Genomic DNA, 52616 nt, shown 5'->3' on the forward strand with positions numbered 1-52616 from the left:
TGTCCACTGGTGGAACCATCATCGCATTCACGGTAGTCTCGATTACCAAACACCTATGGTTAAGCGAGTTATCGCTTAACAAAAACACTTTATAAAAATTGTACAGAAAAGGGGTGCCTTTTCAATCTATTGTGTAAATCATGAAATGCCTCCTAGTTAAATCTCTTACCTGCAAGCCATAGGTAAGCATCGTAGCGCTCTTTTACGTGGTCTGTGGTGTTTTCCTCTGCCTTATCAGTTTGTGGGCTAATATCAAGCTCTATATAGCTCTCATAACGCCATAACAAGACGAGAATAACCAAACATACGACAATCAAGATAATACTTTGTGTTGGTGTTAGATTTAGTTCATTTTGCATGTCTTATCTCGCTTGATAGTTGTCAATATAGTTTTGTTGCTGGTCAGAGGTCATAGATAAATAAACACTAACTTCTTCGTGTGTCACTTTTTTATCTACAAAATCCTTGATAAATTGAAATAGATTAGGAGTATTTTCTTTTACCTCTGCTAGAAGTTCATCAAATTCTTGTTGTGTCATGTCGTTTAAATTCATTGCCATACTCCTTGAAAAATTTATCTGATAATTCTGTGTGTTCTGAAACAAGATACTTTAGCCCATTGGTTGCTACTGTCACAAGGGATATTGCTTTAGCTGGGTTAATATCACTAATAGCTATCTCTAAAGTGCTGATAACATTTTCTAGCTTTGTACATAGCAATTCATAGTTACTTAAAATCTTATCGTTCATATTGTCTAATAACCTCCAATTCTTTATCATCATCACAATTTATCAACTTACAAGCGATTAAATCTAAGTCTTTATATAGCTGTTCAGTCATTTCAAAAATAACGCTAAATGTTTGTTTCATTTGATGATGTAAAATTGTGTTATCTGCTCCAGAATTATCAGCAAGTAATAAAGCATTGCCTAGTTGTTGGATAATTTCAATACGTGGGAGCAACTCAGCGATTTGGTTGCCTTGTTGCTTGATGTTTCGTGTGCTTAATGCCATATTTTGATACCTCGTTATCATATTTTCTGGGTAATTGCCTCATGCTCTCGGTCGCCCAACTTGTAAGCATAGGCTGTAATAGGTTCTTTTCAAATTGGTTTCTTGCGTCTGTCATTTTTAAGAGTTATGTCTCTCCGTATGGTCAAGATACCTAAATCATGGTATAATCTAGGTATCAATAAATTACTAAAATCCCTTTAATAACGGCTTGCCTGCTGTTATTGGATTTAGTTTAATTGTGTGAAAAGGCTTGGAAGTTTGGTCGCTATCAAAGCCTTTTTTGTTGCTCTCACGCGCCCACAAGGTGCGTTTTTTTAATCATCTTCTGGGCTATCTGTGGTAAATGCCCATAGTAAAAGGTGTAGTAGTGCTGTTAGTACGCCTATTGTGATACCTCCGTTTTCTGTCTGAATACCATTGTTTTTATATCTTGGTAACTCATGCCTAGGTTAATCATAGCAATAGCCATGTCTTCTAATGCTTGGTATCTGACTAGCTCAGCACTTGTTAAGCTATCAATGCCATTATGTCCGCCACGTTGTGCCATAAGTTGCTTTTTATTCAATCCGCTAGCGCCTTTTAGTAGTAAGTTGTTAACGGTTGGGTGCGCGTGTTTTGGTGCTTGTTCCCATGTTTCTATGCTATCGTGTAAAGTCTTGCGCTTAGGCTTCTCTAAAGCTCTCTGATAGCGAAATTCTGCCACCTCTTGACGTAGTTCAAAGAATGCTTTGACTAGGTTCTTCTTGAACTTTCTAACGGGTTCTGTATTTTTGAGATAGGTTATCAGCAAAGTAGCCTGTTGCTCATTCAAAATATAGGATTTTTTAGGCTGTCCTCTAGTGTCTAATTTATGGATTTCAAATCCAAGTATTCCCAAAGCCTCAAAATCTACTCTATGCTCTCTAATTAAGCGCGTGATGGTGTGGTGTTGTACCTCTGCGCATTCAGCGATTATATCGCTTGTTGTATACGGCTCTTTCTTGCCGTCCATGTAAACAATGTTCATTCTGTGCCTCCTAGTTTTCTACTGTCAGCAGTTCATCAATAGTTACACCTAGATAATCAGATACCTTTTGTAAGGTTTCAATATCCGGGCGCTTAGTACGCTCATAGTATAGTGAGATAAGTTCGCTTTTTGATATACCTGTTGCCTCGTGAACGTCACTAACTTTTTTACGTTGTTTTGCCAATATGACACGAAAATTATTATTCATATCGTCAACCCCTCTTTTAATTATTCTATGAAATAATTATCGCACAAAATAATAATATCCAATAAAAAATAAATTGTCAACAAAAAAATTATTCTTCGCGATAATTTTTTGTTGAGTATTCTGGAAGATAATTGTAAAATGAATATAAAGGAGGGATGGTTGTGATAAAAAATAATTTAGCAAATATCTTGAAGACAAAAGAAAAAACAGCTGCATGGCTATCGGTTAAAACTGGGATAACTCCAGCAGCCTTGTCTAAAATTGTTAATAACAGTAGTACAAAAATAGATTACATAACATTAAATAAAATTTGTTTGGCGTTAAAAATAGAGCCCAAGGATTTTTTTGACTTTTTACCCTATGATTATGAAGTAGAAAGTATGTACGAAAATAAAGATATAAAAGTTTCTCTAAAATCATTTGAATTAGATGAAAAACCGAACAGTTCTCAAATAGAGAGCTTAGATTTTTATCAGCATCAAGCTGATAATATAGATATTGAAGTTAGTTGTGATTTTGGGCTAGAAGTTAATTTTATGAATACCCCTATGGGAGATAATTATAGTATCTGGTATATCTCAGCTTACTTTTATGATTTGGATTATAATTCTTTTACTGTTAGCATAGATATTGACGATGATAGTATTGGTTTTCTAAAAAAATATATTGGACCTTATGATAAGGGAGAATTATTCAAAAAAATTAAGCGTGAAATAATTTCAAAAATTCAATCTAATTATTCTGATTGGTTCGAAAATCAATATGGAAAAGTTAGTAAAGAAGAATATGGATTTTTAAAATCATTAGATTGGTGGATTGGTGAAGGTACTCGAGTTTACAAAGTGAATGATGAAGAAATTCAAAAAATGATTGATATTGAAAATAAAGATTAACCCACGCGCCTATATAGGGTTTTATGCTCACATTTTCCAACATTTCAAAATCTGAAAGATAGGTTTTTCTAGGTTTTCTTTCAAGTTTTCTGCGTGCTACACCTTAAAAAATGTCTAGTTTTGTCTAGTTTTGTAAATACGCCTTTCAATGTGTTTCAGCAAATTAGTATTTTTTAGTAAATTGCGCGTGATACAAAATTATCTCACCCTTACCATTTCATAAAGGCGCTCAAATGCTTTGTATAGCGTTTTAACCTCAATCAATATAAATAGACTATCTACCCCAAATAAACGAAAATAGGGGCTTTCTCGTAAGCCTCAGCATGATATAAACCTAATAACTCAAAATCTTTTTAATAACGGCTTGCCTGCTGATGTTTAGAAAGGTTTTTATCATGAAAATCAAACCAATTACAAAGAAAAACGGTACTATCGTGTACCGAGCTAATGTTTACTTAGGTACTGACCAGGTAACGGGTAAGAAAGCTAAAACAAGCGTAACAGGTAGGACAAGAAAAGAGGTTAAGCAAAAAGCAAAGCACGCGCAAGATGAATTCATTTCTAATGGCTACACGGTTACTAAAGTTGTGCCAATAAAGAATTATCAAGAATTGGCTGAGTTATGGCTAGAAAGTTACCAGCTTACGGTAAAGCCTCAGACATTCATAGCAACTAAGAGAATGCTCTATAATCACTTAATACCAGTCTTTGGCGCTTTGAAATTAAATAAGCTATCTGTTAGCTATATTCAAGGTTTTATTAATGATTTATCTAGAGAGTTGGTACATTATGGCGTTGTCCACTCTATCAATAGGCGTGTCTTACAATATGGGGTATCTCTCCAGTTATTGCCATTCAATCCTGCGCGTGATGTTATATTGCCTAAAGTACCAAAAAGGGAAAATAAGGCTATTAAGTTCATAGCTCCAGAAGATTTAAAAGCGTTAATGACTTACATGGAAAAGCTAGCCAATAAGAAATTTAGCCATTTCTTTGATTATGTCTTATACAGCGTTTTACTTGCTACTGGTTGCCGTTTTGGGGAAGTAGTAGCCATAGAATGGTCTGATATTGACCTAGATAACGGTACTATTAGCATAACCAAGAATTACAGTAGGTTATTAAAGTTAATTGGTACGCCAAAAAGTAAAGCAGGGGTAAGGGTCATAAGCATAGACAAGAAAACAATCAATCTGCTACGCCTTTACAAGAATAGGCAACGACAATTATTTATAGAGACTGGGGCGCGTGTTTCTGCTGTGGTGTTTGCGACCGCTACGAAAGAATACCAAAACATGGCGACTAGACAGGACAGTCTGGACAGGCGGTGTGCTGAAATTGCTATCCCTAGATTTACCTTTCACGCTTTCCGACACACTCACGCTAGTTTATTGCTCAATGCTGGTATCAGCTATAAAGAATTACAATATCGTCTAGGTCATGCTACTTTAGCTATGACTATGGATATTTACGGACACCTATCAAAAGACAAAGAAAAAGAGGTTGTTTCCTATTACGAAAAAGCCATAAATTCTTTATAAGTCCACAAAAAGGTGAACAAATTTATATTTTAGAACTCATAGGCTAATTGAAAAGCCTATTAAATCAACGATTACAGACGATAAAGGAGACAATCATGACATTTGAAGAGATTTTACCGGGGCTAAAGGCCAAGAAGAAATACGTTCGTACAGGCTGGGGTGGGGCTGAAAATTATGTCCAGCTCTTTGACACCATTGAGGTCAATGGGCAAAAGCTGGAAGCAACGCCCTACTTTCTCATCCATGTGACGGGTGAGGGAGAGGGCTTCTCCATGTGGAGCCCGACGCCGTGCGATGTGCTGGCGACAGATTGGGTGGAAGTCCATGACTAAAACAGTCCTCGTAACAGGTGTCTCCTCAGGCATCGGTCTGGCTCAAGCTCAGCTATTTTTAGAAAATGGCTGGACAGTTTATGGGGTGGACTGTGTTCTTGCTCCTGACTTGCAGGGAGACTTTCATTTTTTGCGGCTGGATCTGACAGGTGATGTGGCAGGAGTTGTGGATTTTTGTCCCTGTCCAGATGTGTTGTGCCTGACAGCGGGGGTCTTAGACGATTATAAGCCTCATCTGGAGACGACGGAGGCGGACATGGCGCGGATTTTTGCGACCAATGTTTTCAGTGTGACACGGTTGGTCAGTCTCTATCTGCCTCAGATGGTGGCGAGTCAGTCAGGGATCATCATCACCATGTGTTCCATTGCGAGTTTTCTAGCAGGGGGGGGTGGTTCTGCTTACACGGCTAGCAAACACGCCCTTGCAGGCTTTACCAAACAGCTGGCTCTTGACTACGCTCGGGATGGGGTTCAGGTCTTTGGCATTGCCCCAGGAGCGGTGCAGACAGCCATGACGCAGGCAGACTTTGAACCGGGAGGTCTAGCTAGCTGGGTCGCAGATCAAACCCCTATCGGTCGCTATACCCAGCCTCTGGAAATCGCAGAGCTGACCCTCTTTCTCGCCTCTGGCAAAGCCCAATCCATGCAGGGAGAGATTATACGCATTGACGGCGGCTGGGGGTTGAAATAATGCTAAGGATTGCTTTTTAATTACAGAAAATATGGTATAATAGTATTTATAAAGGAGCCGGACGAAACTGAAGTCTGGCTGAGACGAGCAGTTCGATGACGAAATCTTGAAGGAAAAAGATTGTCTACGAGGTTTTAGAGCTGTGCTGTTTCGAATGGCTCCAAAACAAATCAGCCAGAACTCTATGCAGAGCATAAGTTTTAGAGCTGTGCTGTTTCGAATGGCTCCAAAACAGGAGACAAGGTTCAGATAGTCAGAAAGAAGTTTTAGAGCTGTGCTGTTTCGAATGGCTCCAAAACATGGCTTTATTTGAGGCTGACGGCAAGCGTGTTTTAGAGCTGTGCTGTTTCGAATGGCTCCAAAACTAGCAGATACAGATATTGACCTACCTAGTAGTTTTAGAGCTGTGCTGTTTCGAATGGCTCCAAAACAATCGGTTGAGTTGAGAAACTGCGTCCATAGTTTTAGAGCTGTGCTGTTTCGAATGGCTCCAAAACTGGGAGTTTGCCTATATACTCCAGGAGAAAGTTTTAGAGCTGTGCTGTTTCGAATGGCTCCAAAACATTCAAAAACAGCTTACCATGCAGGCTGAGGTTTTAGAGCTGTGCTGTTTCGAATGGCTCCAAAACAAGTGATAGTAAATATAATCTATTGTCGTCGTTTTAGAGCTGTGCTGTTTCGAATGGCTCCAAAACGAACCTGCTAAAAAACACCGAAACAATGTCGTTTTAGAGCTGTGCTGTTTCGAATGGCTCCAAAACCAAGGACCGTATCAAGGCGGCTGAACTGCTGTTTTAGAGCTGTGCTGTTTCGAATGGCTCCAAAACCGAATGGAGGAGCAGGGCTTTTTGTCTCGTGTTTTAGAGCTGTGCTGTTTCGAATGGCTCCAAAACCGCCGTGGGAAGAAAGTTTACGTCATTTATGTTTTAGAGCTGTGCTGTTTCGAATGGCTCCAAAACCTTTGGGCAACTTGACAGAGATACCATTAGTTTTAGAGCTGTGCTGTTTCGAATGGCTCCAAAACTTATCTGGGTGAAGAGTTTGTTGGAAGAGTGTTTTAGAGCTGTGCTGTTTCGAATGGCTCCAAAACCGAATGGAGGAGCAGGGCTTTTTGTCTCGTGTTTTAGAGCTGTGCTGTTTCGAATGGCTCCAAAACTTCTTTCTGACTATCTGAACTGTGTTACCTGTTTTAGAGCTGTGCTGTTTCAAATAGCTGTACATTAATGCTAGCGAGTTTTTGTCTCTCCATAGTCTGAAGAGGCAAGGTTAGAGTGAGTTGGGCTATGAAGTGTTCGATTTGCTGGGAATTGGGGATTGAAATGACAAAATATCTTGAAATTGGCTTTGGCAACCGTTGGTTCATGAGGACAGAATTTGAGGCAAGCGATGGTACAGAGTACGAGGTAAAAGGCTGGGTCAGACCCATAGCACCTCAGTCTATTTACCTTCGTTTTTGGATTGGCTCCCGTGTCTTTATTTGGGATAGTAAAGATGGGATAAAATGCGGTCTAAAGTCGCGTAACTCTCTAAAGTTCATCTTAGGTCTTCGCTCCAAGGCCACTACCCAACCTTAAAGAAACCTTATCAGACTTTTTTGATGGGTAGACTTTTTGCTTTATTTTTGATAGATTAGTATTAGAAAAATAAAACAAAAAGGAGACGCTGATGTCTGATAAAAAAAGTGTATATAGCTTAGCAACAGCTTATGTTGCTGTCATGTTATTGAGTTTTATCTACAATCTCCACATCAAAAGAATTTCCTATCAGGATAGTGGGTTTATTGTAGCTGAGATTCCGTTCTTGCTAGTATTGGTTGCTATGACGAGTTGGTATGTTTGGAAGCATCACGAAAGATTGACTTTGCCGAACGACATCTCTCCTCAGCGCCATTATTTTTTGAGTGGTTTTTTACCGCTAGTGGTGACCTTGATTCTTGTGTGGCTGGGGCAATCTCAATTTAACGTCGCTGTTTTATTGCCTCTTGTTGGAACGTTATTAGTTGGTTTCGGCGAGGAATTTCTCTTCAGAAGAGTGCTTTTGCCTTATTTTCTAAAACAGTTTCCAACTCGAAAAGCTATTATTTATTCGGCACTAGCATTTGGTGCCTTCCATGCCATCAACATTTTTGCCGGTAGCGATATTAAGGCAGTCGTTGCCCAAGTCATTATGACGACTGTACTTGGATTTTACTATGCCCACCTCTACTTGTTTACGCAAAAAATTGCTTGGTGTGCAGTGGATCATGGGCTATGGGACTATATTGTTTTTAACAAAACAGCAGCTTCAACGCCCCTGTTCATGTGGCTGTTGATTGCACAATTGCTACTTCGCATTGTGCTGACCATCATCATGGCACGACGAGTGGCAAAAATCACTAAATGATAACAAATTAAAGAGGAGAAATGATGAAACTAGGATTACTCGGCACAGGCATGATTGTTAAGGAGGTCTTACCTGTTTTAACGACGATTGAGGGCATTGAGCTTGGGGGGATTTTGTCCACGCCACGCAGTTTGGCGACTGCTCAGGAGCTGGCTGGCCAGTATGGGATACCGCTTGCGACCAGCGACTACCAAGACCTCCTGACCAGCTCTGCCATTGACACCATCTACATCGGCACGCCCAATCACACCCACTACGACTATGCCCGTCAGGCACTTCTGGCAAGCAAGCACGTCATCTGCGAGAAGCCTTTTACCCTGCGTGCGCACGAGTTGGAGGATTTGGTGGCCATAGCTGAGCAGCGCAAGCTCTTTTTGCTAGAAGCCATTACCAACCAGTATCTGGGGAATTTCCAGTACATGAAAGAGCGGCTTGCCCAGCTGGGGGACATCAAAATCGTGACCTGCAACTACTCTCAGTATAGCTCCCGCTATGATGCCTTTAAGCGAGGGGAAATTGCTCCAGCTTTCAACCCAGAGATGGGTGGCGGGGCTCTTCGTGACTTAAATATCTACAACATTCATCTGGTCGTGGGGCTTTTTGGCAAGCCCCTGTCAGCCACCTATCTGCCAAATATGGAGCGGGGCGTGGACACGTCAGGTATTTTGACCATGAATTACGGGCAGTTCAAGGCAGTCTGTATCGGGTCAAAAGATAGCTCAGCGGTCATCAGCTCCACCATCCAAGGTGATAAGGGATCGCTGATGGTAAATGGGGCAACCAACGCCATGCCATCAGTTACCCTAACCCTCAATGGGCAGGATAGCCAGACCAGTGACCAAAACAGCCCTCATCATCGCATGTATGCCGAGTTTGTGGCTTTTGAAGAGATGATTCGCACAGGGGATACCACTGTAGCTAAGTCTTCCCTCGATCATAGCCGAGCTGTGATGGCAGTCTTGGAGATGGCGACAAGTGCGAACGGTTAGTCATTCTTTACCTCTTTTTGCTTTACCTTTCAATCACAAAGGCGTATGATAAAGCCATCAATTAATGAAAGAGGTGTTTATCATGGTAGATACACAAGTGATTCGAGACGCCTTGCGCCTCTTGGAAGACCTACAAAGTCAGTTTGCAACAACGGCACCAAATTCTTACGATGACCGTCGTATGCGCGAATTGCTGGATGAGGTACTAGCTATTGTTCGAAAAAGCAAAACAGCAGACAATAAGGTTCTGATTGCTCTTGAGCGTTTTCATAAGAGTTTTTCGGTTTCAGTTGGGCTAGGGGCGGCAGAGCTGACTGAACCTGCTAGGCAAGCTTGGCGAGCCTACGATGCCTTTCACATGGATCAGGTACAAGGCAATCTTCACCTTTACGGTATCGGGATTGGTATCTAGCTTAACACTTTCACTATTTTATGGTATAATGCAAGAGGCTGGGGCAAAAGTCCTAGTTTCTGCATTTTTTATTATAACCAACTAAACAAAACGCAGTGGTTGGGAGTAACTCTCACTGGCTTTGCCAGTTTTAGAGTTGCCCCTGCACAGTTCATTAGGCGCTTTAGCGCCAATGAACCACTGCTAGCGGGCTCTAATACGCTGATTTTATCAGTTTTTACAGCCCTAACGAATGAGGGAAATGTCTTTCCCAAATTTCCAACCTCAAACAGTCATTTTCCTGACCGTTTGAGCTATGCGGAGGTGGGACGACGAAATCGAATTCTTGCGAACTACCGATTTCTGTTTCACTTTCACTCTCTAATTTTATACAGAATTGAGAAACACACATGTCAAATTACGCTATTATCCTCGCAGCGGGTAAAGGAACCCGCATGAAGTCTGATTTGCCCAAGGTCTTGCACAAGGTGGCAGGGATTTCCATGTTGGAGCATGTTTTTCGTGCGGTATCAGCCATCCAGCCTGCAAAGATTCAGACCATTGTCGGTCACAAGGCAGAGCTGGTCGAAGCAGTCTTGGCTGGGCAGTCTGACTTTGCCCTGCAAAGCGAGCAGTTAGGGACAGGGCATGCGGTCATGATGGCAGATCCTGCCTTGGCAGGACTGGAAGGGCATACCTTGGTCATTGCAGGAGATACCCCCTTGATTACAGGAGAGAGCCTGCAAAATCTCATCAATTTCCACATCAGCCACAAAAACGTCGCAACGATTTTGACTGCTCAAGCGGACAATCCTTTTGGATACGGACGGATTATCCGCAATACCGACGGCGAAGTCCTCAAGATTGTCGAGCAAAAAGACGCCAACGACTTCGAGAAGCAAATCAAGGAAATCAACACAGGAACCTATCTCTTTGACAATAAACGCCTCTTTGAAGCCCTGAAGGAGCTCAATACAGATAACGCTCAAGGCGAGTACTACCTGACCGATGTGATTTCTATCTTCCGTCAGGCAGGTGAGAAGGTCGGCGCTTATGTCTTGCGGGACTTTGATGAGAGCCTAGGGGTCAATGACCGCATTGCTCTGGCGACAGCGGAACAAGTCATGCGCAAACGCATCAACGCCTCCCACATGGTGAATGGCGTAACCTTCACCCAACCTGATGCGACCTATATTGATATTGATGTCACGATTGGAGCAGAAGCGGTTATCGAGGCCAATGTCGTTCTCAAGGGACAGACCACCATCGGTGAGCGGGCAGTATTGACCAATGGCACACGGGTGGTGGACAGCCAGATTGGTGCCGATGTAGTGATTAGCAATTCTGACATTGAGCATGCGGTCATCGCAGATTATGTCACCGTCGGCCCTTATGCCCACATTCGCCCAGATTCTAGTCTTGCGACAGGCGTTCATATCGGCAACTTCGTCGAGGTTAAGGGATCGTCTATCGGAGAAAATAGCAAAGCAGGCCACCTGACCTATATTGGCAATGCAGAGGTTGGGTCAGATGTCAATTTCGGTGCAGGCACTATCACGGTCAACTACGATGGCAAGCATAAATTTAAGACGGTGATTGGCAATAACGTCTTTATCGGCAGCAATTCGACCTTGATTGCTCCCTTGACGATCGAAGACAATGCCCTGACAGCGGCTGGATCCACCATTACCAAGGATGTGGGTACAGACACAGTTGCTATCGGACGGGCTCGTCAGGAAAATAAAGATGGCTACGCCAAACGCCTACCCCATCACCCAACCAGCAAATAAGCTCTGCCATTTCTCAACCAATAGGAGACAGCATGGAATTTGAAGAAAAAACTCTCCATCGGGAGACCATTTTTGAAGGTCATATCTTTACTGTAGCGGTTGATGATGTCGAACTGCCAAACGGGCTGGGTCAGACCAAGCGGGAGCTGATTTTCCATAAGGGTGCAGTCTGTGTGCTTGCGGTGACGCCAGAGGAGAAAATCATCCTCGTCAAGCAGTATCGCAAGGCGATAGAGAGCATTAGCTACGAAATCCCAGCAGGTAAGCTGGAAGTCGGTGAGGCGGGTAGCGAAGCAGCGGCAGCCCTGCGCGAGCTGGAAGAAGAGACAGGCTATACCGGTCAGCTGGACTATCTCTATGCCTTTTACTCAGCGATCGGCTTTTGCAATGAAAAGCTGACCCTGTATCTGGCGACGGATTTGGTCAAGGTAGACAATCCCCGTCCAAAAGATGCGGACGAGACCATTGATCTCTTGGAGTTGACCTATGATGAGTGCATGGAGATGGTGCGGTCTGGTCAGATTGTCGATGCCAAGACCATCATTGCTCTTCAGCATTATGCCTTAACACAGGGAGGTCGTCATGGGTAAGCCACTGTTGACCGATGACATGATTGCAGAGGCGCAAAAAGAAGCGAACTGGGACAAGCACACAGAGGTATCAGCTGATCGGGCAACTGGTCAGATTTACAAAAGCCGGCGGATTGAAAACACCAAGCGAGGACTTGTTCGTGCCAAACTCAATCGCCTGCTTGTGGTTGTGATTTTGCTGATACTCGCACTAATTTACGCCATGTTCAAGTTATAGGAGAAAATGATGACCATTGGAATTATTGCAGCCATGCCACAAGAGCTGGCTGAGTTGTTGTTGCATCTGGATAATCGCTTAGACGAGACGGTTCTTGGACGCACCTACCACACAGGTCGCCTCTCTGGTCAATCTGTCGTTCTGGTGCAATCTGGCGTCGGCAAGGTCATGTCAGCCATGTCAGTCGCTGCTTTGGCAGACCATTTTGGGGTGACTGCCGTCATCAATACTGGCTCAGCCGGTGCTGTTGCCCAAGGTCTTGCGGTCGGTGACGTTGTTTTGGCTGACCAGCTGGTCTACCACGATGTCGATTTGACTGCTTTTGGTTATGCCTACGGTCAGATGTCTGGGCAACCCCTTTATTTCGACACGGACGAGCGTTTGCGGTCGGCTTTTTCAGAGGCCATAGCGGAGCAGGATTTGACAAGCAGGGTTGGTCTGATTGCGACAGGAGATAGCTTTATTGCTAGCTCAGCCATCATCCAAGAGATTAAAGCACATTTTCCGCAGGTTTTGGCAGTGGAGATGGAAGGGGCTGCTATCGCCCAGGCAGCTCATAGCCTTGATTTACCAGTGCTTGTGGTGCGTGCCATGAGTGATACAGCAGATCATGAGGCCAATATCAGCTTTGATACCTTTATCATCGAGGCGGGAAAACGTTCTGCCCAGATGGTTTTAGCAGGTCTGGCCAAGCTCTAATATTAAAAATTCATGACAAGGGCTTTTTTTCCGAAAGACTGACACAAAATGATGACATTTTGTGTTTTTTTGTGGTATAATAAGCTAGAATAAGACTATATAAATAAAGTCTTTTATTAAAGTGTTGAAACGGAGAGGTCGAGTTAATGGCTAGAAATGGCTTTTTTACAGGATTAGATATAGGAACCAGCTCGATTAAGGTACTCGTTGCAGAGTTCGTTAATGGTCAGATGAATGTGATTGGGGCTAGTAATGTTCCAAGTGCAGGTGTTAAAGATGGTATCGTGATTGATATTGAAGCAGCAGCAGCAAGCGTGCGTGAGGCGATTGAGCAAGCTGAAGAAAAAGCAGGCGTATCGATTGATAAGGTCAGTGTTGCCCTTCCTGCTCAACAGATTCAGATGGAGCCAACGCAGGGCATGATTCCCATCGCAGGTAGCAGCAAAGAAATCAGAGATGAAGATGTTGAGAATGTTATCAAATCTGCTTTAATGAAAAATGTCGCCCCTGAACGTGAGGTTATCTCATTGATTCCAGAGGAGTTTACGATTGATGGTTTCAAAGGGATTCGTGACCCTCGTGGGATGATGGGAATTCGTCTTGAGATGAGAGGGACACTTTACACAGGACCGTCAACAGTTCTTCATAACCTACGCAAGGCCATCGAACGTGCTGGTCTGAAACTTGAACACACGGTAATTTCTTCTTTAGCCTTGACCGGTGCGATTTTGAACGAAGGCGAACGCGAATTCGGTGCAACTGTTATCGATATGGGGGCTGGACAGACAACCATTTCTGTCATAAAAAATCAACAATTGCAGCATAATGAAGTCTTCCATGAGGGAGGCGACTATGTGACAAAGGATATTTCCAAAGTTCTGAAAACGTCTATTCAGACAGCTGAAACCTTGAAATTTAACTTTGGCAGTGCTGATTTAGAAACGGCTAGTCAAACAGATGTTGTACAGGTTGATGTTGTCGGTTCATCACAACCGCTTGAGGTCACAGAACACTATTTGGCTGAGATTATTGTTGCCCGCATTCGTCATATTTTAGACCGCGTTTATCAGACGCTTAATCAGGCGCGTTTACTTGACATGCCTGGTGGGATAGTTGTGACAGGCGGTGGTGCTATTTTACCAGGTGTGTCTGACTTAGCTCAACAAATTTTCGGTGTTCCTGTGAAGCTTCATATCCCACATCAGGTTGGTGTTCGCAATCCGATATTTTCAACGGTTATCAGCTTGGTTGAGACAGTTGGTCAGATGAGTGATGTTGATATCATTGCTCAGGCGGCCGTATCAGGTGAAGAGTTGCTGAGACGTAAACCAATTGAGGTGACGACTTCACCCTCAACAGTGGAACGTTTAGCAAGCAAAATCTTGCCGATAGAGCCTGCTGTTGCCGAACAAGACAGTGCACGGTCTGACTATTCAGCAACGGAAGAAACGGCGGCACCTAAGAAAAAACTAGGGGACCGTTTCAGAGGACTTTTTGACAATCTCCATCTATTTGATTAAAAGCAGTAAACGAGGTGAATTATGGTATTTTCATTTGATGCGGCATCTGTTCAAGGTGCAGTGATTAAAGTTATCGGTGTTGGTGGTGGCGGTGGCAATGCCATCAACCGTATGATTGATGAAGGTGTAGCAGGCGTGGAGTTTATTGCAGCGAATACTGATATTCAAGCACTCAGCTCGTCTAAGGCTGAAACGGTTATTCAACTTGGGCCAAAATTGACCCGTGGTTTGGGTGCAGGCGGTCAGCCTGAAGTAGGTCGCAAAGCGGCTGAAGAAAGTGAAGAAGTTTTGACAGATGCCCTTGCAGGTGCAGATATGGTCTTTATCACAGCTGGCATGGGCGGTGGCTCAGGTACAGGTGCTGCACCAGTTATCGCACGTATTGCAAAGAGCTTGGGAGCTTTGACTGTTGCGGTTGTGACACGTCCCTTTGGATTTGAGGGCAACAAGCGGAGCACCTTTGCCATTCAAGGGATTGAAGAACTGCGTGAACAAGTTGACACTTTGTTGATTATTTCAAACAATAACTTGCTTGAAATCGTGGACAAGAAGACACCGCTCTTAGAAGCGCTTAGTGAAGCAGACAATGTTCTTCGCCAAGGTGTGCAAGGGATCACTGACCTCATTACCAGTCCAGGCCTCATTAACCTTGACTTTGCCGACGTTAAAACAGTCATGGCAAATAAAGGGAATGCCCTCATGGGTATCGGTATCGGTACTGGGGAAGAGCGCATTGTCGAGGCAGCTCGCAAGGCAATTTACTCTCCGCTTCTTGAGACAACAATTGATGGTTCAGAGGATGTTATCGTCAACGTGACCGGTGGTCTTGACATGACCTTGACAGAAGCAGAAGAAGCTTCTGAAATCGTTGGTCAAGCAGCTGGCAACGGTGTAAACATCTGGTTGGGCACGTCGATTGATGAGAGCATGCGCGATGAAATCCGTGTGACTGTTGTAGCGACAGGTGTTCGCAAAGACAAGGTGAACCAAGTGGCGGGTTTTAATCGTGGACCACGGACATTTGGAGCTCGTCCTGTAGCTCAACAACCAGGTGCCAACTACACAGGTGAACAAGTTAATCGTACAGAACGTTCAACTTTTGATTTGCCTACTAATCGTGAAACAACAGAAACCTTTAGCTCATCAAGACAACAAGGGCAGCATAGTCCAGAAGAATCACCTTTTGGTAACTGGGACTTGAAGCGTGACAATATCGCTCGTCCAAAAGAAGGTCAATTGGACAGTCAATTGTCTGTTTCAACTTTTTCAGACCGCTTTGATGGGGATGACGAGCTAGAGACTCCACCATTCTTCAGAAATCGCTAAACATGACACGGCTACAAACAGAACAGGTCAATCGAGCTGTCCGCTCCGCTATGGAGCGAGCTGGTCGAGCTGATCACGTCACAGTCGTGGCTGTGAGCAAGTATATGGATGTAGAAACCACACAAGATCTTATCAACACGGGCGTTCGCCATTTGGGTGAAAATCGTGTTGATAAGTTTCTTGATAAATACCAGCAGATACATCATCCAGACCTCACATGGCATTTTATCGGTAGTCTTCAACGTCGTAAAGTTAAAGATGTGATTGATTACATTGATTATTTTCATGCCCTTGATAGCCTAACCTTGGCTCAAGAGATTCAAAAGCGGGCCTCGAAAGTGGTGAAATGCTTTCTTCAGGTTAATATCTCAGGTGAAGAGAGTAAGCACGGTTTTACGCCTCAGGAGGTTTTAGAGGCCTTGCCGACAATCGCAGAGCTGGATAAAATTGAGGTTGTTGGTTTGATGACCATGGCGCCTTTTGAAGCCAGCCCTAACCAACTCCATCAGATTTTTGCAGCGACACGACAGCTGAGAGACCAATTACAAGACAAACAATTAAAGAATATGCCATTGACTGAATTAAGCATGGGAATGAGTGGTGATTTTGCCATCGCTATTCAAGAAGGTGCTAGTTTTGTCCGTATTGGCTCTTTATTCTTTGAGTAAAGGAGAAACCTATGGCATTTCGCGATAGATTTAGCAAAATTATCTCTTATTTTGATACCGATGATGTCAGTGACACTGAAACAGATGTTGATGTAGTGGAACCTGATATTCAACCAAGGCAGGAGGTTAATTTGCCAGAAAAACAAGAAAACGTGAGTTCAAATCGCCCGAAAGCACCAACGACAAAGCCGACTCGTCAGTATCCATCAGCATCAGCAAATTCTCGTTCAGTTGACGATGCTGGACGTGAAGGTAGAGAGCGACTAGTAGGTCCTCGCTTACCAGAGCGACCACAGGCACCTACAAGTAAACCGAGCCAGCCGATTATTCGTCCAAAAGAACAGACGATTAAGCCAGGTCAAACTCAAATCGCTATCAAGCACCCCTTGCGCTATGAAGATGCATCTGCGATTGCAGATGCCTTCACACAGGGGCAATGTCTGCTTGTTGATTTTGAGTATATGCAGGACGATGCGCAAGCGCGTCGTTGTATTGACTTCTTGACAGGTGCTTGTGTCGTTGCTAATGGTACCTTGCAGAGGGTTGGGGCAACCATGTTTTTGCTCACTCCTGAAAATGTTGTTGTTACCATGGAAAATGTTCTATCATCACATCAAGGGATACAAGAAGTTAACTACGATTACGACATGAAGAGGCGATAACGATGGGGCTAGTGATTCGATTTCTACTCTTGACCTTGTCTCTTTACTCTAAATTATTCATTGCGTATGCACTTTTATCATGGCTTCCAAGCTTGTATGACAGCGCAGTGGGACGTTTTGTTCGCTTTCTTGTCGATCCGGTTTTAGCACCGCTTCGTCGGTTCAACTTGCAGTTTGGTGGATTAGACTTTACCGTTTTTCTTGCCCTATTGTTGATTGAGCTTGCCTCTAGTTTCTTATCTTCGTTTTTATATTAAATGGCAAAGCAACTTTATCAACATTTTAATCCTAGCGAATATGAGACTGTCGAGAAGATACTGGACTTAGTCGATCGCTTAGAGACCTATTACTGTCATCAGCTAACGGGGTTTCTTGACCCTAGACAGCAAGAGATTGCTCACAGTATTTTAAGACAAGCTGGGGTCAGGTATTATTCTAGCCAGGACTATTATCCTCTGGAGCAGGCACGCTTTATTTTAGCGCCGGATTATTACCAGTTGGAGTTGACGGATTTTGAGATGGCTCTAGTCGAGATTTCCTATCATGGCAAATTTGCCCAGCTCAGCCATTCCCAAATACTGGGCTCTCTGCTAAACGGTTTAGGATTGAAGCGTCAGGTGATTGGCGACATCATCGTTGCAAAGGGTTATGCTCAAGTTGTCCTAGACCAGCAGATGGCTGATTATGCTGTTCGAGAGACAAGAAAGATGGCAAGAACAGGTGTGCAATTACGCCAAATTGACTTTGAACAGCTGATAAGGTCTGAAGAAAAAACTGCAACAACTCTTTATCTAGTTTCTAGTTTGCGCTTGGATAAACTGGTGGCTCTCTTGACTGGTCAGTCCCGTCAACAAGCGCAGGTGATGATTACCAGTGGTAAAGTTAAGGTTAATCATCGGGAGAGCTTAAAAGTCACGCAAGAGATTGCTATTGGAGATTTATTGAGTATTCGTGGTTCTGGTCGCTATCACTTGACAGAGCATATTGGTATCAGCAAAAGTGGTAAACATAAAGTCATGATTGCCAAAATAGTAAACAGTTAAGGAGGAACATGTGTTAACAGCACTTGATATTAAAGATAAAACATTTCGAAATGAATTTCGCGGTTATCATCGAGATGAGGTCAATGAATTTTTAGACATTGTCATCGATGATTATGAAACCCTAGTTCGCCTTAATCGGGAGCAGGAACAGCGTATCCGTGATTTGGAAGAAAAATTAGCCTACTTTGGGGATATGAAAGAATCTCTGACCCAGTCGGTTATACTGGCCCAAGAAACATCTGAAAAGGTAAAATTGTCTGCGCGTACAGAAGCGGATAACATCCTGAACAAAGCTACTCATGATGCCAAGCAGATGATTGAAGAAGCTAAAGTAAAAGCGAACCAACTGCTTAGAGATGCTTCAGATGACGCCAAGCGAGTGGCTGTTGAGACAGAAGATCTAAAACGCCAGACGCGCATTTTCCATCAACGTCTACAAGCTACAGTAGAAGCACAGCTGGGACTGGTCAATGCTCCTGAGTGGCAGGAGCTGTTGCAACCGACAGTGGTTTATCTGCAAAACTCTGATGCAGCCTTCAAGGAAGTGGTAGAAAAAGTACTTGGTGAGCATGTCCCTGAAATAGATGACACTGCCTCCATTGATGCGACACGCCAGTTTTCTCCAGAAGAAATGGCAGAGCTACAGCGCCGTATTGCAGAAGCTAACGCTCAGTTAGAACAGCAAGGACCAGTTCCTGATGGAACTGTCTCTGGTGACACTCAAACCTTCAAACTGAATATTTAAGCGACATAAAAACACGAACCAATCATGATATGCCAAGCGAGCAGGGGACGGTGCGAGCCCTGCTATCACTGATGATTGGTCCATCATTTTATAGCATTTTGACTGAATGTGAGTAGGTCAGAAGGTTTGGCTAACCTTACTAGCTACATAAGGGACAGAGTCTTTTGACCTGTCTGAAAAAAGGTGGTACCACGAGCTTTCGTCCTTTGAGATGAAGGCTTTTTTTCTTTTTGATAGTTTCTAAAGTAGTCCGAGATGGTAAGTAAACTAGTCTGGAAGTCTGTTTCTGAGAATGCTAAATTTCAGACTTCATTCGTGAGTTAAGAAGTATTGAGAGGCTTGCCTACCAAGGCTAAACCACTGATATAGCTGACCACAACCAAACTATCTCCTAGTCGGATTGCCCTTTAGGGCTCATCGACAATCGTGTAAAGCAACAGAAAGTGAGAACATTATGAAATTAAAAGAAACCCTTAACCTCGGTCAAACAGCCTTTCCTATGCGGGCTGGGTTGCCGACAAAAGAGCCTGAATGGCAAAAAGCTTGGGAAGAAGCCAAGATCTACCAACGCCGTCAGGAGTTAAATGCAGGAAAACCTGCCTTCCATCTCCATGATGGTCCTCCCTATGCTAACGGGAATATCCACGTTGGCCATGCTCTCAATAAGATTTCCAAGGACATCATCGTTCGTAGCAAGTCCATGTCAGGTTTTTCTGCTCCGTATGTTCCAGGTTGGGACACGCATGGTCTGCCGATTGAGCAGGTCTTGTCCAAACAAGGCGTTAAACGCAAGGAGTTAGATCTTGCTACTTATCTCGAAATGTGTCGTGACTATGCCCTGTCGCAGGTGGACAAACAACGAGAGGATTTCAAGCGTCTGGGCGTATCTGCAGACTGGGACAATCCTTATATCACTTTGACACCAGACTTTGAAGCCACTCAGCTCCGTGTCTTTGGTGCGATGGCGGACAAGGGCTATATTTACCGTGGTGCTAAGCCTGTCTATTGGTCATGGTCATCTGAGTCTGCTCTGGCAGAGGCAGAGATTGAATACCACGACCTCGACTCGACCTCGCTCTATTATGCCAATAAGGTCAAGGACGGCAAAGGCGTGCTGGATACGGATACCTACATCGTGGTCTGGACAACGACCCCATTTACCATCACAGCCTCTCGTGGCTTGACTGTCGGACCGGACATGGACTATGTGGTGGTACAGCCAGAAGCTTCTTCTAAAAAGTACCTCCTTGCTGAAGCCTTGGTTGACAAACTGGCAGACAAGTTTGGCTGGGACAGCTTTGCTATTATACAACAGCATAAGGGAGCAGAGCTGGAGTATATCGTGACCGAGCACCCGTGGGATGCCCAAGTGGATGAGCTGGTGATTCTGGGTGACCATGTGACGACCGAGTCTGGTACAGGTGTCGTCCATACGGCACCGAGCTTTGGTGAGGATGACTACAATGTCGGTGTCAAGTACGGTCTTGAGGTCTATGTGACGGTTGACGAGCGTGGGCTGATGAATGAGCTGGCGGGTCCTGATTTTGAGGGGCAGTTTTATGACAAGGTCGTGCCGGCGGTTGTGGAGAAGTTGGGTGATTTGCTTCTTGCCAAGGAAGTCATCAACCACTCTTACCCATTTGACTGGCGGACCAAGAAGCCGATTATCTGGCGGGCAGTACCGCAGTGGTTTGCTTCTGTGTCTAAATTCCGTCAGGACATCCTGGATAATATCGAGAAAACGACCTTCAACCCAAGTTGGGGTAAAACCCGCCTTTACAACATGATCCGTGACCGTGGGGATTGGGTGATCTCCCGTCAACGAGCTTGGGGTGTCCCGCTACCGATTTTCTACGCCGAAGATGGCTCACCAATCCTGAGCAAGGAAGTCACTGACCACGTGGCAGACCTCTTTGAAAAAGAAGGTTCGATTATCTGGTGGAAGCGTGATGCCAAAGACCTCCTGCCAGCAGGCTTTAGCCACCCAGGCTCACCAAACGGGGAGTTTACCAAGGAAACCGACATCATGGACGTCTGGTTTGACTCTGGTAGCTCTTGGAATGGGGTGATGAATGCCCGTGACAACCTTGCCTATCCAGCGGATCTTTACCTTGAAGGCTCAGACCAGTACCGTGGTTGGTTCAACTCGTCTCTAATCACTTCTGTCGCTGTCAATGGGCATGCGCCGTACAAGAGCATTCTCTCTCAAGGTTTTGTCCTTGATGGTAAGGGCGAGAAAATGTCCAAGTCCAAGGGCAATATTATCTCGCCAAACGATGTCGCTAAGCAATACGGGGCTGAGATTCTCCGCCTCTGGGTGACTTCGGTTGATACCTCAAACGACGTGCGGGTATCGATGGACATCCTCGGTCAGGTGTCTGAAACCTACCGTAAAATCCGCAATACCTTGCGTTTCCTACTGGCTAATACCAGCGATTTCAATCCTGCGACAGATACAGTCGCCTTTGATGACCTTCGTAGCGTTGACCAGTACATGACCGTAGCCTTTAATGCGCTTGTGGCAACTGTCCGTGCGGCCTATGACAGCTATGATTTTATGACCATCTATAAGAGCGTGGTCAACTTCATCACGGTTGAATTGTCCGCTTTCTATCTGGATTTTGCCAAGGATGTGGTCTATATCGAAGCGGAAAATAGCACAGCGCGTCGCCAGATGCAGACAGTCTTCTACGATATCTTGGTGAAGCTGACCCAGCTCTTGACCCCAATTTTACCGCACACCGCAGAGGAAATCTGGTCTTATCTGGAGCACGAGACCGCAGACTTTGTTCAGCTGACCGACCTGCCAGAGGCGGTTGAATATGACAATAGCGCCGCTATTTTAGCAGCGTGGACCGACTTTATGGACTTCCGCACCAGAGCCCAAAAAGCCTTGGAAGAAGCCCGCAATGAGAAAATCATCGGTAAATCGCTAGAAGCCCACCTTACGGCTCAAGTGACAGCCAGTGAAAAAGCAGCGCTGGAAGCCCTCAACTGTGATCTAGCCCAGCTTCTTATCGTCTCCAAGCTAACCCTTGTAGAAGCTACTGAAAACAACTTTAGTGTCGAGCGTGCTGCAGGTGAGGTCTGTCAGCGTTGCCGCCGCATTGATGAAACGACCAAAGAGCGTGCCTACGGTGCCACCATCTGTGACCACTGTGCCGCTATCATCGAAGCTGAATTTCCAGAAGCAGTCGCAGAAGGATTTGAAGGGTAAAATAAATAAAAATCAGAGAAATATTATTTCCCTGATTTTTGATATTAGATAGTAACTTTTTACAACACAATAGTTGCCTTGTTTATTGGTAAATAGAAAAATTTAATAGCTTTCTTCTTCGCGAACAGTATAAAATTGCCTGTTTGGTGACTCGAAACTAAAGTTTTTATAAGGTAGTTCGTTTAAGTCACTCACCGCTGGACTAATCGTTTTGACAAGTTGGTAAACCATCTCGATGTTATGAGTGAAAAAGAGCAAATTAGGCTGATTACCAAGCAACTCTGGCGAATACTGTTCAATGAAAGCTGTAGAATAGACCACAAAACTAGTTTGGCTATCCGGTGAGATTTTCATTTCAAATGTCGGAAACTCTAAGATGATATCTTCTTTGACAATGATAAATCCCATCTTACTCCAAAAATTTTTTTCGGCTTCAACATCTGCCACATAAATCATGGTTTTGTATGGATTATTAAACATCATTTCTCCTTTAATCTAGTAAAACTGTCGGTAAACATAAGGATTTTCTGGTGGTGATATGGCAGAGCTTTCTGTGATATCTAAGGCGGGCAGGTAAAAATCTAATCTTTGATTGTAAGCTTTAGTTAGCTGACCACTCACTTGTATCCAAGTATTATCATCATAACTCATTTCATTGCCTTTTGTCAAGAGACCATAAACACCCGAATCAGCGATGCAGTGAATAATGCCAAACCGAAAGAGATACTGCTGCCCTTCGGCTTCGGGGTCCTTGTAGACAAAACCTGAGTAACTGATTGTTTTCCCCATAAAGTGATCTGGGAAAAGGTAAATTAGCTCCATGACTTCCATGTAATTGTCATTGGTAATCGTAATATGGTTTCTCTGCTGGTAGCGCGAGAGGCTCTTTGCCATCTGGAGCTCGTAATTCTTTTTTGTAAAAAATAAGCTAGTATCTGGCTTTAAATACTGAATATCTGTACCATCAGCGCTTTGCAATTGGCTATCCGCATCAACTTCTGCCGCCAAGGGGAACTGATAGCCTTTGCTAGCGACGGTAGTGGCATCAAGAGTGACTGTTGGAATGAAAAAACCAATAAGTAAAGGAATAGCTAAAGTCAGCAGACTTCCCCAGCCCAGCTGTTTATGCTGATGCTTATCTAACTGTTTAACCCATATTATGAGTTGCACCACAGCTAAAATGAAGGAAATTCCCATTGACAAAAAGGCGAGATAAGTGTAGCGGGTATTGATGTATTGATCCAGTTTACCAGTCCAGTAAAGGTACATCCCCAACTCACAGTAACCTGCTAGAATAATAAAACGTTTCATCCAATGACCTCCAAGATAAGACAGTAGATTAAGACAACTCCCCCAGAAACACCGATAAATTGCCCAATGAAGCGCTTTTTGAAGACCCGAAACATGAGTAAGAGATTTTTTATATCGATGATTGGTCCAAAAAGTAAAAATGCAATAACAGGAGGAAGTCCAAAATTTGACATCAAGGAAGCCCCAATAAAGGCATCTGCTTCTGAACAGAGCGACATGACAAAAGCTAGCAGCATCATCAAGAGAATCGCTATCAGCGGATGATTATCAATAGCAAAGAATAACCGAGTAGGGATATAGATTTGCATGCTTGCGGCCAATAAGGCTCCAAAAACCAAGTAACGACCGACATCGAAAATCTCGTCAATAGCATGTGCCAGTGCGGCAAATACTTTTTGTGCGACACTTAGCTGACTATAGTGGTGTAGGTGGGGGATTTCTGCTTGCTTGTCTAGAATATCAGGTTCAAGAACAAAGCCAAGTAAAAGCCCCAAAACAATAGCGACCAGACTTGAGCCCAAGAAACGCAAGAACATGATCCTAAAAGAATGCCCGAAAGCCGAGTACGTTGCAAATAAGACGATGGGGTTAATAACAGGAGCTGTCGCCATAAAGGGAATAGCAGTGTAACTAGGGACCTTTTTTTTGAGAAAACGACCAACAATCGGCACAATACCACACTCACACGATGGAAAAACAAAACCGATAAAGGTACCAAAGATAATGCTAAGCACTTTGTTTTTTGGCAACCAAGATTGAAGACGGTCAGGGGTGACAAAGACATCGATAAAACCAGACAAAATAGCGCCTAAAAAGACAAATGGCAGAGCTTCAATAATGATTGATAAAAAAATGGCAAATAATTGTAAGACTGAATGGGGAAGTTGAGAAAAAATGGTCATAAAATGGACATCTCCTAGCCTCCTTATAATGATTAAACCTATTATACACTAAAAAAGGCTTGTTTAGCTAATAAAAGTTAAACTACTGAGAGAACACAGGGTCGAAAAGAACTATTAAAACGGATGAATGGACAGGTATCATGAATGCTGTTTTTTCTGCTTGAGTCAAAAGGAAGAGTATGCTATGTGAGGAATATTGCTTATTAGGACAGCTAACCTGATGGCAAGCGACAGTCAACGATTCAGCTTGTGGTAAAATAGGGGAGATTATTTTCAGATAGGATTTTGTTTGACAGGACTTATTTAATCTGCTAGACTATTGTTAATACTAGACGGAGGTAAGAGGACGTGAACAAGTAAGTCTACTGATAAGTGTTATCTGGTAGGTTTTCCTAGTTTGACTAGGCTTGTTTGTGCGTCCATAGAGTGCCTCTTTTGGCATGATTTTTGACGTATTCCCTACTGGATAAGTAGGGAATTTTATGTTGAGACACACCAAAGGAGGAACGATGTTACAACTGAAAGATGTTACTATTACCCATAAAAAAGATTTACAAGTTATTGTTGAAAACCTATCCTTAGTTGTCAATCCTGGTGACAAACTAGCTATTATCGGTGAGGAGGGGACGGGTAAATCAACCTTAATTCAAGCAATACTTGCCTCTCATCTCACTGAGTCTTATGCTGATGTGACAGGGCATATCAGCAGTCACTTTAACCGTATCGGCTATCTTCCGCAGAGGTTGCCTGAACAGTTGCTAAACCAGACAGTGACAGATTTTATTTATGCCGATATGGCTATTGAACAATTTGATTTTGCTCTTTTTTGGAAGTATGTGGAACGTTTTGATTTACCGATAGAGCGTTTCGAGGAAAAGCAGGAGAGCCTGTCTAGCTTATCTGGCGGTGAAAAAATCAAGTTACAACTTCTCAAGATATTAGTTGGGAATCCTGATCTGTTGGTGCTTGATGAACCAAGTGGAGACTTGGACTTGGCAACCTTGATTTGGTTAGAAGATTTTATTCGACAAACAGATAAGACAGTTATCTTTATCTCTCATGATGAAGAATTATTAGCCAGAGCAGCCAGTCACATTCTTCATTTAGAATTAGTAAAAAAACGCCGTGAGGCTCGCTGGACACTTTATAAGGGGACCTATGATAACTATAAAAAAGAGCGTAGCGAAGCCCTAACAAAACAGCTTCAGGTTGCCACCAAACAGCGAGATGAGTCTGCCAAACGCCTCATGAAAAACCAACAACTGCAACAACGTGTTGAGCATCAGCTGCGTCAGACTAAAAATGATGTCGCTGGGCGTCTTTTAGCTAAGAAGATGAAGTCGTTGAAATCTCAGGCGAAGCGATTTGACCGAGAAAGTCAAGAATTTATAGATTTTCCTGAGGACACGGATAGCATTAACCTTTTCTTTTCTGACGTTACCCCTCTTCCAAAACAAAAAAAACTCTTGTTCTGGGAACACAAGCCTTTATTGACAGGGCAATGCCTTAGTTTGAGCTTACGAGGGCAGGATAGGCTTGCTATTATCGGAAAAAATGGTGTCGGTAAGACAAGATTGCTGATGACTATTAGAGATGAACTGATTGAGCGAGAACATCTTTCAGTGGGCTATATGCCGCAGGACTACCATCAAATCTTGCCAGAACAGACGTCCGCCTTAGAGGTATTAACAGAGCGAGTGAGCGAAGAGGCGGCTAGAAGCCTGTTGGCTAGCCTCCAGTTCACGAGACAGGAAATTCAGCATGCTGTCGGTGAGCTTTCTGGCGGACAAAAGGCCAAACTTTGTCTTGCGAAAATGGTCTTAGAGAAAAACCAGATTATTTTGCTAGATGAACCGACTCGGCATTTGTCTCCGACATCTCAAGAAGAGTTTAGAAGACTCATACAAGCTTATCCGGGTGCCATTATTGTCGTGACGCACGATAGAGCTTTGCTAAACGCTCTGGACTGGCAACTATTAGATTTGGAACATCATTAAAACGGTTGGGAAGTCCAACCGTTTGCTTAGGTATTATCTTGTTTCAATCGCTCGCGCTCCAAACGCAGTTTACGGTTGGGGTTGAGCGTGTTGAACAGCTCCTCTAATTTTTCAGCTGTCCAAACATCAGCAGCTGACACAAAATTACCATTCTTGTCCTTAAAAGATATCGGTTTATCGCCCATGCTTGACCCTCCCTTGATAAGATTTTAGCACAAGTTATTTTGCCATTTACTCAATGAAAAACGAGACGATGAGCGAGAATTTCAGCCAATATATTTGCCATAGCATCAGTCAAAGGAGCCTTTTTTGCAAACAAATCTCTCATTGCTCTTGTTTTTTAGGCAACGCGCTTGATTAGGTTGTTACAGCCTTTGTTTATTTTGTCGCTTCTAGGCTCGCTCTCCAATTTTTAGGCTCGGGTTGATAAGGTCCCACGAAGCCCTACTCGCTTTTTCATTTTAGGGCGAGTAGCTGAAAGAGTCCACTGGACTCTTTCACTAATCCACAAACTCGAACTCAAAGTTGCCGATGCGGACGGTATCACCGTCTTTGGCACCGCGTTCTCGGAGGGCTTCATCGACCCCCATACCACGCAACTGGCGGGCAAATTTCATGATGGATTCGTCGCGTTCCATGTTGGTCATGACAAAGAGGCGTTCCAGTTTTTCACCAGACAGCACCCAAGCCGCATCGTCGTCACGGCTGATGTCAAATGGTCTCTGATCTTCGGTGAAGCCGTAGTAGGCTTCCTCATCCAACATCTCGTCCTCGTTGTAAAGGAGAAACTCGTCTGTCTTGGCCAATAAGTCAGCGGTTGCCTCTAAAAGAGCATCCAACCCCTGATGAGCAATCCCTGAAATTGGAAAAATCTGTGGTAACTCATCAAATTCATCGTAGTTGGCAGCGAGTTGCTCCTTGAAGAGAGCCAGATTGTCCTCAGCCTCTGGCATATCCATCTTGTTGGACACAATAATCTGAGGTCGCTCCATGAGGCGCAGGTTGTAGGTCTCTAGCTCCTTGTTGATGGCGACGTAGTCCTCATAGGGATCTCGCCCCTCACTAGCAGACATGTCAATCACATGAAGAATGACGCGTGTCCGCTCGATGTGACGGAGAAACTGAGTACCCAAGCCCACACCCTGACTAGCACCTTCAATCAGACCTGGTAGGTCAGCCATGGCAAAGCTATCGCCAGACTTGGTTCTGACCATGCCAAGGTTAGGCACGATGGTGGTAAAGTGATAAGCCCCAATTTTAGGCTTAGCTGCAGAAACCACACTGAGCAGGGTTGATTTGCCGACGGACGGGAAACCAACCAGACCAACATCAGCCAAAATCTTCAATTCCAGCTCGAGGTCTCGCTCTTCACCAGGCTCACCATTCTCAGCAATCTCTGGTGCAGGGTTGCGTGGTGTTGCAAAACGAATGTTACCACGCCCTCCGCGACCGCCTTTGGCAACGATAAATTCTTGACCGTGTTCGACCAAGTCTGTGATGACTTTGCCAGTCACTGCGTCCTTGATGGTCGTTCCTTGAGGAACACGCACATAGAGATCCTTAGCGCCCTTGCCGTGCATGCCCTTGGTCATGCCTTTTTCGCCGGATGGGGCCTTAAATTTGCGGTTGTAACGAAAATCCATCAGGGTCCGCAAGCCTTCATCAACGATGAAAATCACATCGCCCCCACGACCGCCATCACCGCCCCAAGGACCGCCATCTGGCACGTATTTCTCACGGCGAAAAGCCACCATTCCATCACCACCACGTCCAGCTTTAACGCTGATTTTGGCAGTATCTAAAAACATACTCATAGTTTAGTTATTCTTTCTTTAGTTGAAGTCTGGTCGGACAAGTACAGCAAGTCTGAGTTTTGCTTCACTTGATGACTTAACTAATCTTGTTAAGCCAATCTGGTCTTTAGCGTGTCGAGCCGACAACTTTCTTGAGCTGTTGCTGCTCTGCTATTGTCCACACCAATGAAAAAACGCTGGGTAGCGTTTTAACGGATGGCTGAATAAGCGCTCAAAATCAAGCTCCCAATGGTTACTAGAACCATCAAAAGAACGACGAAGAGCGTCAAGCGTTCGAACCATGTTTTTTTACGTGGACCTTGATCACCAAAAGCCATGTGTCACCTCATTCATTGTTTACTATACTCTGCCATTTTACCATAATTTTAAAAAAATCGCAAAGCAAAATGCTAAAGTAGCCTCTTAAAATTGGGATATTCAAAGTAGGGAAGCATGGTTTTAGATTGACAAATCAAGGGATAATTGTATATACTAGAGATAAGAAAATCAGTTAACATAAGGAGGTTGGCATGGCAAGGATTTTGGTGACAGGGGGAACAGGCTATATCGGTTCCCATACCTGTGTGGAACTTCTAGAAATCGGGCATCAAGTGATTGTGCTGGACAATCTGCGTAATTCAAACGTTAAAAGTTTAGCTGTTGTTGAAGAATTGACTGGACAGCAGGTCACCTTTTATCAGGGAGATATTCGAGATGCGGAGCTCTTGCGCCAGATTTTTGAAAAAGAAGCGATTGACCATGTGATTCATTTTGCGGGTCTAAAAGCTGTCGGAGAGTCTTCACAGATTCCGCTGGACTATTATGATAACAATATCTCAGGGACAGTTAACTTGCTCAAGGTGATGGCAGATTATGGCTGCAAAAATATCATTTTCAGCTCATCGGCAACTGTTTATGGTAACCCTCATACCGTTCCAATTACGGAAGAATTTCCCTTGTCAGCGACCAATCCTTATGGTCGAACAAAGCTGATGTTGGAAGAGATTCTAACGGACCTCTACCATTCTGACAAGAGTTGGAACATCGTGTTGCTCCGCTATTTTAACCCGATTGGAGCGCATGTATCCGGTGATTTGGGAGAAGATCCACGTGGGATTCCAAACAATCTCCTGCCTTATGTTACCCAAGTGGCTGTTGGAAAACTGAAGCAAGTCAGTGTCTTTGGGGATGATTATGATACCGTTGATGGCACTGGTGTCCGAGATTATATTCATGTGGTGGATTTAGCTAAAGGACACGTTGCTGCTTTGAAGCGCCTAGCACCCGAGACCGGGCTATCGATTTACAACCTTGGGACAGGTCAGGGCTATTCAGTTCTAGAGATTATTCAACAGATGTCAGAAACAGTGGGTCGCGACATTCCTTATCAGATTGTGGCAAGACGTCCAGGGGACATTGCAACTTGCTATGCCAAGGTCGATAAGGCCAGTCGTGAGCTAGGATGGACAGCGACGCTTGGCATCAAGCAGATGTGTGATGACGCCTGGAGATGGCAGAGCAAACACCCTCAAGGGTTTGAAGACTGATGGATGATACAGGGCATTTTGTCCTGTTTTTCATCGTCACCGCTTGTTCGTTTACCAAAACCTCTCCTTGTGGTATAATTGAATATAAAACATCAACAGCTGTTGGAGGAGGTGGTTCGCCTGTTAACCAAGGAAAAAATTGCGGATATCAAGGCTAGTGTTAACATTGTTGATGTGATTAACGAGGTGACGCCGCTTGTTAAACAGGGGAGACAGTTTTTGGGGCTCTGCCCATTTCACAAAGAAAAGACACCCTCTTTCAACGTTTTGGAGGATAAGCAGTTTTATCACTGTTTTGGTTGTGGCAAGTCAGGCGATGTCTTCAAATTCTTGGAAGAGTATCGGCAAGTTAGTTTTACCGAAGCAGCTCACATTTTGGCGGAACGGGCTGGGATTCCTTTAGTCAGGCAGCAGTCGTTACCTCAGCAGCAATCACAGCACCCTCATCAACAGCTCTATGACATCAATCGCGATGCCGCTAAATTTTATCAGGCGGTTCTGATGACAACCACGCAAGGAGCAGCCGCCAAAGCTTACCTTGCTAAGCGAGGCTTGACAGATGAGTTGCTGACGTATTTTGGCATCGGTCTTGCGCCAGATGAGTCTGACTACCTTTATCAAAACCTATCCAAAAAGCATGATGAAAAAACATTGAGTGATTCAGGGCTATTTAACTGGAGTGAGGATCGTGCTTTTGATGCTTTTCGTGATCGGATTATGTTCCCTCTGCTTGATGATAGTGGTCGACCTATTGGATTTTCAGGGCGGATTTGGCGGGACAATGGCAGAGCGAATCAGCAGGCTAAGTATAAAAATACGCGTTCAACGCCCATTTTTAATAAATCCTATGAACTCTACCACTTAGATAAGGCTAAAAGCGTGGCGAAAAAAACAGGTGAACTCTATCTGATGGAAGGGTTCATGGATGTTATCGCTGCTTATCGGGCTGGGGTCACAAACGCTGTAGCGACCATGGGAACAGCTTTGACACCAGAACATATTGCGCACCTAAAGCCTTATATCAAGAAAGTCATTTTAGCCTATGATGGCGATCAGGCTGGGCAAGCTGCTATCGACAAGTCCTTAACTCTGTTAACCAATCTGACAACAGAAATTGTTCGACTGCCTGAACAGCTGGACCCTGATGATTTTTTACAAAAGCATTCTGAAGAAGAATTGGCCCGTTTTCTGACCCAATCCCGAATCAGTCAAGTAGAGTTCTATGCTCACTATTGGTTGCCAGATAATCTAGACAATCTTCAAGCCCAGATTGCTTATGTGGAGCAGATGGCACAGCTCATTGCTCGTGAGTCGTCAATCATAGCTCAGTCTAGTTACTGCCAATTAGTGGCGGATTTGCTGCCTGACTTTGATTATTTTATGGTTGAGCAAGCTGTCAATCAGCAGCGCCTACAGCAACCTGAGCCTAATCGGTCACCTGCTAAGCCCTTGCCTGCTAGCTGGCAGCAGCTTCCTCAAACTTCTTCGCAAAAAGGAGGGCTAGTCAGGGCTGAGCAACAGCTGTTTTATCGCTTATCGACTCAGCATCATCTCTTGCAAGAGTTCAGGTATAACGAGGATTTTGCCTTTGTAACACCCGCTCTTCAAACCTTATATGAGAACTTGTTGGCTGAGGAGGTGATTGACTCCCAGATGCTGTCTGAGCTTTCTGATGACAGTCGACAGGCCTATTATGATGTTCAAGCAGAACATTTTCCAGAGGTCATGCCCGAGGGTGAGATTGAAGAGTTGCTCTACTGGCGGCAACATTATTTGAGCCAGCAAGAACTTGCCCAGCACCAGCGTGCTGTTCGTGAACACAGTAAACAAGGGAATTTGCTAGAGGCAGAAGATGCTCTGGCAGCCCTCATCGCCCAAAAAAGGCGTTTAGAATAGGAGTTTGTATGACAAAACAACAAGACATTTCAACCTTTAACGTTCAAGTTGCAGAATTTATTCGTAAACATAAGGCAGCAGGGACAGCTGTAGACGATGTGGTCACTGAGCAGCTCGTGATTCCCTTTAGCTTGGATGCGGATCAGATTGATGACCTCTTGACAAGACTGACTGACGGTGGTCTTGCGATCACCGATAAGGAAGGCAATCCGTCAACTACCTACCAAATTGAAGAAATCAAACCTGAAGAATTGAGCGACGAAGAATTGCTTGGTAGTAATTCTGCCAAGGTCAATGACCCTGTCCGCATGTACCTCAAGGAAATCGGTGTCGTGCCGCTCTTGTCCAACGAAGAAGAAAAAGAACTGGCTCTCCTGGTTGCGGAAGGCAATGTCGAAGCCAAGCAACGTCTGGCAGAAGCCAACCTGCGTCTAGTGGTGTCCATCGCCAAGCGCTATGTTGGTCGGGGTATGCAGTTCCTCGACTTGATCCAAGAGGGCAACATGGGGCTCATGAAGGCCGTCGATAAGTTTGACTACGCCAAAGGCTTCAAATTTTCAACCTATGCCACTTGGTGGATTCGTCAGGCCATTACCCGTGCCATTGCCGATCAGGCCAGAACCATTCGGATTCCTGTTCACATGGTTGAAACCATCAACAAGCTGGTACGGGAACAACGCAATCTCTTGCAAGAACTAGGAACGGAACCGACACCTGAGCAGATCGCAGAGCGGATGGATATGACTCCTGATAAGGTGCGTGAGATTTTGAAAATTGCTCAAGAACCTGTGTCTCTTGAAACTCCAATCGGCGAAGAAGATGACAGCCATCTGGGCGATTTCATCGAAGATGAAGTGATTGAGAACCCTGTTGACTACACCACGCGCGTGGTGCTGCGCGAGCAATTGGACGAAGTCCTAGATACCCTGACTGACCGCGAGGAAAACGTGCTGCGTCTGCGCTTTGGGCTGGACGATGGCAAGATGCGCACGCTGGAAGATGTGGGCAAGGTCTTTAACGTGACCCGTGAGCGCATTCGTCAAATCGAGGCAAAAGCGCTACGCAAACTCCGCCATCCGTCCCGTAGCAAGCAACTCAAAGACTTTATTGATGAGTGAGAGTGAAACACACATCGGTAGCCTAAGGGAAGGGCTGGATGTCGTCGCCTTACCTCCGCAAGGCTCAAACAGTCAGGGAAGTGACTGTTTGAGGTTGGAAATGAGGGAAGCAATATTTCCCTCATTCTTTTAGGGTTTTCATAGCCTGTAGGGCGTAGAAAGTCCAGCCAACTACTGCGTCATGTTATTTGAGGTAGGCCTGTTTAGCTGATGATAGTCATGGTCTAGAACGATGTCATTATTCTAGAGAACCTTCTGAGCGATGAGCTTAGAAAGTTGGTAGCGAACCGAAGGTAGAAATTGTAACATTTTAGCGTTCAATTTCGTCTGACGAAAGTGTGGCGTTATCGCCTGTCACAACATTATCCGGATTACCCCGAAAAATGTTGGCTAGGGAACCCTTAGCGTTAGAAAGTGCGATTCATGTCAGAAAACCCTTGTACTGCTGAGCGAATCGAAGACAGCTTAAGACCTTAATTTATTCTTTTTGTGCCTGTTTTTTAGGAGTAGATATAATGATAAGCATACGCCCTATGTCTGTGTCTGATATTCCTCAGAAAGCTGCTATCCAATTAGCAATTTTTCAAGAGACCTATCAAGGTTTGGTTGGTGGTGACTACTTAAACTCCCTTAGTTTGCCTCAGCTCATGGAGCGCACGAGGGATAGATTAGACACTGAAACTACTTTTTTGGCCTGGCTGAATCAGGAGCCTATCGGTTTTATGACTTGTCGTCAAGTTTCGGCTGACGAGGGTGAGATTTCAGCGATTGGCATTCTAGCTTCACACCAGAAACAGGGGATAGGCACATTATTGCTAGAGGCAGGGATAAAGCACTTGTCAAACTGTTCAAAAATTTTTCTTTGGGTTTTGGCTGACAATCGCCGAGCTGTTGATTTTTACAACACTCAGGGCTTTACATTGAGTGGCAAGCAAAAAATATTAACAATGGGGAAGCCTTTGTTAGCTGAGGAAACGGTTAAGACACATTAGAAGAGGAAGAGGAAATGGCTTACACGGACCAAGAGATTGAAGACATCAAAAACCGCATTTTGCAGGCTTTAGAAGAGGTGATCGACCCTGAATTAGGCATTGATATTGTCAATTTAGGACTGGTTTATGAGATTCGCTTTGAGCAAAATGGCCGATCAGAAATTGATATCAGCTTGACGACCATGGGTTGTCCTTTAGCTGATTTGATTACAGACCAGATGTATGATGTGTTGAAAACCATACCAGAGGTGACCTCTTCTGAGGTCAAGTTGGTCTGGTACCCCGCCTGGTCACCTCAGCGCATGAGCCGTTACGCACGTATTGCTCTGGGAATAACATTATAAAGCGATGATAAAAATGAACCTACAGGTGACTTAGGTTCATTTTTTGTTGATCGTTCTTGAGATATTTAACGCATGGTGACAAATTCTTCTGCACCAGTTGGGTGGATAGCAACAGTGTTGTCAAAGTCTGTCTTGGTTGCTCCCATCTTAATCGCCACGGCGAAACCTTGAATCATCTCATCGACCCCATAGCCGATACCGTGAAGACCGACTACTTTCTCCTTGTCACCTGCCACAACCAGCTTCATCTTGCAAATTTGACGATGGCTGGTGACAGCGGTATACATGGAGGTGAAGGTTGAGGTATAGACTTTAATCTGGTCTTCTCCGTAGGTGTTCTTAGCTTCTTCCTCAGTTAAGCCGACAGTGCCGATAGCTGGGTGGCTAAAGACGACAGTGGCAACGTTGGTGTAATCTAGCTTCAATCCTGTTTGACCGTTAAAGAGGCGCTCAGACAAACGACGACCTGCAGCCACGGCAACTGGTGTCAGCTCGATTTTACCATTGACGTCACCTAGAGCGTAGATGCCGTCAATGTTGGTCTCCTCAAACTCGTTAGTCGCAATATAACCACGATTGTTGAGGGCTACGCCAGTGGCCTCCAGATTGAATCCTGAGATGTTTGGTTTGCGACCGATAGCCCAGATGAGGGTATCGACAGTGTAGCTCTGCCCATTTTCCAAAAAAAGTGTCAGGCTACCGTCGGCGTTTTTGACCACCTCTTTAGGCACAGAAAAAGTATGGAGGCTCGGACCGTTTTTAGCCATCTCCTCGACTAGACCGTCGATGATAAAGCTATCAAAGTTCCGCAATGGCGCGTGCTGGCGGACGAAGAGATGGGTCTCTGCCCCCAGGGCGTGGAGGACACCAGCCACTTCAACGGCGATGTAGCCTGCGCCAACAACTGCTACTCGTTTAGGCACGGCATCTAGCTCAAAGAAGCCATCAGAGGTGATGCCATACTCTGCTCCTGGTAGATCAGGAACGACCGCATGACCACCAGTTGCAATTAGGATATGGGGAGCAGTGTAGCGCTCACCGTTGGCTTCAACCGTATGGGCATCAATAAATTTAGCGTAGGCCTGAACTAACTCAACACCGTTGTTGTCAAACCCACGATCGTAAGACACATGGATACGGTCAATGTAGGCCTGGCGGTTAGCTTTTAGCGTCCCAAAATCAAAGTTGTTGGTCGTCACATCGAAACCGTAATCGGCAGCGTAGTGGTTGATGGCTTCGGCCACCTGAGCCCCATACCACATGACTTTTTTAGGGACACAGCCTAGGTTGACACAGGTGCCACCAATATCTTTTGATTCAAATAGGACAACCTTGGCACCGTGCATTGCAGCACGATTGGCAGAAGCGATACCACCACTACCTGCTCCAATCACGATGTAATCATATTCTTTTACCATGAGAACGTCTCCTTACTTTACTAATAAATCTACTTTAGCACAAAAAATCATCGCAGACAATTTTCTGCTACGATTATGATTGTTCATCTGTGGTTAGTCCATCTTTGTGGTCTGATTAGTTAAAGACATTGGCGTAGATGAGATTATCAGCATTGGACTGGAGATGGATGGGCTCAAAGACCCAACGATCGCCCTCGGGGACACTTGTGATGAACCGTCGGGATAAGGTTGAGGTGAAGGTGTTGTTTGTGATGGTAACCTGACCGACCCCTGAGGAGTGTTGCCCAATGCTCCCGCCGTAGGCGACAATCTGACCGTCTGAACCGATATAGGGTAGGAAGTGATTGTTTTGAATTGTAATTTGGTTACTCACCAGTTGGTTAGGGTTGTTGACCTGATAATTTGGGTCGATGGTTTTTAGCATCCCACCATCCCATTCGCCATTGTTTGATGATGCGTCTAGCTGGATAGCTTCTGCAATAAAATTATGGATGCTACGATTGCCAATTTCTGTGACAGTTGTTAGTTCGGGCGCATAGCCTTCAAACACGTTATTTGAAAAGACCGCCTGTTGTACCCCGCCGAGATCAAAAATATGGCTGGATAGTTGCTGTACCATGGTGAAGCGGTTATTAAAAACCTGCCAATCGTAGCCGTGATTGGCCATGAGGATAAACTGATTGCCCTGTGTTAAATCTTTGGCTTCGACTGTTAGCCCCTGCATGGTAAAATGTGAGAGCCCATCGGTTGCTTCAGGGCCTGTTGTCAGACCGAACCAGCGTGCTGAGCCATCAACAACTAAGGTTGTGTCCTGACCACGGAGCTCTACATTTGAGGTCAACGTAATATAATCTGTCTCAGGGGTTTGGCTTCCAATGGCGAAGCGACCAGGAGGAAAGAGCAAACGTGAGCTTGATTTTGTTTTGGCAGCATTCAAAGCCTCTTGTAGAATCTTGTTGTTTTCAGTGGCTGTATTATCCTCACGAAACCCTAAGGTGGTCACCCAAACGAAATCTTCTTCAGCAAGGTCAGTTAGCTGACCGAGGTTTGGGAAAGTGGCATCATAGCGGTATTGCACCTTGCCATCAATCTCTTTGAGTTGGATACCATTGACTTGTCCGTCTTCCTTTTCGCCGTCTTCTGGATGATTGGCAATAGTCACTGTTTCACCGAGACGATAGGCGGTATCAATGGCACGTAATTGAGTTTCGGGGACCCCGCTCATCATCTTGCCTTGGTTATAGCTCAACTCATAGACAATCAGGTTATTCCCATCGATCGTTACTTTTTTACTGGAAATGACCTGCGCTATGTTATTTTTCAGGGTATCTAAGAGAGTGCCGTCGATGTTTTTGTTGGCTGATTTTAAGAGAGTGCCGTCGGTGTTTTTGTTGGCTGATTTAAGGAGAATAACCTGTTGCCCAACTGCAAAAGTAGGTTTTGGGTCTTGTAACTTGATTTGCCAGAGGGTTTTGACACTGGGGGTTTGCCCGTTTTCTATTTGACGAACGACATTGTAAAGGGTAAGTGAGCTGACAAGCAACAGGCTTAGTAAGGTGATGTTGAGAGTTACTTGTCGTCGTCTCCTGACGCGATTGATTCGTTTTGGCACATTTTCCTCCATAGATATAATGACCCTATTGTACCATATTTTAGGAGGTTATGACCGAAAAAGACAGTGACTTTTATCTGTTTGTTCAGTTTTTATCGTGATAACTTTTTAACTTGTTCCATGGCTTAATGTTATGGTATAATAGAGTGATATTCTGCTTAATCAACAAAGAAAGGAGAAGCGGATGCGTCATGTGTTTATCATCGGCAGCAGAGGATTGCCGGCTAAGTATGGTGGCTTTGAGACCTTTGTTGAGGAATTGGTCACTCACCAGCAATCAAAAAACGTGACCTATCATGTCGCCTGTCTGTCTGATAGCGATCATGGCACCCATTTCTTCTACCGAGGGGCAGACTGCTTTACCATCAACCCACCTCAACTGGGAGCAGCACGTGTCATGGCTTATGACTTGATGGCGGTCCGATACGCCCTAAAACTAGTCAAAACAAAAGGCTGGGAGCGTCCGATTTTTTACCTTTTGGGTAATACCATAGGTGGCATCATGCCTCTCTTTGCTCGTCAGATTTGGTCAGTAGGGGGAGTGTTTTACATCAACCCTGACGGTCTGGAATGGCGACGCACTAAGTGGCCGCGTCCTGTTCGTGCCTACCTGAAACTGGCTGAGCGGTTCATGTGCCAGACGGCTGACCTAGTTATCGCTGACAATATCGGTATAGAAGATTACATTAAGCAAGCCTATCCCAAAGCTAAGACGACTTGCATCGCCTATGGCACGACAGTGGAACCAACCCCTCTGACGCCGACAGATGCGCAGGTGCGGGCTTACTTTGACCAGCATAACTTGAGAGAAAAAAATTACTACCTGATCTTGGGGCGTTTTGTCCCTGAAAATAACTACGAAACCATTATTCGCGAGTTTATGGAAAGTCGTACCCAGAGAGATTTGGTCATTATTTGTAACCAAGAGGGCAGTGCTTATTTTGAACGGTTGAAGCAGGCGACAGGATTTGACCGTGATTCTCGGATCAAGTTTGTCGGGACAGTTTATGACAAGCCTCTTGTGGCTTATATCCGCCAGCAGGCCTTTGCCTATATCCATGGTCATGAGGTCGGAGGAACCAATCCTAGTCTGCTAGAAGCCTTAGCACAGACTGACCTAAACTTGGTGTTAGATGTGTCCTTCAACCGCACGGTGGCAGGTCAAAGTAGCCATTACTGGACCAAGCAAGATGGCAGTTTAGCTGGTCTGATTGACGACGTGGATGGTCAGACTGATTTTACAGTTCTGGGACAGATGGCTAAGGGCATTATCCGTGACCAGTACACTTGGGAAAAAATTGTTGGAGAGTATGAGGACTTGTTTTTAAATGAAGGTTAATATTCTCTTATCAACCTACAACGGGGCACGTTTTTTAGCCCAGCAAATCGAGAGCATTCAAGCGCAGACGTATGCTGACTGGCAGCTTCTCATCCGAGATGACGGCTCAAGCGACGATACAAGAACCGTGATAGCAGCATTTGTTGCTAAGGACAGGCGCATCCGCTGGGTCAATCCAGATGAGGAGCGTAATCTGGGTGTTATTAAAAGCTTCTACAGCTTGGTGAAGCATGAGCCTGCAGATGTTTATTTTTTCAGCGATCAAGACGATGTTTGGTTGCCCGATAAGCTGGGAGTGACCCTGTCACAGGCGAAACAAGAAGACATGACTAAACCGCTCCTGGTCTACACAGACCTCAAGGTTGTCAATCAGGAATTAACGGTTCTTCATGAGAGCATGATTGCCACTCAGTCGCATCATGCGAACACCGAGCTCCATCAGGAGTTGACGGAGAATACGGTGACTGGTGGCACCATGATGATTAACCATGCTTTGGCGGAGCTCTGGCAAATAGCTGATGATCTGCTCATGCATGACTGGTATCTGGCTCTAGTAGCCAGCAGCATGGGCAAACTGGTCTATGTTGACCAAGTTACTCAGCTCTATCGTCAGCACGACAACAATGTCCTTGGGGCGAGAACCTGGCGCAAGCGCATGAAAAATTGGCTAAGACCGCAGGTTTTAGTGGCCAAATACTGGTGGCTCATCAAAAGCAGTCAAGCACAGGCGGCGAAACTCCTAGCTCTGCCATTGCCCCAAGACAAAAAAGCAATGGTTGAAGCCTATGTTGGACTGATGAACCAGCCTTTGAGGCAACGCTGGGCGACCTTGTGGCGTTATGGTTTTGCCAAGAACCGCTGGTTTCATACCCTGGTCTTTACGACCCTAATCTTAACCAAGTTTGGTTATTTAAGTGAGAAAAGAGATGAATCTATTTAGCAAAGAACACCGTATCCTCTTGCGGGAGATGGTTAAAACAGACTTTAAGCTCCGTTATCAAGGGAGTGTGATTGGGCATTTGTGGTCAATTTTGAAGCCGATGATGCTTTTTTCTATCATGTATGTGGTCTTTATCCGCTTTTTACGGTTGGATGATGGGACACCACATAATGCTATTGGCGTCTTGTTTGGCATGGTGACGTGGAATTTCTTTGCGGAAGCGACCAATATGGGCATGATGTCTATTGTGTCACGGGGGGATTTGTTGCGTAAGCTCAATTTTCCTAAAGAAATTATCGTCTTATCAGCAGTGGTCGGGGCAGCTATTAACTACAGCATCAACTTGCTTGTTGTTTTGGTCTTTGCTCTACTCAATGGAGTTACACTTAGCTGGTCTGTTCTGGTCTTGGTGCCTCTCTTTCTTGAATTGTTTGTTCTAGCCATAGGATTAGCCTTGATGTTGTCTAGTCTCTTTGTCAAGTACCGAGATATTGGACCGGTTTGGGAAGTCATCATGCAGGCGGGCATGTATGCTACACCAGTGATTTACTCGCTTAATTTCTTTTTACAGCGTGAGAATCCGTGGACACCACTCATGGCAAAAGTCATGATGCTCAATCCTATGGCTCAGATTATTCAGGACATTAGGCATTTTATTGTTTACAGTGGATCTTTTCGGGGCTGGCAACTCTACGAGGGGTCATGGTTGGGTCTGGTGTCTTATCTTTTGCCAGTCCTTGTTCTAGTGATAGGCTCTGCTATTTTCAAAAAAGAAGCCAAGCGTTTTGCGGAGATTTTGTAATGACAGATAGAAAAACAGTGGTCAAAGTAGACCACGTCAGCAAATTTTTTAGACTGCCGACCGAGGAGACCAGAAGTTTACGGACAGCTCTGGTCAACCGTTTTAAAGGCATCAAAGGTTACAAGGAGCAGCATGTTCTCAGAGACATCAACTTTGAGGTCAAGGAAGGCGATTTCTTTGGCATTGTCGGACGAAATGGCTCAGGCAAGTCAACCTTGCTCAAGATTATTTCTCAGATTTACGTGCCTGAGCAGGGCACGGTGACGGTTGATGGCAAGCTCGTCTCCTTTATCGAGCTAGGGGTTGGGTTCAACCCAGAGTTGACAGGTCGGGAAAATGTCTATATGAATGGTGCCATGTTGGGTTTTACGACCGAACAGATTGACGCCATGTATGATGACATCGTTGATTTTGCTGAGCTCCGAGAGTTTATGAACCAGAAACTCAAGAACTATTCGAGCGGCATGCAGGTACGCTTGGCTTTTTCCGTTGCCATCAAGGCGCAAGGTGATATTCTGATTCTTGATGAGGTTCTTGCGGTCGGAGATGAGGCCTTTCAGCGCAAGTGTAACGATTATTTCCTTGAGCGTAAGAATAGTGGAAAGACGACCATTCTCGTCACCCACGATATGGGTGCGGTCAAGAAATACTGCAACCGAGCGGTCTTAGTCGAAAATGGTCTGGTCAAGGCCTACGGCGATCCGTTTGATGTGGCTAATCAGTATAGTGTGGATAACGTTACGGTTGAACAAAACGATAGTCATGAGACAGAAAGTGACAATGTTGTAACGGATTTACAAGTGAAACTGTTGTCGAACCAGCAAATCAGCCCAGAGGATTTTGTCGAATTTTCTGTGACTTACACGGTGACACAAAATATTGAAAATTTTGTTGTTTTTTCATTGACAGATATTGATCGGAAGATTTGGATCTATAATGATAACAGTTGGGATCAAAAGAGTTATACCAAAGGACAAAAAAGTTACCGATATACTTGCTCATTGGCAGCACTAAACGATGCCAATCTACGCTTGGAAGTGACGGTGTTGGGTGAAAATCGTCAGATGTTGGCATTTGCAAATTATGAGAACAGTCCGACAATTTTTGTTCGTCGCAAAGATTTGGCACCTGATGATTTGTCAGGTTTAGACTCTGCTACAGGCATGATTCAGCGCAACGGTCACTGGCAGATAGAAGGGTAAGGAGGTTCCTGAGATGGCAGACGTCATGGTTTCAATTATTTGTACGAGCTATAACTATGCCCAATACTTGCCACAAGCTCTGGATAGTTTTTTGGCGCAAGAAACAACGTTTCCCTACGAGATTATTGTTGTTGATGACTGTTCTACAGACCAATCAAGGGAGGTACTAACAGATTATGCCAGTAAGCACCCTGATCTTATTCGCTTATTTTTTAATGACAGTAATCTAGGAATTACCAAAACATGGGTTGCTATTTGTCAAGAGGCGCGTGGCAAATACATTGCACGTTGTGATGCGGATGACTATTGGTTGGACTCGTTGAAGTTACAAAAACAAGTAGACTTGTTAGAAGCCGTTCCTCAGTCCAAGTGGTGTAATACTGATTTTCATATAGTTGATGAATATGGGAATATTGTTTACGAGCATGTCTTTATCAATGGGCCAATCGACTATGCTAACACTTATGCGAAAATGTTGGCCACTAAAGGCATGACCTTACCATCATCTTGGTTAGTGGAGACTCGGCTTATGCAAATGGTAAATGCAACGATTGATCCGAATGCGGTTGATGATACATTTAATATTCAACTGGAATTATTTCAACATATAGAGCCACTCTTTTTGCCAGAAGCAACAGTGGCTTATCGCATGACACAAAATTCGGATTCTAGACCGACTGACCGTGAGAAGATTCGCTATCGTGTTGAAGGTTTGAAGAAGACACAGTTGGAGTACTTAGAAAAATATCCAGATAAGGATATTTTAGAAATCGCTCGTCTGCAAGTGGAGAGAGAAGCATGGCAAGAGATGAGAGCCTTTGAACAAGCTGATATGATTGCCTATCGTGATCAAGATATTCTGAATCTTAAAGAGCAACTCCTAAATGCCGAGACAGAATGTCAACGTTTGACTGACCAATACGGCATTTTATTGGGCAAATATAATCGTGTGATTACATCTCGTCGATGGGCAATCCCAAGTCGGATTATAGCTCTTTTAAAAGGACAAAGCGGAGAGGATTAGAATGGTATTTGATAAAATTGTTAAAACCTATCGTCAAGAGGGGGGGCAGGCTGTTTTACGAAAGTTAAAATGGCAAGTTAAACACCGTCTGATTGGTCAAGCTGTATCGACACCTTCAAAAGTATCAATAGACAGATTACCTGCTATGCCCCAATTTGAGGATATTATTGCTGCTGATTACCTTAATCAGCCTTATCAGCGGCCTTCTAAGGTAAAAAAAGATAACCTATCTATCGCATGGGTATCTCCTCCTGTTGGTCCTGGAGGGGGAGGGCATACGACGATTTCGCGTTTTGTTAACTACCTGCAGAGCAAAGGACATCAGGTCACATTCTATATTTACCACAATAATACGATTGAGCAGTCTTCAAAGGAAGCTCAGGAGATTTTCAAACGTTCGTATGGCATTGATGTTGCTGTTGGTGATCTCTCGTCTTTTGGTGAACATGATGTGGTCTTTGCTACTAGCTGGGAAACAGCTTATCCTGTTTTTAACCTTAAGGGATCAAACCTTCACAAATTTTATTTTGTTCAAGATTTTGAACCAATCTTTTTTGGGGTTGGTTCACGTTACATGCTAGCTGAGGCAACGTACAAGTTTGGTTTTTATGGGATTACAGCCGGCAAATGGCTAACGCAGAAAATCAGTCAATATGGTATGCCTGCAGACTATTTCGATTTTGGGGCAGATAGTAATATTTATCGTCCAAAAGGTATTATTAAAAAAGAAAAGAAAATTGCTTTCTATGCTCGTGCTCATACTGAACGACGTGGTTTTGAGCTGGGAGTGATGGCCTTGAAAATTTTTAAAGATAAGCACCCTGACTACACCATTGAGTTTTTTGGTCAAGATATGTCTGGCTACAGCATTCCGTTTGATTTTGTTGATCGAGGCATTCTAAACAAAGAAGAGCTAGCCAAATTGTACCAAGAAAGTGTGGCGTGTTTGGTCTTGTCTTTGACAAATGTGTCTCTCTTGCCTTTGGAGCTTTTGGTAGCAGGTTGTGTCCCTGTCATGAATACAGGTGACAACAACACGATGGTGCTAGGTGACCTAGAAGACATCGCCTATGCGGAAGCCTACCCAACAGCACTCGCTGACCAACTTTGCTCTGCTGCAGAGCGGGAGGACAAAGAAGATTACGCTAAGGCTATGAGTGATAAGTACGAGACCTTGTCATGGGAGGAGAGTTATCGTAAAGTGGAGGCTATTATCCGTCGTGAGGTGTTAGATGTCTAAGATAAAAGCAACGGTATTTATCCCTGTTTACAATGGAGAACATGACCATTTGGAAGAGACTTTGACAGCTCTTTATCAGCAGCAAACAGATTTTGACTGGGATGTTTTAATCACTGATTCGGGGTCAAAGGACAGGTCTGTTGATATTATCGAACGTTTTGCTCAGACGCACGGTAATCTCAGACTGATTCAATTAGAAAAGAGTGAATACTCACATGGAGGTACACGTCAGATGGCTGCCGAAGTGTCTCAAGGTGAGATTATGGTTTACCTCAGTCAAGATGCGGTGCCGGCTAATTTTAATTGGTTGACAGAGATGCTTGCACCTTTTGCTATCAATGATAAGATTGTTGCCGTTTTGGGGCGTCAACAACCTCGGTTAGGCTGTTTTCCGGCCATGAAGTATGATATTCAGACTGTTTTCCGAGAGCAGGGGGCTGATGATGCGGTGACTCTGTGGACTAGGACAAATGCCGAGCAAAAAGGACTATACACTAAAGAATCCTTTTATAGTGATGTTTGCTCGGCAGCGCCACGTAAATTTTTGGTTGATACAATTGGCTATCGCCCAGTGAAGTACTCTGAAGATTATGAATACGGCAAGGACATTGTAGACGCTGGTTATATCAAAGCTTACAACGGTAAAGCTGTTGTCGAGCATTCCAATGACGTTCTTTTGTCAGAGTATCGTCAGAGAATTTTTGATGAGACCTATAATGTTCGTCTTAATAGTGGCGGACATGCTCATCCTGTCTCTTTCGCGTCTCTTATTAAGGAAACACTCAGAGGTAGTCTGAAAGATATGTCGAAAATTCTCAAAGATAAAGATTATTCATGGAAACGAAAACTCTATTGGACTTTTATTAATCCGCTCTTTCACTTGGAGAAATGGCGTGGTATTCGATTAGCCAATCGAGTGGATATGACTAAGGACAATAGCCGTTATTCATTAGAAGAACAAAGAAAGTGAGAATATCCTGTGTTTCAATCTTCTCAGTTAATAAAAAAAGCAATTTTTATGATCATTGGTTTGCTAATTGTTTTTCTTGCGCCAGTTACGTTACCAATACTGTTTGATTTTCAGTATGATATCCGCTTTTCTTGGGTGGTGTTAGGTATTGTACTTTATTTTCTAGTAACTGATTTTACTCAAGCAAAGAGATTGGCTAGAAATGCTTTTTTGTTCATTACTATTTTTGGAACAGTGGTTGCCTTAATCAGACCTGTACAGTATGCCTTAGATGAAGAAACGCATCTGAAGAACACGATTGGTTTATCTGGCAGCTTTTTTTTCAAGTATGATAAAGAAGAGCTGAAAGATTACGATGCTGTTTTTCGTCATGATCCGATTCGTAATGCTTCGAATTATCAAGGCAAGGATTATTTTGATGCAGTCGAGCATCAAGACAGTACAGTAGCTGGTGAACCGGTTGGTTTTGATAACCCCGCTTACTTACCAGGTACAATTGGCTGGAATTTGGGTGAGTTGCTTTCAAGTAAGGTAAAGGTATCCTATTATCTCGGTCGCATAGGAACAGTTATTGCTTATGCCTTATTAGTTTTCTTTGCCATTCACGCGAGTAAAGTCTATAAGGAAGGCATCTATCTACTGGGAACTTTGCCATCAGCTTTATACGTTACAGCTGGTTTTCACTATGATTATTTATATTATGGCGTTAGTCTGCTGTTTATCGCGCACTTGAGCAATATCCTAGCTGGTTATGAGAAGTTAACCCTGAAAAAAACAATGCTTCTGCAAGGATTGGCCTTCTTACTGGTTTTTGCAAAATTTCCCTATGTTTTATTAGCTTTGCTTCCCTTATTTGTTCCTAATAAATACTGTTCGGAAAAACAAGTTAAGCCATTTGCTGCTATTAATTTCTTGCTAATCATGATTATAGCAGTTGTTTACTCAGGGATAATTAATGTTTTCAAGGTCTCAACATTTGCATCTGAACAATCCCCAGGAATTGGTTATTTTCTGACACATCCCTTGCCAATTTTACGAACACTGGCTAGCGCACCGTTTGTACTTGTTGATCACTTTATCAGTCGTCCCCTGCAATACATCACCCACGATTCAGGCTTCTTAATGTCGATGACAGTTGTATTATTTTTTACCATGTATATCTTGGTGAGTTTGAAAACACAAATTCGTCTCCCGTGGTCTTTTCAAGTGTTAACCGGTGGACTGCTTATCGGAATTTCTTTGTTGACGATTTATGCCATTACAGGTGACCCGCGTGTTTATCACAAAGGTGATGTTTTTGTTGGTGGTGTGCAGGGACGTTACTATTTCTTTCCTTTGGCAATCTTGCCGCTTTTCTTGAGTGATTGGATTCATCGAAACTTTAACTTGTCGCCACTTTCTGAGGAAAATAATCAGAAGTTTGTTGCCATTTTACAGTATGTCAATACATTTTTGATGATTTTGACCATCAGTGTTGCCCTATATACTCAGCTCTAGGAGTTTTCTTATGTTTATTGATGATCGGCAAAGAAGTCAGTTGCCTGGTCTACTTAATTATTTGTTATTAAATCGTTCGAACTTAGCAACCCTAGCTGGTTTATGCTTTGTTGCTCTAGCCTCTATCCCCCTTTTTGTTTACCAGGTGCTCCAATCCCTGTTAGAGTTAGACATTACCTCTCGTCATATACAACTACTCTCTAGTCAGTGGTTATTTCCTCTTTGCTTAGGTATCGTTGCATTAGCCACAGCTCTATCGAGTGGAAAATGGCTTTTTCAACTGTTAAAACTAGCTTTTGTTTATTACCTTTATCCCTTGTTGAGCGGTCTAGTGACAACCGCTTATTACGTTAATGATCCTGAAGCTAATTTGAAAGAGTTAGCAAGTCAGTCACACCATCAGCACTTACTATTGTTATTTTCTTTGTTAATTGGGCTTGGAGTCATCTGCCATCGTTTTTTGCCACGTTTTTCCTTTGTTAAAGGAGAGATTGTATCAGATTTGGCGCTAGCTGTTTTGTTTGCCTTATTACCGTTACAAGATGGCCGATTGCTGACAATCTTATCGCCTAACTTTATGCGATTACTTGATGATGGTATGACCGTATCTCAAGGTATTTGGCAAGTTTTTCTACCGATTTATGTGGTGTTTGTCATTCTTGCTTATGCGCTAACGAGAGGACTTAGTGGACTGAGACAAAATCGTGGTCATCTGGGCTTAGCTCTATTTACTAGTTTTGCCTCGGCAGTTGTGCTCAATCTTGCCCTTCAAGAAGCCTATCGTGGTGACGGATCTTATTATGGTTACATTATGGCACCTGGTGCCATGAGTTTTCAGATAACTTTTTTCACCCTTACTTTCTTGATGATTTACCTGCTGGTCAATCGTTATTTTCTTGGCACTCTTTTGATATTGCCCTTGGCTGCTATTATAGCAGTTGCCAATGAGATGAAGTTCACCATGAGGGCAGAACCATTATTGATTACAGATATTGCATGGGTCAAAGAATTGAGCTTTTTAGCAGGATTTATTGCCCCTGCAACGAAAGCCAAGTTGATCATCGGTCTGCTACTAGCAGTTGGTGCTTATATCTTTCTAAGACGATGTGTGCTAAAAGGAAAGTTAGTCAGAACTTGGATTGGGCGCATTAGTCTCGCTGTAGCTTTTCTCCTGTTTTTTAATCATATTTCATCAGTTTTCAAAAAAGAAGAGCATTTTAAGGTTGCTGATAATGTTCCAATTATCTCACGCCTAAACAATGAACTTGATTTAAACTGGCTTGGATTCGATATGGCGGCACGTTATAAATCATTGGCTTTTGTTTGGGTTAAACAGCTGACCAAGCCAGTCATGGATAAACCGGAGCAGTATAGTCAGGAAACATTAGCTGACTTGGAAGAACGATACCGCAAAGAGGCAGAACAGATAAATGAGGACCGTCAAAATCGCCTAGAAGATCAAACCGTAATCTTTGTGCTAAGTGAAAGTTTGGCAAATCCAGAACGGATTGAAGGGATTAACCTATCTAAGCCTGCCCTCCCTTATATCACCTCTTTGACAGAACAGACGACTGGCGGATTGATGTGGAGCGATTTCTATGGTGGTGGTACAGCCAATCTGGAATTTCAATCCCTCACAGGATTGGCCTATGAACTCTATTCACCATCAGTGTCTATCCTCTATACGGAGGTTGTGCCTAAGATGAATTACCTACCATCAATTAGTCGCCAGTACGCTCCTGACCAGCGCTTTGTTATCCACCCGTACGGTGCGACTGGTTATAACCGCTCGGTCTTCTATAATTCCTTGACATTTGAAAAGTTTCTTGCTTTATCTGGTTCAAAAGATAGTATTGAGAATCCGGAGTATCTTGGTGTTCATATCAGCGACAAGACCACATATGACAACGTCCTAAATCTTTTGGATAAAGATCAGTCACAATTTTTTTCTGTTATCACTATGCAAAACCATGCGCCATGGTCAGCTAGTGAGCCTGCTGCTATGACTGCACAAGGACCAGCATTCACCGAAGCTGAAAATAATAATTTGACGAGCTATGCCCGTCTGTTATCCCATACAGATCTAGCAACAAAAGATTTTTTAGAAAAATTATCAACTTTTGATCAAACTGTGACGGTTGTCTTCTATGGAGACCACTTACCAGGCTTATATCCACTGGATATTTTTAAAGATCAACCAGACAATCAGCACCTTACTGATTACTTCATTTGGACAAACAGAGACCCTAAGCGTCGCCTTAATTACCCGAAAGTTGGGGCTAATAACTTTATTGCAGAGTTGCTAGAGCATACGAACTCTAAGGTCACACCTTATCAGGCTCTATTGACTCGTTATTTGCAAGAGGTAAGTAGCCAGACAAGTAACTTGACGGAAGAACAGGAGGTGGTACGCCGAGATATGCAGTTGCTCCAATATGATATCACCGTCGGCAAAGGTTATCTTAGTCGCCATAAAGATTTTTTTGAAGTCAAAGGTGGCAGAATTTCAAGAAAGTAGGAAATAATTATCAAAAAAAAGAATTATATTTGGAATACTATCGGTACAATATCCTCATCAGTTGTATCAATTTTAATGTTATTATTTTCAACTCGTTTTTTATCAGCTAGTCAAACAGACATGTTTAGTTTTGCTTATGCTCTAGCTCAACAATTTTATGTTTTAGGGTATTTTTATATTCGTAATTTTCAATCAACGGATACAAATGAAGTTTATTCTTTTGAAGCTTATTTGCTAACAAGAATTTTTACGGTTCTAGTAATGGTTATAACTGCTATTGGATATTTATTTTATACAGATTATAACTATAATAAAGTAGTAGTAATTTTAATGTTAATTCTTTATAGAGCATGTGAAGCAGTCTCGGATGTTTACCAAGGTTTTTTTCAACAACAGTCGCGTTCGGATTTATCAGGAAAAATCCAATTTGTAAGAAATGTTGCTACATTGATTGTTTTTGGAATTGGATTAGCACTTACGAATGAGTTGTTGCTATCTAGTTTTTTAGTTTTTTTAGTTAACTTTGTTCTCATTTTTCCACTAGATATTGCCATTCAAAAGAAAGAATTTCCAGATTATATTCTAAAAAGCTTTAAATTTCATCATTTAATATCAGCTTGGTCTATTTTAGGAGCCTGCTTTCCTTTATTTATTAATGGGTATTTGATAACAGCTATATATAATGAGCCTAAATTAGTTATTGATAATTTACTTGAACAGGGACTCTTAAATTCAGGGATACAACGAGATTTTAATATTTTGTTTATGCCGGTATTTGTTCTATCATTGCTATTTTTTATATTTAGACCATTTACAACTCAACTTTCAGAACATTGGTTAAATAATGAGCAAACCATTTTTTTTAAGAAAGTTAATACCTTTTTTGGAGGTATGGCTTTGTTATCTTTATTAATAATAGCTTCAAGCTTTATTATTGGACCTGAGATTCTTGGAGCAGTTTATGGTATAAACTTATCAGAGAATAGATTAGCCTTGACCTTGTTGCTTGTTGCAGGTGGATTAAACGTTTTGTCTATGATTGTAGATATAATATTAACAATTTTTAGGAAACAAAGGTATTTATTACTGGCGTACTTATTAACATTTATCGTTTCTAAGATAATTACTAAAAATATGATAACTAGCTTAGGTATTTTAGGAGCTGCACAATCCTTTTTGTTAGTCATGATGTTTTATTTATTGCTTAGTATTTTGATTTATACGATTGTACGATGGAATTTAAGAAAGGGTAACCAATGAATATTTTATTTACATTAAATAATGGTTTTGTCCCACAAGTTGCAACATGTATCTGCTCTATTCTAGAAAATAATAAGTTTTCAAAAAAAATAAAGTTCTATTTAGTTTCGGACGGTATTTCTGATATCAATAAAAATCTTTTGAAGAATTTTGTGTCGTCATATGGGCAACAAATATATTTTATTGAATTAGGCAATATAAAAAATTATTTGGATTTTACAGTGGATACAAATGGCTGGCATCCAATTGTATTAGCTAGATTATTTTTAGATAAATTATTACCAGATGATATTGAACGAGTTTTATATTTGGATGGCGATACTTTGGTTTTAGATGATTTAGAAGAGTTATTTGAAACGAATCTTTTTGGAAATGTAATCGGCATGTCTCCTGAACCAACTGTGGACAAACAGCGAAAATTAGATTTAAAATTAAATAATCGCCTTTATTGTAATGCGGGGGTATTATTAATTGACTTAAAAAAATGGCGTGATGAAAATATAGGGAAACAAGTGTTATCTTTTTATGAGAAGCATAAAGGTAGACTTTTTGCTAATGATCAAGACGCTTTGAATGGGGCATTAAGAGAACAGGTTTATGTCCTATCTATTCGATATAATTTCTTTAATATTTATTGGTCGTATCCGTATCATGTCTTGAAAAAATTGACGAAACCTATAGACTTCATGTCTGAGCAGAATTATCATTTAGCACTTAATAATCCGGTTATTATCCATTTTTTAGGAGAAGAGCGGCCATGGAGAAGAGGGAATCATCATAAATTTAGTAACCAGTACCACCGTTATTTATCGAAAACACCTTGGAAAGATACAGAAATGGAGACTGGATGGGAATTTTATTTTAAATGTTTTTATTTATTCAATAATGTAACTCGTTTTTTTCCCATGTTACGTTATAAAATTATAAATTCACTTATTCCAGCAATGATGTCTTATCGTAAAAGACAATTAAAAAAGAAATAGTATTGTCTAAAAAATGGAGAAAAAATGAAAATTTTGTTAATTATCCCAGCCTATAATGAAGAGGCTAGTATTTTACAGACGGTTCAGTCCATTTTAGACCATCAGAAAGAATTGTCCTCAGAGCTTCAATTAGATTATGTGGTCATCAATGATGGGTCAACCGATAGGACAAAGCAAATCATAGAAGACAACAGATTAAATGCTGTTCATCTCGTCATGAATTTAGGTATAGGTGGAGCTGTTCAAACAGGCTATCGTTATGCTTTAGACAATGGTTATGATGTTGCTGTTCAGTTTGACGGCGACGGTCAACATGATATTCGCTCGCTCCGTGTCTTACTAGACCCTATTATTTCTGATCAAGCAGACTTGGTTATTGGGTCGCGATTTGTAGGAGAAGAGGTCTCAGAATTTCAAACAACCACGATGCGTCGTTTTGGGATTAGCGTTATTTCAAAAATGATTAGATGGACAACTGGTAAAAAAATTTATGACACAACATCTGGTTATCGATTAGGGAATAAAAAAGTGATCGCGTATTTTGCAAAACGCTATCCGAGAAAATATCCAGAGCCTGAATCAATTGTCCACTTATTGAAACGAAAATGCCGAGTGATGGAAGCTCCTGCTAATATGTTTGAACGTCAAGGTGGCGAATCATCAATCACACCACTTAAATCTATCTGCTATATGATAGAGGTTTGCTCCTCTATCTTGATTGCAGCCTTTATGAAGGAGAGTGAGTAATGCCTATGTTATCTCTGATCATGTTTCTTGTGGCGCTAGGTTTTTTGTATCTGGTCATTCGGCAAATCAATAAAAATGCCTTGCTCTTTGAGCAGGCTTTTATCTGGTTAGTGATTGGCTTGGTTTTACTGCTTATTTCTCTCTTTAATGGCATTCCGATTTGGATTGGACGACTGCTTGGCTTTGAATTGGTGTCTAATTTCTTGCTTGTTTTAGCGGTTTTCTTTCTCTTAGTGACGGTTTTCATGCACACAGTGATGATTTCTAAGCAAAAAGAAGACCTGAAATGCTTGGTTCAAGAAGTGTCACTCTTGAAAAAACGGTTGAAAGATGTGGAAGAAAATAATGGCAACTAATCATACCTATGTCATTTGTGCTTATGGAGATAGCCCTTATTTGTTGGACTGTATACGTTCCTTAAAAGCTCAGACACTACAATCGGAGATTATTCTTTACACAAGTACGCCAAGCGATTATATTTATCGGATTTGTGAGACTGAAGCTATTCCCGTCTTTACTCGTCAAGGTGGCGGTATCGGTAAGGACTGGAATAATGCCTTGTCTTTTGTTAAAACACGCTATGCTACCATTGCACATCAGGATGATGTCTATCTTCCTGAATACGGTCAAAAAGTTTTGTCACAAGCTAGAGAGGATAGTCTGATTTTATATTCTGATTATGCTGAGTTAAAAGATAGTGTGGAGATACCTGCTAACACGAATTTACACATCAAGCGATTGATGTTGAGATGCCTTGCCATGTTTCCACAGGTAAAATGGTGGCGATACCGCATTTTGGCTTTTGGCAATCCCATTTGCTGCCCAGCAGTAACCTATGATTTGAAAAATGTAACAGATTTCCAGTTTGATGAGCAATTAAAGGTATCACTAGACTGGTATGCTTGGTACCAAATCTCGCAAAGACAAGGGCTATTTGAATACATTTCAGAACCTCTGATGTTTCATAGAATCCATGAGGAGTCGGAGACGACTAATAACATTGAAAATAATAACCGTACTGCTGAAGACTACTTCATGTATAAACTTTTTTGGCCTAAATGGTTTGCTAAGTTGTTGCTTCGTTACTATGTTAAGAGTCAGGAAACAAATTAGTTGGGCTCTTTGTCAACTGTAGTGGGTTGACCCACTTAACACCGAGAGAGGACAGTTCTTGTCTTCTCTCGTTTTATGTTTATGGCAATGAAAATGCGAGTTTTGTCTTTTCAAAGTTTCTGAAAC

General features: G+C 43.1%; 54 protein-coding genes and 1 CRISPR repeat array. Of the genes, 40 read left to right on the forward strand and 14 right to left on the reverse strand.

Translation table 11 applies throughout. From position 1 onward, the window contains the following. Positions 1-152: 152 nt before the first annotated feature. From ACERC5_RS05010 to ACERC5_RS05035, 6 genes are all read right to left on the reverse strand, one after another. Positions 153-359 (reverse strand): hypothetical protein, encoded by a 207-nt coding sequence (locus tag ACERC5_RS05010; protein ID WP_373658783.1) that lies wholly within the window; start codon positions 357-359, stop codon positions 153-155. Between the two features lie 3 nt (positions 360-362). After that, a complete protein-coding gene (locus ACERC5_RS05015) occupies positions 363-560 on the reverse strand; it encodes a hypothetical protein (RefSeq protein WP_044758025.1) in 198 nt (65 codons plus the stop codon). Further along, on the reverse strand, positions 520-750 hold the full coding sequence (locus tag ACERC5_RS05020; RefSeq protein WP_373658782.1) for a hypothetical protein: 231 nt from the start codon (positions 748-750) through the stop codon (positions 520-522). The genes ACERC5_RS05015 and ACERC5_RS05020 overlap by 41 nt, the downstream gene beginning before the upstream one ends. Beyond that, entirely contained in the window at positions 740-1015 is a 276-nt protein-coding gene (locus tag ACERC5_RS05025; RefSeq protein ID WP_373658781.1) for a hypothetical protein, read from the reverse strand. Before ACERC5_RS05025 ends, ACERC5_RS05020 begins: the two co-directional genes overlap by 11 nt. Positions 1016-1397: 382 nt before the next feature. After that, positions 1398-2021 (reverse strand): Rha family transcriptional regulator, encoded by a 624-nt coding sequence (locus tag ACERC5_RS05030; RefSeq protein ID WP_373658779.1) that lies wholly within the window; start codon positions 2019-2021, stop codon positions 1398-1400. Between the two features lie 10 nt (positions 2022-2031). Further along, a complete protein-coding gene (locus ACERC5_RS05035) occupies positions 2032-2229 on the reverse strand; it encodes a helix-turn-helix domain-containing protein (protein ID WP_373658778.1) in 198 nt (65 codons plus the stop codon). Between the two features lie 161 nt (positions 2230-2390). Between ACERC5_RS05035 and ACERC5_RS05040 the strand changes: the two genes are divergently transcribed. The 20 genes from ACERC5_RS05040 to ileS all read left to right on the forward strand — a co-directional run bounded on the left by ACERC5_RS05040 (position 2391) and on the right by ileS (position 21925). Continuing rightward, positions 2391-3122: a helix-turn-helix domain-containing protein gene (locus ACERC5_RS05040; RefSeq protein ID WP_373660315.1), complete on the forward strand. Its 732-nt coding sequence runs from the start codon at positions 2391-2393 to the stop codon at positions 3120-3122. Between the two features lie 395 nt (positions 3123-3517). Then, entirely contained in the window at positions 3518-4663 is a 1146-nt protein-coding gene (locus ACERC5_RS05045) for a tyrosine-type recombinase/integrase (RefSeq protein WP_373660316.1), read from the forward strand. A 95-nt stretch (positions 4664-4758) separates the two neighbouring features. Further along, positions 4759-4995 (forward strand): DUF2829 domain-containing protein, encoded by a 237-nt coding sequence (locus ACERC5_RS05050; RefSeq protein ID WP_373658775.1) that lies wholly within the window; start codon positions 4759-4761, stop codon positions 4993-4995. Continuing rightward, a complete protein-coding gene (locus ACERC5_RS05055; protein ID WP_373660317.1) occupies positions 4988-5686 on the forward strand; it encodes a 3-oxoacyl-ACP reductase in 699 nt (232 codons plus the stop codon). Before ACERC5_RS05050 ends, ACERC5_RS05055 begins: the two co-directional genes overlap by 8 nt. A gap of 131 nt (positions 5687-5817) precedes the next feature. Further along, positions 5818-6908: direct repeats of the CRISPR family, unit length 36 nt; unit sequence GTTTTAGAGCTGTGCTGTTTCGAATGGCTCCAAAAC. Positions 6909-7005: 97 nt separating this feature from the next. Then, positions 7006-7260, forward strand: a complete 255-nt coding sequence (locus tag ACERC5_RS05060) for a DUF3977 family protein (RefSeq protein ID WP_373658774.1) — start codon at positions 7006-7008, stop codon at positions 7258-7260. A 91-nt stretch (positions 7261-7351) separates the two neighbouring features. Next, positions 7352-8068, forward strand: a complete 717-nt coding sequence (locus ACERC5_RS05065) for a CPBP family intramembrane glutamic endopeptidase (RefSeq protein WP_373658773.1) — start codon at positions 7352-7354, stop codon at positions 8066-8068. A 23-nt stretch (positions 8069-8091) separates the two neighbouring features. After that, entirely contained in the window at positions 8092-9057 is a 966-nt protein-coding gene (locus tag ACERC5_RS05070; RefSeq protein ID WP_373658771.1) for a Gfo/Idh/MocA family protein, read from the forward strand. Between the two features lie 82 nt (positions 9058-9139). Further along, positions 9140-9469 (forward strand): hypothetical protein, encoded by a 330-nt coding sequence (locus ACERC5_RS05075; RefSeq protein WP_373658770.1) that lies wholly within the window; start codon positions 9140-9142, stop codon positions 9467-9469. Positions 9470-9858: 389 nt separating this feature from the next. Then, positions 9859-11238: a bifunctional UDP-N-acetylglucosamine diphosphorylase/glucosamine-1-phosphate N-acetyltransferase GlmU gene (gene glmU / locus ACERC5_RS05080; protein ID WP_373658769.1), complete on the forward strand. Its 1380-nt coding sequence runs from the start codon at positions 9859-9861 to the stop codon at positions 11236-11238. A gap of 32 nt (positions 11239-11270) precedes the next feature. Continuing rightward, positions 11271-11828 carry an NUDIX hydrolase gene (locus tag ACERC5_RS05085; protein ID WP_373658768.1) on the forward strand — a complete coding sequence of 186 codons (558 nt, stop codon included), beginning with the start codon at positions 11271-11273 and terminating at the stop codon, positions 11826-11828. Then, positions 11821-12045 (forward strand): cell wall synthase accessory phosphoprotein MacP, encoded by a 225-nt coding sequence (gene macP, locus ACERC5_RS05090; RefSeq protein ID WP_018367449.1) that lies wholly within the window; start codon positions 11821-11823, stop codon positions 12043-12045. The genes ACERC5_RS05085 and macP overlap by 8 nt, the downstream gene beginning before the upstream one ends. Positions 12046-12054: 9 nt before the next feature. After that, the gene (locus ACERC5_RS05095; protein WP_373658767.1) at positions 12055-12744 is read left to right on the forward strand and encodes a 5'-methylthioadenosine/adenosylhomocysteine nucleosidase; all 690 of its coding nucleotides are present in this window, start codon (positions 12055-12057) and stop codon (positions 12742-12744) included. 146 nt (positions 12745-12890) lie between these two features. Beyond that, complete coding sequence (gene ftsA / locus ACERC5_RS05100) at positions 12891-14264, forward strand: cell division protein FtsA (RefSeq protein WP_373660319.1); 1374 nt, start codon at positions 12891-12893, stop codon at positions 14262-14264. Positions 14265-14285: 21 nt separating this feature from the next. Continuing rightward, a complete protein-coding gene (ftsZ, locus tag ACERC5_RS05105; protein WP_373658765.1) occupies positions 14286-15590 on the forward strand; it encodes a cell division protein FtsZ in 1305 nt (434 codons plus the stop codon). 2 nt (positions 15591-15592) lie between these two features. Beyond that, entirely contained in the window at positions 15593-16258 is a 666-nt protein-coding gene (locus ACERC5_RS05110) for a YggS family pyridoxal phosphate-dependent enzyme (RefSeq protein ID WP_018367445.1), read from the forward strand. 11 nt (positions 16259-16269) lie between these two features. Then, positions 16270-16920: a cell division protein SepF gene (gene sepF, locus ACERC5_RS05115; protein ID WP_373658764.1), complete on the forward strand. Its 651-nt coding sequence runs from the start codon at positions 16270-16272 to the stop codon at positions 16918-16920. A 2-nt stretch (positions 16921-16922) separates the two neighbouring features. After that, the gene (locus ACERC5_RS05120) at positions 16923-17177 is read left to right on the forward strand and encodes a YggT family protein (RefSeq protein WP_018367443.1); all 255 of its coding nucleotides are present in this window, start codon (positions 16923-16925) and stop codon (positions 17175-17177) included. After that, on the forward strand, positions 17178-17963 hold the full coding sequence (locus tag ACERC5_RS05125) for an RNA-binding protein (RefSeq protein WP_373658763.1): 786 nt from the start codon (positions 17178-17180) through the stop codon (positions 17961-17963). It begins immediately after the preceding gene. A gap of 10 nt (positions 17964-17973) precedes the next feature. Beyond that, positions 17974-18708 carry a DivIVA domain-containing protein gene (locus ACERC5_RS05130; protein ID WP_373658762.1) on the forward strand — a complete coding sequence of 245 codons (735 nt, stop codon included), beginning with the start codon at positions 17974-17976 and terminating at the stop codon, positions 18706-18708. Positions 18709-19162: 454 nt separating this feature from the next. Continuing rightward, positions 19163-21925: an isoleucine--tRNA ligase gene (gene ileS, locus ACERC5_RS05135; protein ID WP_373658761.1), complete on the forward strand. Its 2763-nt coding sequence runs from the start codon at positions 19163-19165 to the stop codon at positions 21923-21925. 102 nt (positions 21926-22027) lie between these two features. Here ileS and ACERC5_RS05140 read toward each other — a convergent pair whose 3' ends face one another. Genes ACERC5_RS05140 through ACERC5_RS05150 form a run of 3 tightly spaced genes read right to left on the reverse strand, consistent with a single transcriptional unit; the run spans position 22028 to position 24138 of the window. After that, positions 22028-22405 carry a glyoxalase gene (locus tag ACERC5_RS05140; RefSeq protein WP_373658760.1) on the reverse strand — a complete coding sequence of 126 codons (378 nt, stop codon included), beginning with the start codon at positions 22403-22405 and terminating at the stop codon, positions 22028-22030. A gap of 15 nt (positions 22406-22420) precedes the next feature. Beyond that, positions 22421-23236: a TIGR03943 family protein gene (locus tag ACERC5_RS05145; RefSeq protein WP_373660320.1), complete on the reverse strand. Its 816-nt coding sequence runs from the start codon at positions 23234-23236 to the stop codon at positions 22421-22423. Continuing rightward, on the reverse strand, positions 23233-24138 hold the full coding sequence (locus tag ACERC5_RS05150; protein WP_373658758.1) for a permease: 906 nt from the start codon (positions 24136-24138) through the stop codon (positions 23233-23235). The genes ACERC5_RS05145 and ACERC5_RS05150 overlap by 4 nt, the downstream gene beginning before the upstream one ends. A gap of 509 nt (positions 24139-24647) precedes the next feature. Here ACERC5_RS05150 and ACERC5_RS05155 point away from each other — a divergent pair. Beyond that, a complete protein-coding gene (locus tag ACERC5_RS05155; protein WP_373658757.1) occupies positions 24648-26135 on the forward strand; it encodes an ATP-binding cassette domain-containing protein in 1488 nt (495 codons plus the stop codon). Between the two features lie 26 nt (positions 26136-26161). Here ACERC5_RS05155 and ACERC5_RS05160 read toward each other — a convergent pair whose 3' ends face one another. From ACERC5_RS05160 to ACERC5_RS05170, 3 genes are all read right to left on the reverse strand, one after another. Then, positions 26162-26320, reverse strand: a complete 159-nt coding sequence (locus ACERC5_RS05160; protein WP_373658756.1) for a hypothetical protein — start codon at positions 26318-26320, stop codon at positions 26162-26164. Positions 26321-26635: 315 nt separating this feature from the next. After that, positions 26636-27949 carry a GTPase ObgE gene (obgE, locus tag ACERC5_RS05165; RefSeq protein ID WP_373658755.1) on the reverse strand — a complete coding sequence of 438 codons (1314 nt, stop codon included), beginning with the start codon at positions 27947-27949 and terminating at the stop codon, positions 26636-26638. 188 nt (positions 27950-28137) lie between these two features. After that, positions 28138-28266 carry a DUF4044 domain-containing protein gene (locus ACERC5_RS05170; protein ID WP_018367432.1) on the reverse strand — a complete coding sequence of 43 codons (129 nt, stop codon included), beginning with the start codon at positions 28264-28266 and terminating at the stop codon, positions 28138-28140. A 192-nt stretch (positions 28267-28458) separates the two neighbouring features. On the opposite strand from ACERC5_RS05170, the gene galE reads away from it, so the two are divergent. From galE to ACERC5_RS05195, 5 genes are all read left to right on the forward strand, one after another. Then, positions 28459-29475, forward strand: coding sequence for a UDP-glucose 4-epimerase GalE (gene galE, locus ACERC5_RS05175; RefSeq protein WP_373658754.1), 1017 nt, complete (start codon positions 28459-28461; stop codon positions 29473-29475). Between the two features lie 111 nt (positions 29476-29586). Beyond that, entirely contained in the window at positions 29587-31371 is a 1785-nt protein-coding gene (gene dnaG, locus ACERC5_RS05180; protein ID WP_373658784.1) for a DNA primase, read from the forward strand. 8 nt (positions 31372-31379) lie between these two features. Next, the gene (gene rpoD / locus ACERC5_RS05185) at positions 31380-32489 is read left to right on the forward strand and encodes an RNA polymerase sigma factor RpoD (RefSeq protein ID WP_373658753.1); all 1110 of its coding nucleotides are present in this window, start codon (positions 31380-31382) and stop codon (positions 32487-32489) included. A gap of 515 nt (positions 32490-33004) precedes the next feature. Further along, the gene (locus tag ACERC5_RS05190; RefSeq protein WP_373660321.1) at positions 33005-33481 is read left to right on the forward strand and encodes a GNAT family N-acetyltransferase; all 477 of its coding nucleotides are present in this window, start codon (positions 33005-33007) and stop codon (positions 33479-33481) included. A 14-nt stretch (positions 33482-33495) separates the two neighbouring features. After that, positions 33496-33825 (forward strand): metal-sulfur cluster assembly factor, encoded by a 330-nt coding sequence (locus ACERC5_RS05195; protein WP_373658751.1) that lies wholly within the window; start codon positions 33496-33498, stop codon positions 33823-33825. 65 nt (positions 33826-33890) lie between these two features. On the opposite strand, the gene gorA is transcribed toward ACERC5_RS05195, so the two are convergent. Continuing rightward, positions 33891-35243 carry a glutathione-disulfide reductase gene (gene gorA / locus ACERC5_RS05200; protein WP_373658750.1) on the reverse strand — a complete coding sequence of 451 codons (1353 nt, stop codon included), beginning with the start codon at positions 35241-35243 and terminating at the stop codon, positions 33891-33893. A gap of 115 nt (positions 35244-35358) precedes the next feature. After that, complete coding sequence (locus tag ACERC5_RS05205; RefSeq protein WP_373660322.1) at positions 35359-36855, reverse strand: HlyD family secretion protein; 1497 nt, start codon at positions 36853-36855, stop codon at positions 35359-35361. Between the two features lie 184 nt (positions 36856-37039). On the opposite strand from ACERC5_RS05205, the gene cps2T reads away from it, so the two are divergent. From cps2T to ACERC5_RS05275, 14 genes are all read left to right on the forward strand, one after another. Further along, positions 37040-38194, forward strand: a complete 1155-nt coding sequence (gene cps2T, locus ACERC5_RS05210; protein ID WP_373660323.1) for a beta 1-4 rhamnosyltransferase Cps2T — start codon at positions 37040-37042, stop codon at positions 38192-38194. After that, positions 38184-39134 carry a glycosyltransferase family 2 protein gene (locus ACERC5_RS05215; RefSeq protein ID WP_373658747.1) on the forward strand — a complete coding sequence of 317 codons (951 nt, stop codon included), beginning with the start codon at positions 38184-38186 and terminating at the stop codon, positions 39132-39134. Before cps2T ends, ACERC5_RS05215 begins: the two co-directional genes overlap by 11 nt. Then, positions 39121-39936 (forward strand): ABC transporter permease, encoded by an 816-nt coding sequence (locus ACERC5_RS05220; protein WP_373658746.1) that lies wholly within the window; start codon positions 39121-39123, stop codon positions 39934-39936. Before ACERC5_RS05215 ends, ACERC5_RS05220 begins: the two co-directional genes overlap by 14 nt. Then, entirely contained in the window at positions 39936-41138 is a 1203-nt protein-coding gene (locus ACERC5_RS05225; protein WP_373658745.1) for an ABC transporter ATP-binding protein, read from the forward strand. The genes ACERC5_RS05220 and ACERC5_RS05225 overlap by 1 nt, the downstream gene beginning before the upstream one ends. Before the next feature lie 13 nt (positions 41139-41151). After that, the gene (locus tag ACERC5_RS05230; protein ID WP_373658743.1) at positions 41152-42162 is read left to right on the forward strand and encodes a glycosyltransferase family 2 protein; all 1011 of its coding nucleotides are present in this window, start codon (positions 41152-41154) and stop codon (positions 42160-42162) included. 1 nt (position 42163) lies between these two features. Next, positions 42164-43402, forward strand: a complete 1239-nt coding sequence (locus ACERC5_RS05235; RefSeq protein WP_373658742.1) for a glycosyltransferase family 1 protein — start codon at positions 42164-42166, stop codon at positions 43400-43402. Next, a complete protein-coding gene (locus ACERC5_RS05240) occupies positions 43395-44372 on the forward strand; it encodes a glycosyltransferase family 2 protein (RefSeq protein WP_373658741.1) in 978 nt (325 codons plus the stop codon). Before ACERC5_RS05235 ends, ACERC5_RS05240 begins: the two co-directional genes overlap by 8 nt. 48 nt (positions 44373-44420) lie before the next feature. Next, positions 44421-45869 (forward strand): DUF2142 domain-containing protein, encoded by a 1449-nt coding sequence (locus ACERC5_RS05245; protein ID WP_373660324.1) that lies wholly within the window; start codon positions 44421-44423, stop codon positions 45867-45869. A 10-nt stretch (positions 45870-45879) separates the two neighbouring features. Further along, on the forward strand, positions 45880-48387 hold the full coding sequence (locus tag ACERC5_RS05250; RefSeq protein ID WP_373660325.1) for an LTA synthase family protein: 2508 nt from the start codon (positions 45880-45882) through the stop codon (positions 48385-48387). A 120-nt stretch (positions 48388-48507) separates the two neighbouring features. Continuing rightward, positions 48508-49647, forward strand: coding sequence for a lipopolysaccharide biosynthesis protein (locus tag ACERC5_RS05255; RefSeq protein ID WP_373658736.1), 1140 nt, complete (start codon positions 48508-48510; stop codon positions 49645-49647). Next, positions 49644-50630, forward strand: a complete 987-nt coding sequence (locus ACERC5_RS05260; protein WP_373658735.1) for a glycosyltransferase family 8 protein — start codon at positions 49644-49646, stop codon at positions 50628-50630. The genes ACERC5_RS05255 and ACERC5_RS05260 overlap by 4 nt, the downstream gene beginning before the upstream one ends. A 24-nt stretch (positions 50631-50654) precedes the next feature. Beyond that, the gene (locus ACERC5_RS05265; RefSeq protein WP_373658734.1) at positions 50655-51377 is read left to right on the forward strand and encodes a glycosyltransferase family 2 protein; all 723 of its coding nucleotides are present in this window, start codon (positions 50655-50657) and stop codon (positions 51375-51377) included. Then, entirely contained in the window at positions 51377-51733 is a 357-nt protein-coding gene (locus tag ACERC5_RS05270) for a DUF2304 domain-containing protein (protein ID WP_373658733.1), read from the forward strand. Before ACERC5_RS05265 ends, ACERC5_RS05270 begins: the two co-directional genes overlap by 1 nt. Next, positions 51723-52490 carry a glycosyltransferase family 2 protein gene (locus ACERC5_RS05275; protein WP_373658732.1) on the forward strand — a complete coding sequence of 256 codons (768 nt, stop codon included), beginning with the start codon at positions 51723-51725 and terminating at the stop codon, positions 52488-52490. Before ACERC5_RS05270 ends, ACERC5_RS05275 begins: the two co-directional genes overlap by 11 nt. The last annotated feature ends 126 nt before the right edge of the window (positions 52491-52616 follow it).

This window comes from Streptococcus sp. E24BD (genome assembly GCF_041807825.1).
Lineage (GTDB): Bacteria > Bacillota > Bacilli > Lactobacillales > Streptococcaceae > Streptococcus > Streptococcus entericus.

Excerpts from the sequence above, each read along its gene's own strand:
- ACERC5_RS05235 (WP_373658742.1), top strand. The coding sequence starts at position 42,164 with ATGGTATTTGATAAAATTGTTAAAACCTATCGTCAAGAGGGGGGGCAG.
- ACERC5_RS05065 (WP_373658773.1), top strand. The coding sequence starts at position 7,352 with ATGTCTGATAAAAAAAGTGTATATAGCTTAGCAACAGCTTATGTTGCT.
- ACERC5_RS05265 (WP_373658734.1), top strand. The coding sequence starts at position 50,655 with ATGAAAATTTTGTTAATTATCCCAGCCTATAATGAAGAGGCTAGTATT.
- ACERC5_RS05250 (WP_373660325.1), top strand. The coding sequence starts at position 45,880 with ATGTTTATTGATGATCGGCAAAGAAGTCAGTTGCCTGGTCTACTTAAT.
- ACERC5_RS05085 (WP_373658768.1), top strand. The coding sequence starts at position 11,271 with ATGGAATTTGAAGAAAAAACTCTCCATCGGGAGACCATTTTTGAAGGT.
- ACERC5_RS05260 (WP_373658735.1), top strand. The coding sequence starts at position 49,644 with ATGAATATTTTATTTACATTAAATAATGGTTTTGTCCCACAAGTTGCA.
- ACERC5_RS05270 (WP_373658733.1), top strand. The coding sequence starts at position 51,377 with ATGCCTATGTTATCTCTGATCATGTTTCTTGTGGCGCTAGGTTTTTTG.
- ACERC5_RS05070 (WP_373658771.1), top strand. The coding sequence starts at position 8,092 with ATGAAACTAGGATTACTCGGCACAGGCATGATTGTTAAGGAGGTCTTA.
- ACERC5_RS05125 (WP_373658763.1), top strand. The coding sequence starts at position 17,178 with ATGGCAAAGCAACTTTATCAACATTTTAATCCTAGCGAATATGAGACT.
- sepF (WP_373658764.1), top strand. The coding sequence starts at position 16,270 with ATGGCATTTCGCGATAGATTTAGCAAAATTATCTCTTATTTTGATACC.
- ACERC5_RS05110 (WP_018367445.1), top strand. The coding sequence starts at position 15,593 with ATGACACGGCTACAAACAGAACAGGTCAATCGAGCTGTCCGCTCCGCT.
- ACERC5_RS05015 (WP_044758025.1), bottom strand. The coding sequence starts at position 560 with ATGGCAATGAATTTAAACGACATGACACAACAAGAATTTGATGAACTT.
- ACERC5_RS05150 (WP_373658758.1), bottom strand. The coding sequence starts at position 24,138 with ATGACCATTTTTTCTCAACTTCCCCATTCAGTCTTACAATTATTTGCC.
- ACERC5_RS05140 (WP_373658760.1), bottom strand. The coding sequence starts at position 22,405 with ATGTTTAATAATCCATACAAAACCATGATTTATGTGGCAGATGTTGAA.
- ACERC5_RS05055 (WP_373660317.1), top strand. The coding sequence starts at position 4,988 with ATGACTAAAACAGTCCTCGTAACAGGTGTCTCCTCAGGCATCGGTCTG.
- obgE (WP_373658755.1), bottom strand. The coding sequence starts at position 27,949 with ATGAGTATGTTTTTAGATACTGCCAAAATCAGCGTTAAAGCTGGACGT.
- rpoD (WP_373658753.1), top strand. The coding sequence starts at position 31,380 with ATGACAAAACAACAAGACATTTCAACCTTTAACGTTCAAGTTGCAGAA.
- cps2T (WP_373660323.1), top strand. The coding sequence starts at position 37,040 with ATGCGTCATGTGTTTATCATCGGCAGCAGAGGATTGCCGGCTAAGTAT.
- ACERC5_RS05255 (WP_373658736.1), top strand. The coding sequence starts at position 48,508 with ATGTTTAGTTTTGCTTATGCTCTAGCTCAACAATTTTATGTTTTAGGG.
- ACERC5_RS05160 (WP_373658756.1), bottom strand. The coding sequence starts at position 26,320 with ATGGGCGATAAACCGATATCTTTTAAGGACAAGAATGGTAATTTTGTG.
- ACERC5_RS05225 (WP_373658745.1), top strand. The coding sequence starts at position 39,936 with ATGACAGATAGAAAAACAGTGGTCAAAGTAGACCACGTCAGCAAATTT.
- ACERC5_RS05240 (WP_373658741.1), top strand. The coding sequence starts at position 43,395 with ATGTCTAAGATAAAAGCAACGGTATTTATCCCTGTTTACAATGGAGAA.
- ACERC5_RS05215 (WP_373658747.1), top strand. The coding sequence starts at position 38,184 with ATGAAGGTTAATATTCTCTTATCAACCTACAACGGGGCACGTTTTTTA.
- ACERC5_RS05145 (WP_373660320.1), bottom strand. The coding sequence starts at position 23,236 with ATGAAACGTTTTATTATTCTAGCAGGTTACTGTGAGTTGGGGATGTAC.
- ACERC5_RS05060 (WP_373658774.1), top strand. The coding sequence starts at position 7,006 with ATGACAAAATATCTTGAAATTGGCTTTGGCAACCGTTGGTTCATGAGG.
- ACERC5_RS05035 (WP_373658778.1), bottom strand. The coding sequence starts at position 2,229 with ATGAATAATAATTTTCGTGTCATATTGGCAAAACAACGTAAAAAAGTT.
- macP (WP_018367449.1), top strand. The coding sequence starts at position 11,821 with ATGGGTAAGCCACTGTTGACCGATGACATGATTGCAGAGGCGCAAAAA.
- galE (WP_373658754.1), top strand. The coding sequence starts at position 28,459 with ATGGCAAGGATTTTGGTGACAGGGGGAACAGGCTATATCGGTTCCCAT.
- ACERC5_RS05045 (WP_373660316.1), top strand. The coding sequence starts at position 3,518 with ATGAAAATCAAACCAATTACAAAGAAAAACGGTACTATCGTGTACCGA.
- ACERC5_RS05095 (WP_373658767.1), top strand. The coding sequence starts at position 12,055 with ATGACCATTGGAATTATTGCAGCCATGCCACAAGAGCTGGCTGAGTTG.
- ACERC5_RS05230 (WP_373658743.1), top strand. The coding sequence starts at position 41,152 with ATGGCAGACGTCATGGTTTCAATTATTTGTACGAGCTATAACTATGCC.
- gorA (WP_373658750.1), bottom strand. The coding sequence starts at position 35,243 with ATGGTAAAAGAATATGATTACATCGTGATTGGAGCAGGTAGTGGTGGT.
- ACERC5_RS05190 (WP_373660321.1), top strand. The coding sequence starts at position 33,005 with ATGATAAGCATACGCCCTATGTCTGTGTCTGATATTCCTCAGAAAGCT.
- ACERC5_RS05155 (WP_373658757.1), top strand. The coding sequence starts at position 24,648 with ATGTTACAACTGAAAGATGTTACTATTACCCATAAAAAAGATTTACAA.
- ACERC5_RS05020 (WP_373658782.1), bottom strand. The coding sequence starts at position 750 with ATGAACGATAAGATTTTAAGTAACTATGAATTGCTATGTACAAAGCTA.
- ileS (WP_373658761.1), top strand. The coding sequence starts at position 19,163 with ATGAAATTAAAAGAAACCCTTAACCTCGGTCAAACAGCCTTTCCTATG.
- ACERC5_RS05025 (WP_373658781.1), bottom strand. The coding sequence starts at position 1,015 with ATGGCATTAAGCACACGAAACATCAAGCAACAAGGCAACCAAATCGCT.
- ftsA (WP_373660319.1), top strand. The coding sequence starts at position 12,891 with ATGGCTAGAAATGGCTTTTTTACAGGATTAGATATAGGAACCAGCTCG.
- glmU (WP_373658769.1), top strand. The coding sequence starts at position 9,859 with ATGTCAAATTACGCTATTATCCTCGCAGCGGGTAAAGGAACCCGCATG.
- ACERC5_RS05010 (WP_373658783.1), bottom strand. The coding sequence starts at position 359 with ATGCAAAATGAACTAAATCTAACACCAACACAAAGTATTATCTTGATT.
- ACERC5_RS05120 (WP_018367443.1), top strand. The coding sequence starts at position 16,923 with ATGGGGCTAGTGATTCGATTTCTACTCTTGACCTTGTCTCTTTACTCT.
- ACERC5_RS05030 (WP_373658779.1), bottom strand. The coding sequence starts at position 2,021 with ATGAACATTGTTTACATGGACGGCAAGAAAGAGCCGTATACAACAAGC.
- ACERC5_RS05170 (WP_018367432.1), bottom strand. The coding sequence starts at position 28,266 with ATGGCTTTTGGTGATCAAGGTCCACGTAAAAAAACATGGTTCGAACGC.
- ftsZ (WP_373658765.1), top strand. The coding sequence starts at position 14,286 with ATGGTATTTTCATTTGATGCGGCATCTGTTCAAGGTGCAGTGATTAAA.
- ACERC5_RS05075 (WP_373658770.1), top strand. The coding sequence starts at position 9,140 with ATGGTAGATACACAAGTGATTCGAGACGCCTTGCGCCTCTTGGAAGAC.
- ACERC5_RS05195 (WP_373658751.1), top strand. The coding sequence starts at position 33,496 with ATGGCTTACACGGACCAAGAGATTGAAGACATCAAAAACCGCATTTTG.
- ACERC5_RS05275 (WP_373658732.1), top strand. The coding sequence starts at position 51,723 with ATGGCAACTAATCATACCTATGTCATTTGTGCTTATGGAGATAGCCCT.
- ACERC5_RS05050 (WP_373658775.1), top strand. The coding sequence starts at position 4,759 with ATGACATTTGAAGAGATTTTACCGGGGCTAAAGGCCAAGAAGAAATAC.
- ACERC5_RS05220 (WP_373658746.1), top strand. The coding sequence starts at position 39,121 with ATGAATCTATTTAGCAAAGAACACCGTATCCTCTTGCGGGAGATGGTT.
- ACERC5_RS05245 (WP_373660324.1), top strand. The coding sequence starts at position 44,421 with ATGATCATTGGTTTGCTAATTGTTTTTCTTGCGCCAGTTACGTTACCA.